The sequence below is a fragment of the Micromonospora okii genome, assembly GCF_020884795.1.
Taxonomy (GTDB): Bacteria; Actinomycetota; Actinomycetes; order Mycobacteriales; family Micromonosporaceae; genus Micromonospora; species Micromonospora okii.
Genome location: NZ_BBZF01000012.1, coordinates 1 through 57,671, shown reverse-complemented (window position 1 = coordinate 57,671; position 57,671 = coordinate 1). Strand labels below are relative to the sequence as shown.

The window sequence follows — 57,671 nt, the reverse complement described above, 5'->3', positions numbered from 1 at the left end:
CAACCCGCCTGGTCGCCCGACGGCACCCGGATCGCCCTCACCACCACGCGCTTCGCGCCGGCCGCCGACCCGACGTTCCGTACGGTGGGCACCGTGGCCCCCGGCGGCGGCCCGGTGACCCGGGCGGTGCCCGGCCCCCGCAACGCCGCCGAGCCGGCGTGGTCCCCCGACGGCGCGCGGATCGCCTTCACCTCCACCCGCGACGACCCCGCCGGTGACGTGTACGTCGCCCGCGCCGGCCGGGTCACCCCGGTGGCCGCCGGCCCGCTGCCCGAGCACGAGCCGGCCTGGCGCGGCGGCGACCTGGTGTGGACGGCCACCGAGCACGACGGGACGAGCGACGTCTGGACCGCCGACGCCACCGGCGGGGACCGCCGCGACCACACCGCCCGGCCCGGGCTGGACGAGACCGACCCGGCGTTCAGCCCGGACGGCACCCGCCTGGCGTACAGCGCCGGCCGGCCCGGCGGCGGCGCGCGGATCGTCGTCGCCGACTCCTCCGGCGCCGACCCGCGCACGCTCGCCCCGCCGGGCACCGTCGAGGGTGACCTGGACACCGACCCGAGCTGGTCCCCGACCGGGGAGGCGATCGCGTTCACCCGCCGGTCCGCCGACGGCCGCACGTCCCGCGTGCTGCTCGTCGCGGTCGCCGACGGTCGGCTGCTCGCCGAGGTGCCGACGCCGCCCCACCTCGACGCCCGCGACGCCGAGCCGTCCTGGTCGCCGGACGGCACGCGGCTGGCCCTCTCCCGGTCGGCCACGCCCCGCGACAGCGACCTGGAGGTGCCGAGGACCGACCGGCCGGCGTGGCCGGGCACCTCGTTCGAGGTGCGGCAGTCACTGCCCACCCCGGCGATCCCGCCCCGGCCGGACGTCGTCTTCCTCGTCGACAACACCGCCTCGATGGCCCAGCCCGGGGAGGGCGGGGCCAGCGTCATCGAGCAGCTCAAGCTGCGCATCCCCGAGGTGATCGACAGCGTCCGGACGCGGCAGCCGGACGCCCGCTTCGGCCTGGCCACGTTCGGCGGGGCCGGCGACCCCCGGCTGTACGACCCCCGGCTCCCCCTGACCAGGAGCGACCCCGAGATCGCCGAGGCCGTGGCCGGCCTGCGGGCCGACAGCCAGTTCGGCCAGGAGAACTGGTTCTACGGGCTGCGGCAGCTCGCCCGCAACGACCGGATCGGATTCCGGGCGGACGGCAGCCGGATCGTCGTGCTGATCAGCGACACCGACAGCGTCGACAAGGCCGTCCCGCCGCCGGAGGGGGGCACGGTCGACGAGGCCGGCCTCACCGCCGCGCTCCAGGCCGCCGGGATCGCGCTGATCGGCGTGCCGATCGTGGGCGCGGACTTCGAGCGGGGGCTGAACTACGACGGCGCGGCGGGCCGGTTGGCCGAGGCCACGGGCGGGCTGCTGACCGCGAACAGCGACCCGGGGCAGATGATCAACGCGATCATCGACGCGATCGGGAAGCTGAAGATCACCGTACGGCCGAGCGCGGTCTGCGACGACGGCCTCTCGGTCGCCTTCGACCCGAACCCGGCCCGGGTGGACGCCGGCACCCCGGCGGTGTTCACCGAGACCGTCTCCGTCGCGCCCGGCGCCGCCCCCGGCGCGGTGCTGCGCTGCACGCTGCGCTTCGACCTCGACCCGCCGGAGGCCGGCGCGGACGCCGTGCAGGAGCTGATCGTCCGGGTCGCCGCGCCCGGCCTGCCGCTGGTCCGGGTCGACGACGTGCAGGTGGAACCCGCCGGGCCGACCGGAGCCGTCGTCACGTACGCCGCCACCGCCGTGGACGCCGCCGGCCGGCCGCTGCCCGTGCGCTGCGAGCCGCCGTCGGGCGCGACGTTCCCGATCGGGCAGACCGTGGTGACCTGCCGGGCCACCGACTCCGCCGGCCGCACCGGCGCCGACACCGCCCTGGTCATCGTGGCCGACCCGAGGCTCACCGGCACCCGGATCTGGCTCGCCCGGCTCGACGGCAGCGTCACCGGCTCCCTGACCGTCACCGACCAGACCGACCTGAGCGCCCGGATCGGCGACGGTTGCCCGGCCCGGGTCGACGACCGGTCGCCGGCCTGGTCCCCGGACGGGTCGGCCATCGCGTTCATCGACAGCGGCGGCCCCGCCGACCTGTGCGTGGTGGCCCCCGACGGCTCCGCCGCCCGACACCCGCTGGCCCCGGCCGACCGCGACGGCCGCTCGGCGGCGGACCCGGCGTGGTCCCCCGACGGGCGACGGCTCGCGGTGACCCTCCAGGAGTCCGAGGCGGCCCCCGACATCGTCGTCCTGCCGGCCGGGGGCGGGCCGGCGGCCACCGTGATCCGCCAGGTCGGGGAGGAGCCGGCGTTCCAGCGGCTGCCCGTGCCCGACCTCGGCCTCACCGTCTCGGTCGGCGGCCAGCCCGCCTACCTGGGCGGCGACGACGTGCCGGTCACCCTCACCGTCCGCAACGGCGGCCGGCTCCCGGCCGACAACGTCTGGCTGGAGGTCACCCCGCCCACCCCGCTGCTGCCCCCGGTGAGCGCCGACCCGCGCTGCGGGGAGAGCCGCCGGCTCTGCCTGCTCGGCACGCTGGGCCCCGGCGGGCAGCAGGTGCTCAGGGTCGTCCTGCCCGCGCGGGCCGCCGTGACCGCCGTCGTCGCCGGCCGGCTGACCGCGACCGTGCGGGAGGTGTCGGCGACCCGCACGGCGCAGGCCCCGGTGCAGGTGATCGCCCCGCAGCTCCGCGTGGACCCGGCGATCGGCCCGCCCGGGTTCGTCACCGCCGCCGTGGGCACCGGCTTCCCGCCCGGGGCCACCGTGCGGCTGCGCTGGCAACCGGGCATCACCACCACCCCCGACACGGTGCGGGCCGCGCCGGACGGCAGCTTCCGTACGCAGGTGCTGGTGCTGCGCCGCGACGAGCTGGGGCCGCGCGACCTGGCCGCCGCGCGGGTGTCGGGCCCCGCCTTCGGTCCGGTACGCGCCGCCGAGCCGTTCCTCGTGGTGCCGCGCGCGTTCGACCCGCCCGTCTTCGGCGGCCGGGGGTGAGCCGGTGATCCACGAGGTCGACGACGCGCTGCGCCGGCTCGTCCGCGACCGGGCGCTGCCCGGCTCCGGGGTGGACATCGTCCTGGAGGCGCCGACGAAGGAGTGGGCGGCCCGGCGCAACGCCCCCACCGTCAACGTCTACCTCTACGACATCCGTGAGGACCTGCGCCGCCGGTCCCGGGCGCTGCTCAACGAGTACGACGAGCGCGGCCAGGTCGCCCGCCGCGTCGCCCCGCCCCGCTACGTCAAGCTGTCCTACCTGGTGACCGCCTGGACGCAGCGCCCCGAGGACGAGCACCGGCTGCTGTCGTCGCTGCTGCTGTGCTTCCTGCGCCTCGACGCGCTGCCCCGGGACCTGCTGACCGGCTCGGTGGCGGCGATCGGGATGCCGGTGCCGATGACGGTGGCGCTGCCGCCGCCGGAGGACCGCGCGTTCGCCGACGTGTGGACCGCGCTCGGCGGGGAGCTGAAGCCCTCGCTCGACGTGGTGGTCAGCGCGCCGGTGGACGGCGGTCCCGTGATGGAGGCCGGCCCGCCGGCCCGCGAGGGCGTGCTCGCCGAGGTGGGCGACCGCACCGGCGACGCCGCCGCCGACCGGGTCCGGCACCGGCCGGCCCGCGCGGAGGGCTGAGCCGTGGCCGAGGGGTCAGCGGCGCTGCTGCGCCGCCTCCAGCGGGTCGAGCTGGCGGTCCGCGCCGCAGTGGCGGCCCGCCGCGAGGCCGACCCGCAGCCCGACGACCCGTTCCGGGGGCTGTACCTCTCCGACGAGGCGGTCGACGCCGCCCTCGCCGCCGGCCGGGGGCCCTTCGCCCCGTGGCCGGGCGGCCCGGCCGACGCCTCGGCAAGGGCGTCGGCCGGGCCGGGGGCGTCACCGCTCCCCGGGCACGCCGAGGGCCCGGACCGGCTGGCGGCGCTGGCCCGCGCGGCGGGGCTGACCCCGCTGGACGAGGCGCTGCTGCTGGTGGCCCTCGCCCCCGACGTGGACAGCCGGTTCGAGCTGTTCTACGGCTACCTCAACGACGACGTGACGCGCCGCCGCCCGTCGATCGGGCTGGCGCTGCGGCTGTCCGGGCTGCCCGAGGCCGCCGCTCCGGCCCGGCTCCGGCTCGCCGCCGGTGCGCCGCTGGTCGACCTGGCCCTGCTGCGCGTGGACTCCCCCGACCGGCCGGTGCTGTCCCGGGGGCTGTGGGTGCCCGACCGGGTGGGCGGCTGGCTGCTCGGCGCGGACGCTCCCGAGCCGTCCCTGGTCGGGCTCGCCGAGCCGGTCGACGCGGCCGGGCCGCCCCCACCGGGCGCGCAGCGGCTCGGCCGGTCCGGGGCGCGGCTGGCGTACCTGCGGGAGAAGGCCGGCGGCAGCGGCCCCGCCCTCGCGGTGGCCGCCCTCGATCACGCCGGGCGCGGCGCGCTCGCCGTGGACCTGCCCCGGCTCGCGGCCGACCCGCAGGCGGCGGAGCTGGCCACCGTGCTGGTCCGGGAGGCCCTGCTCACCGGGGCGGGCCTGGTGGTCGGGCCGGTGCGCGGCGACGAGCCGTGGGCGGTGTGGTCCCGGCTCACGGCCGGGAAGGCGCCGGTGCTGGCGTACGGGTCGCAGCCGTGGGACCCGGCGTGGACGGCGCTGACCCCGGTTCAGGTGGACGTCGAGCCGCTGAGCGCCGCCGAGCGGGCCGAGGTGTGGCGGACCGCCCTGCCCGGCCCGCTCGCCGGCGGGCTCGACCCGGCCGCCGCCACCGCCCAGTTCGTGCTCGGCGCGCCGGCGATCCGCCGGGCCGCCTCGGTGGCCGCGCAGCTCGCCGCCGCCGCCGGGGAGCAGGTCGGCGCGGCGCACCTGCGGGCGGGCGCGCGTACCCAGAACGCGGCCGGGCTGGAGCGGCTGGCCCGGCGGATCGTCCCCGAGGTCGGCTGGGACGACCTGGTGCTGCCCCCGGCGACGCTGTCGCTGCTGCACGAGCTGGCGGGACGGGCCCGGCACCGCGACCGGGTGCTGCGCGAGTGGCGGATGCGCCCCGGCGGCGGGCGCGGGCACGGGGTGACCGCCCTGTTCGCCGGGGACTCGGGCACCGGCAAGACCATGTCCGCCGAGGTGGTGGCCGGCAGCCTCGGGCTGGACCTGTACACGGTCAACCTGGCCACGGTGGTGGACAAGTACGTCGGCGAGACCGAGAAGAACCTGGAGCGCATCTTCGGCGAGGCCGCCGGGGTGAACGGGGTGCTCCTCTTCGACGAGGCGGACGCGATCTTCGGCAAGCGTTCCGAGGTACGCGACGCCCACGACCGCTACGCCAACATCGAGTCCGCGTACCTGCTGCAACGGATGGAGACGTTCGACGGGCTGGCGGTCCTCGCGACGAACCTGCGGGCCAACCTCGACGAGGCGTTCACCCGCCGCCTCGACGTGGTGGTGGACTTCCCGGTGCCCGACGAGGCGGCCCGGCGGGCGCTGTGGGACCGCTGCCTCGGCGACCGGGTGCCCCGCGCGCCCGACGTGGACCTGGGCTTCCTCGCCGGGGCGTTCGAGCTGGCCGGCGGGCACATCCGCTCGGCGGCGGTGACCGCCGGTTACCTGGCCGCCGGGGCGGGCCGACCGGTGGGGATGGCGGAGCTGATCGGCGCGGTCGGGCGGGAGTACCGCAAGCTCGGCCGGCTCACCCTGGAGAGCGAGTTCGGCCCGTACCTGGGGCTGGCCGTCTGACCGGGCGCGCTCACTCCCAGACGGTGACCCGGACCGTGAGCTGCCCCTGAACCGCCCGGCTCACCACCAGCAGCGCGTACCGACCCGTCGAGGTGACCACGCAGATCCCCCGCCCCTCCAGCAGCCGGTCCCCGACGGGGCGGGCGGACGGCTCGCCGTACCGGGCGCGGACGCAGTCGGCGCGCTGCCACGGGCCGCCGCCCGACAGCGCCGCCGCGTACCTCGGGTCGTTGCGGCTGATCACCGCGTCGTTGTTGGCGTCGGGCCACCAGGAGGCGTAGCCGACGTCGCGGTTGGGGCCCCAGTCGTCCTTCGTCGGGCTCCAGTTCGCCGCCATCGAGTCCAGGTCGTAGGCGGTGTAGTCGGCCATGACCAGCGTCCCGCTGCGCCGCACCTCCCCGGAGAGGTTCGCCGGCTCGGTCGGCGGGGGTGGTGGCGGTGGCGGCTTCCGCGTCGGGGTCGGGTCGGCCGTGGGCAGGCCGGTCGGGGGCGGCTGCCGGGTCGGGTCGGGAGAGGGCGGCGGGCCGTCCGAGGGCGGGTCGCCCGGCGACGACACGGCGGGCGACGGGTCGCCCGACGGCCCGGGGCCGGGACCGGGGCCGTCGGCGGACGGCCCCGGCGCCACGGAACCGGAGACGCTCGGGGCGGGACCGACCAGCCCCTGCACGATGCCGGCGCCCTTCGCCCAGACGGCGGTGATGAGCAGCGGCAGGACCGCCGAGGCGAGGGCCGCCTTGAGGCCCCACCCGCGCCACCACGACCGGCGGCCGGAATCCCCGGCGCGCGGGCGGGGTCGCCGCGACGAGGCGCGGGGGGCTGATCGACGTAGGGGCATCGGGGGCCTCCCGTCCACTCCAGACAGTCGCCCGGACTGCCGATGGTATGCGCGCGCGGCAAGGCCCGGCGGGCCCCGCGACCGAATCGGGACCGACGGTGGTGACCGGCGTCCGCCGCGCGGGCCGCACGCGCCGCCGGTGCGCCCCGCGCTGCCCGTACGGGCAGCTCAGGCTGCCCGCACGGCTGGCCCGGCCCCCCCTGTACGACGGCGGCGGGGCGCGGGACGGTCTACCGGGAGACCCGGGCGTCGGCGCGCCGGGCGACCCGGTGAGGAGGCCCGACATGCGCGGACATCGCGAGTTCGACTCCGACGCGGCGGCGCGCCCGGCGGGCGACCGGCCGTCCGCCGCCGAGCGCGACACCGACCACCTGACGTACGCCGCCGCCAGCGCCGGCCGCACCGACGTCCTCGGCGCGTCCGGGCTGCTCGGCCTGCAACGGGCGGTCGGCAACCGGGCCGTCGGCGAGCTGGTCGAGCCGGAGCGCTCCCCCGTACACGACGTGGTCGGCTCCGGCGGCGGGACGCCGCTCGCCCCCGACGTGCGGGCCGACATGGAGGCCCGCTTCGGCGGCCAGGACTTCGGCGACGTCCGGGTGCACACCGACGGCGCGGCGCACGAGTCGGCGAGGTCGGTCAACGCGCAGGCGTACACGGTCGGCTCCGAGATCGTCTTCCAGCGCGACAGCTACGACCCGACGTCGGCGGCCGGGCAGCACATGCTGGCCCACGAGCTGACCCACGTCGTGCAGCAGCGCAGCGGCCCGGTCGACGGCACCGACCACGGCGGCGGGGTGAGGGTCAGCGACCCCTCCGACCGCTTCGAGCGCGAGGCCGTGGCGAACGCCGACCGGCTGATGACAGCCCCGGCGGCTGCCACCCCGGCCCCGGCCGCGCCCGTGCAGCGGGCCGTCGAGCACGACGGGCACGACCGCCCGACGGTGCAGCGCGAGGAGCTGCCCGAGGAGGACGAGTCGGCGCAGACGTACGTGCAGCGGCAGGAGGCACCCGAGGAGGAAGAGGAGCCCGCCGAGTAGCGCCCTTCTCCGCCGCGACCCGCGCGGCGTCCACTCGTTGGGCCACAGGTGGGCCGCCCCGACCGGGAGGTGTGAGGTGAAGGCACCGGCCGAGGAGCGGGGCGACGCCCGCCGCGCTCCCGCCCCGCCGCCCCGCGCGGTCACCAACCCCGAGCCCACCCCGGCGGTACGCGAGCCGGCCGCCCGTCCGCTGAGCCGGGCGGCGGTGCAGCGGTTGCAGGCGGGCGCGGGGAACCGGGCGGTTGCGGGGTTGGTGGCTCAGCGGTGGGCGGCGTCGACGCGTACCGCCGCGGCGAAGCGCCCGGGTGCCGGCGGCTCCGGGCGTGGCCCGACCGGGTCGGTGCCCGCCCGGCGCTCCCCCGCCGCCCCGGCGACCTCGGGCGCCGCGCCCGCCTCCGCCGTCGGGCCGGTGGAGGCCGCGCCGGTGCAGCGGCTCGCGGCCGACGCGGGCCCGGTGCATCGCCCCGGGCCCCAGGCCGACCCGAAGTTCGCGGCGCTGAAGGCCGACGTGCGCGGCAAGCAGCAGGCCATGTCGGCGCACCCGCCGGCCTCGGCGGAGGCGGCACGGGCGCAGGGCGCGGCGAAGCCGCCGCAGGACGACAGGGAGGCCCAGGGCAAGGCGGCGAACGCGGAGAAGATGAACGCCGCGAAGCCGGGCGAATTCGACAAGGCCGCCTTCGTGCGGGCGGTGAACGAGGCGATCGCGGCGCAGGCGCCGAAGAACCTCGACGAGGCCGACAAGTTCGGCGACTCGGGCAAGGCCGACGCGGTCAAGGGTCAGGTGCAGGGCCAGGTCACCGACGGCAAGAAGTCGTCGGCGAAGGCGATCGAGACCACCACCAAGGCCCCGCCCGACACGTCGAAGGCCGTCGACAAGCAGGTCACGCCTCTCGTGGCGGAGAAGCCGCCGGCCACCCCCGGCACGCCGGATCCGGCGAAGGCCGTACCGGACAGGGCCCCCGCCGCGGCGACGGATTTCTCCGGGGGGCCGAAGCAGGTCGACCAGCAGATGGCCGAGGCGCAGGTCACCGAGGAGCAGCTCGCCAGGTCGAACGAGCCGGAGTTCACCGGGGCGCTGAAGGAGAAGACCGCCGCCGAGCAGCACGCGGCCACCGCCCCCGGTCAGGTGCGCGCGGCCGAGGCGCAGACCCTCACCGGGGCGAAGGCCGCCGCCGGGGCGGCCGGGGCGACGGCGATGACCGCCCTGGCCGGCGACCGCAGGCAGGCCGGCGCGCAGGTCGGGGCGGGCAAGGAGAAGGCCAAGTCGGAGGACGAGGTCAAGCGGGAAAAGGTCACCGCCGTTCTGCAGAAGGTCTTCGACGCCACGAAGTCCGACGTCGAGGACATCCTGTCGGGGCTGGACAAGAAGGTCGACGAGAAGTTCACCGCCGGGGAGAAGGCGGCGCGGGACGCGTTCACCGCCGAGCACAAGCGGCGGATGGACGAGTACAAGGACAAGCGGTACTCGGGCATCGTCGGCAAGGGCCGCTGGATCAAGGACAAGTTCGCCGGGCTGCCCGAGGAGGCCAACCAGATCTTCGTCACGGCCCGCAAGGGCTACGTCGACCGGATGCAGCAGGTCATCTCCGGCGTCGCCGACGTGATCGGCGCGGAGCTGACCCGGGCCAAGCAGCGCATCGCCACCGGCCGGGACCAGTTGCAGGCCGAGGTGAGGAAGCTGCCCGCCGACCTCCAGGCCATCGGCAAGGAGGCGGCGGCCGAGTTCTCGGGGAAGTTCGACGAGCTGACCGAGCAGGTCGACAGCAAGGGCACCGAGCTGGTGCAGACCCTGGCGACGAAGTACAACGAGGCGCTCAAGTCGGTCGACGAGGAGATCGCGGCCGAGAAGGAGAAGAACAAGGGCCTCGTCGCGAAGGCCGTCGACGCCGTCGCCGGGGTCATCAAGACGATCATGCAGCTCAAGGACATGCTGATGGGTGTCCTGGCCAAGGCCGCGCAGGCGGTCATGGCGATCATCAAGGACCCGATCGGGTTCCTCGGCAACCTGGTCAGCGCGGTCGGGGCCGGCCTGAAGCAGTTCCTGGGCAACATCGGCGAGCACCTGAAGAAGGGCCTCGTCGGCTGGCTCACCGGGGCGATGGCCGGGGCCGGGCTGGAACTGCCGGCGAAGTTCGACCTGCGCGGCATCGTCATGATGATCGGCTCCCTGCTCGGGCTGACCTGGGCGTCGATCCGGGGCCTGATCATCAAGCGCGGGGTGCCCGAGCCGGCGATGGGCGCGGTCGAGAAGTCCGTGCCGCTGGTGCAGAAGGTCCAGGCCCAGGGCCTCGGCGGCATGTGGGAGGAGATCCAGGACAAGGTCGGCGACCTCAAGGCCAACCTGTTCGCCAAGATCAGCGAGTACCTGATCCCGACCGTGCTCATGGCCGGCATCACCTGGATCATCTCGCTGCTCAACCCGGCGTCGGCGTTCGTCCGCGCCGTCAAGATGATCATCGACTTCGTCACGTTCATCGTGACCCAGGGCGCGCAGATCATCGAGTTCGTCAACTCCGTGCTCGACGCGATCATCGCAATCGCGGGCGGCGGGACGGGCGGGGTGCCCGCCCTGATCGAGAAGGCCCTGGCCCGGTCGGTGCCGGTGCTCATCGGGGTGCTCGCGGCCGTCCTCGGCGTCGGCGGGATCGCCCAGCGGGTCCAGAAGTTCTTCAAGGGCCTCGCCGCGCCCGTCATGAAGGCCGTGGGCTGGGTGGCCGACAAGATCGCCGCGATCGGCCGCAAGCTCTGGAACAAAATCCGCGGAAAGCGGGGGGACGGCGGCAAGAACGACAAGGGTAAGGACGACAAGGGCAGCACCGACGGGAACCTGTCCCTCGAACGCGGCACGGACATGGCCGGCGAGCCCCACACGGTGTACGTGGAGGCCAAGGGCGGAAAAGTCCGCGTCGAAATGGCCTCCCAGCGCCGGGAGTGGATCGGCGGCCTCATCGACTCCGCACTGAAGCAGGAAAGCGACGGCGATAGGCGCGCAGACCTGCTGAGATATCTCAGAGCCATGAGATCCCAGGTGCGGGAAATGGAGAAGGCGGACGCCAGAGGGCTGACACAGGCGAAGAAGGATCGGATGGACGCTCAACTGGTGGAGATAACCCGGGCATTGAACATCATCGGCCACATGTACGGGATGAAAGACCTCCATGACTTCACCAAGAGCGCCTACACCGCGAACGGCCGCTTGCTGGACGCCTACCGCAGCGGCAAGGCCATACGCGCCACCTTCTACCCGGCCTGGGACTCCGCCGCGCAGGCGGAGAAGCGCCGACAGCTCAGGGAGCACCGGAACCGGCTGACCACCGAGAGATCCACCTGGGACCCGAGGGGCACCCACACCGGATCGGACTGGTACGTGTGCCCGGGAAATCAGGTGTCGACCGCGCCCCACCTGGCCGACAGGTCCACCTCCACCGGGCTGCCCGCCATCGACCACAAGCGAGAGGTGTCGACGCACTGGAACGAGGAGGGGCACAACACGGATCAACCACCACGGGAGCATTGGTACAACGACATATCAAACCACGCGACCATCTGCACCAGTTGTAACGGGAGCAAGAGCGGACCGGATTTCAAGCTCGACGTCGGCCCCAACTTCCGAGGACCGGGAGACCCGCCGTGACCGAACAGTTCGACCTCACTTCCACCACAGCAGACCCCGGCCCCCTGAACTTCAAACTGTGGCTTCCTCGCTGGGAATCGAGCCAGCGCCAGCTCCACTGCCACTTCTACGCGACCACCACCGGCTTGACCCAGATCAACGAGGGCAGCCCGGATTGCATGACGCAATTTCTGAGCGATCTCGGGCGGCCCGACGCCCGGGTCACCAACTGGTCGGTCAAGCGATACCGGGCGACGTACTTCTCCGACTTCCCCGACGCCGAGGGCTGGGAAGACCGGCTGGTGCTCACCTGGGCCGTCGAGATCCGGGCCGACAGAACGGCGGACCCCGAGGACGCGGGCACACACGCCCCGGGGCCGCATGGCAGCTACGCCTACGACGCCACGTTCGCCGACGAGGACGAGGACTGGGAACGCACCCGCGAGCACGTTCTGGTCGTCGCCGGCACCGCCTACGGTCCCCGGGTCGAGGCCACCTCGCTGGAGCTGCCCCCGGCCGTACGCTCGGCGAGCGATCACATCTTCGAGGGCATGGTCGCCGTGGACCTGGGGGAACTTGACTTCCCGGCCGACCTGCCGCAGGTCGACGAGGTCCTCGCCCGTTGCAGGGATCGCGGTCTGCACACGAACTGGAAGGACCGGACCCTGTGGTTGGACAGCCGGGCCCCCTGAGGCCGGGATGAAGACCGACGGTGCTGGCTGTCTGGAGCTGTGCAGGCGGTCTGATGCTCCCCACGAGCGTTAGCAAGGGGCCCTTCCTCTACCGAAAGCGTTAACAAGGTGCCCTTCCTTCGTCCGGTGCCTGAACGGGCAGCGAACGGTTCCCGATCAAGCGGCCCGCAGGACGTGTGAAGCCCGCCCCGCGCGCGGGACGCTCGACTCGACCCCCGAGGGACGAGGAGGCGGGATGCCCAACTACCTGGCGCCGGGCGTGTACGTCGAGGAGGTGGAGTCCGGCTCCCGCCCGATCGAGGGCGTCGGCACGGCCGTCGCCGCGTTCGTCGGCTTCGCCGCGCAGGGGCCGTTCAACACCCCGACCCTGGTGACGAACTGGAGCCAGTACTCCCAGGTCTTCGGCGAGTTCGCCCCCGACTGCTACCTCGGCCACGCCGTGTACGGGTACTTCATGCAGGGCGGCGGGGCCGCGTACATCGTGCGGGTGGGCGGCGACCGGGCCAGCGACGAGGCCCTGCCCCCCGCCCCCGAGCCGGCGGCGATCCTCGGCACGTACCGGGTGGTGGCCCGCGCCCTGCCCGAGGGCACCCCGGACGACCTGTCGGTCGAGGTCGCCGACCCGCCGGAGGGCGCGCCCGAGGACCGCTTCACCCTGGTGGTCAAGCGCGGCGGTCAGGTGGTCGAGACGTTCGAGTCGGTGACCACCAAGCGCACCAAGGACAACGTGGTGACGGTGGTCCGCGAGAAGTCGAAGCTGGTGACGATCGAGGAGGCGGCCCCGACGGGCCAGCTCGCCCGGCCCAGCGGCGGCGAGGTGACGCTGGTCGGCCCGGGGCCGGCCTCCGCGCCGGAGACCGTCTCGGCCGACGAGTACGTGGGCGACGCGGCGGAGCGCACCGGCTTCGGGGGCCTGGAGGCCGTCGACGAGGTGACCATGGTCGCGGTGCCCGACCTGATGGGGGCCTACCAGCGCGGCGCGATCGACCTGGAGTCGGTGAAGGCCGTGCAGACGGCGATGATCGCCCACTGCGAGCTGATGGGCGACCGGATGGCCATCCTGGACCCGCCGCCGGCGCTCTCCCCGCAGCAGGTGAAGGAGTGGCGCACCGACCAGGCCGGCTACGACTCGAAGTACGCCGCGCTCTACTACCCGTGGATCAAGGTGTTCGACCCGCTGACCGGCACCAACCGGTTCATGCCGCCGTCGGGCCACCTGGCCGGCGTGTGGGCGCGCAGCGACGCCAACCGGGGCGTGCACAAGGCCCCCGCGAACGAGCAGGTCCGGGGCGCGGTGGCCCTGGAGACCCAGTTGACCCGCGCCGAGCAGGAGCTGCTCAACCCGCTCGGCGTCAACTGCATCCGCGCCTTCCCCGGCCGGGGCATCCTCGTCTGGGGGGCGCGCACCCTGTCGTCCGACCCGGCGTGGCGCTACCTGAACGTGCGGCGGCTCTTCAACTACCTGGAGGAGTCGATCCTCAACGGCACCCAGTGGGTGGTGTTCGAGCCCAACGACCACATGCTCTGGGCGCGCGTCCGCCGCACGATCAGCGCGTTCCTGGTCAACGAGTGGCGGCGCGGAGCACTGTTCGGGCTCACCCCCGACGACGCGTTCTTCGTCAAGTGCGACCAGGAGACCAACCCGGCCGAGAGCATCGACGCCGGCCAGGTGGTCTGCCAGATCGGCGTCGCCCCGGTGAAGCCCGCCGAGTTCGTCATCTTCCAGCTGGCGCAGATGTCCGGCGGCACCAGCCTGGTCAACGAGTAGTCCCCGCAGCGTCAGGAGGCAGTCGTGCCGCTCCCCGATTTCGACTCCGCCGTCGGCCACTCGTTCGGCCTGGAGGTGGACAGCATCATCATCCGCCAGATCACCGAGGTCACCGGCCTCAAGATGGAGCAGGACGTCATCGAGTACAAGTCGAACACCGCCGACGGCAAGTTCACCGTACGGAAGGCGCCCGGCGCGCCGAAGGCCGGCGAGGTCACGCTGACCCGGGGCCTGACGGCGGACAACAGCTTCGAGCGGTGGATCAAGGACTGCCGCTTCGGGAAGATGGGCGACGCCCGCAAGGGCGGCGCGATCATCGTCTTCGACTACGAGGGCTTCCCCATCAAGCGGTACAAGCTCACCAACGCGTGGGCGAAGAGCCTGGAGATCAGCTCGCTCAAGGCCGGCGACACCAGCGTGCTCACCGAGAAGCTCGTGGTGACGTACGAGGCGATGGAGGTCGAGTAACCCCATGCGCCGCACGTCCTCCCTGGTCCCGCCGCCCGGCCCCGGGCAGACGGAGCAAGCCGCGCCGGCCGGGCCGCCCGCCGTCGCCCCGCGCCGCGAGACGCTGCGCACGGAGTTCCCGTTCGAGCTGCCGCGCGGGTACGTGGACGACGCGGGCACCGTGCACCGCGACGGGGTGATGCGGCTGGCGACCGCCCGGGACGAGCTGGTGCCGCTGCGCGACGACCGGGTGCGGGAGAACCCGCCGTACCTGACGGTGGTGCTGCTGAGCCGCGTGATCACCCGGATCGGCACGGTGGCGGACGTGCACCCCGGCGTCGTGGAGGACCTGTTCGCCTCCGACCTGGCGTTCCTCCAGGACATGTACCGGCGGATCAACAGCGAGGGGCACACCCGGGCGAGCGTGGTCTGCCCCGAGTGCCGGCACCGCTTCGCGGTCGACCTCGCCGGTGGCCGCCTGGGGGAATCGTGACGTACGCGGCCGACCGCATCTACACCGAGGTCGCGTACGTCGCCTACCACTTCCACTGGGCGCTGGACGACATCCTCGACCTCGAACACGGCGAGCGGCTGCGCTACGTGGGCGAGATCGCCAGCATCAACACCCGCATGAGCCAGGGACGGTGACCGGATGTGGCCGTGGCGTCGGCGACCGCAGCGGACCGCGCAACGGTCCACGGCGGAGACCCGCGCCCCGGACGGCGGCGGGCCGGCGGCGACCGCCGGAGCGCCGGGTGGCGGCCCGGCGACCACCGCCCCGGCGCGGGCACCGGGCGAGCCGCCCGCCTGGCAGGGCCTGCCGCCGATCCAGCGGGTCACCCCCGACGAGCCCCGGCTGAACCTGCCCGACGCGTTCACCGGGTCGCTGGCCGCCTGGCGCGACCCCTCGTACCTCGCGCCCCTCGGGCACCTCGTCGGGGCCGGCGAGCCGGCCGGCGTGCTGCACGACGCGGCCGTGCCGGTGAGCGGGCCGTCCCCGGCGGCCGTGGCCCCGGAGGCCGCCCATCCGGCCGGCGGGCCCGCGCCGCTGCCCCTAGCCACGCCCCCGTCGGCGGCTCCCCGGCCGACCGCGTCGCCCCTGCAACGGCACGTCGCCGACGCCGGGCCGGGCCGGACACCGGACGCCGCGCCGAGCCGGGCGCCGGACACCGGGCTGGGCCGGGCGCCGGACGCCGGGCCGAGCGAGCGGCCGTCCGCCGGTTTCGCGGTACGGCCGTCGGCCGTGCCGCCGCAGCGGCCGGTGCCGGTGGAGCCGCTCGCGGTCAGCCGGCTGGTGACCGCGCCCCCACCGCCGCAGGAGCTGCACCTGCCCGCCGTCGACGTCGGCCCGGCCGACGTCGACCCGACCATCGGCGGCGCGACCATCGACGATCCGACCGACGCCGGCCCGACCGGGTGGGCGGCCCCGGAACCCGCCGTCACACCCACCCTGGGAGCGGGCGGGGCCGACACGGGAACGGACGCGGGCGACGCGGTGACGTCCGTCCCGGACGGCGCGGCGACGGGCGGTGACGCCGCTCAGGGATCGGCGGTGGGCGGGCCCAGGGCCGTGCCGGATCTTCCCGTGCAGCGCGCGCCCGGGGAGCCGGCGAGGCCGCCGCGCCGGCTCGGGCTGGGCGAGCCGATCGTGTCGCCCGTGTCTCCGGCGGGTCCGCCCCGGGGCGCCCCTCCCCCGCCGGTGCAGCGCACCCGAGCCGGGGACACGGCCGCGCCACCGCTCCCGCCGTCGCCCGCCGTCGGCAGCTACACGGTCCCGATCCAGCGGTCGCCGGGCGGGGACGACCGCCCGGCCACCGGGGAGCGGTTCGGCGCGGAGGTGCCCGCCGGGCAGCGGGGCGGCGCGGACGGGCCCCCCGGGGAACCGGGCGGCACGGACGACACCGCCGGTGTGACCAGTCAGACGGAGACCGGCACCCCGCCGGACGACCGCTCGGCCCCGCTGGTGGGCGACGGGGAGATCACCGTCTCCCGCCTCGACGCGGAGGTTTCCGCCACCGGCGAAGGGCCCTCGCTCGCGGGGCCGCCCGGGGCGGGGAGCACCGGCGGGGACGCGCGCCCGTCCGGTGACCCCACACCTCCGGCCGGGCTGCCCGTCGCCGGACCCACGGCCGGCACGCCGGCACGCGGCGGTCCAGCCGACGCGGGTACGGGCACCCCGCCGCCCGTCCAGACCTACGTGCCGCCGACCGGGGTGGAACTGGCCCCGCTGCTCGGCCAGTTCTCCGCGCTCCCACCGGTCGACGCGGGCGGCGGCGACCCGTTCGCCGCGACGTCCGCCACCCCGTCGACCACCACCCCGTTGACCGCCACCCCGTCGACCACGGCCCCGGTCGGCGCGCCGTCGGACTCGGGCGGGGGCCCGCCGCTGGTCGTGGCCCGGCTGGTCGGTGACCGCCCGCCTCCCCTGCTGACCGGGGCGATGCCGCCCGCGCCCGCGCCGGAGCAGCCCCGCGTGCAGCGGGTGACCTGGCAACGCGACGAGCCGTCGGCCCCGGCCGACGCTACCCGCGTCGCGGCGACCGGGGACGGCACGACCGGAGACGGCACGGCAACGGACGGCACCACCGGGAACGGCGCGGCAACGGACGGCACCACCGGGGACACCGGGGCCGGGCCGGTCGGCCCCCTGACGGTCGTCGCCCCCGTGGACGGGCACCCCCCGGCGGCCACCCCGATCGCCGCGCCCGACGCCCTCGCCCTGGCGACGAGGGGCAGCCCGCCCGAGCAGGCCGACGGCGGGCCGCCGCCCGTGCAGCGGTGGGTGGGCGCGCTGCCCGACGTCCCGGTCCGGGGGCAGCACGCCGGGTCGCCGCTTGCCGCGTACCCCCAGGTGCAGCGGGCCGAGCCGGTCGACGCCACCGTGCCCCCGGCCGATCCGCCCCCGGCGGCGGAACCGGCGGCCGGCGGGGGCGGATCGGCCGGGCAGCCGGGCACGGCGGGGGGCGCGCGCGGCGGCGGGGCCGTCGAGCCGGAGGAACTGCTGAAGAAGCTGTACGACCCGCTGCTGCGCCGGTTGAAGACCGAGCTGCGCCTCGACCGGGAGCGGCACGGGGTGCTCGGCGGGCCGGGCTGAACGGACCGGCGAAACCAGGAGACACGCCCGGGACCAGGAGGGACGAATGCCCACAGACGAGGTCGCCGTCGCGATCGCCTTCGTCGTCAGGATCGACGACCAGGATCTCGGCGCGTTCAACAGCTGCGACGGGCTGGGCTGCGAGGTCGTCGTGGAGCAGCGGGAGGAGGGCGGCAACAACGGGCACGTGTGGCAGCTACCGACCCGGATGAAGTTCTCCAACGTCAAGCTGTCCCGGCCGGTGACCGCCGACAGCACGAAGCTGATGCGCTGGTTCTCGGGGATGGCGAGCGGGCTCACCCGCAAGACCGCCACCATCGAGGCGCGCACCCTGGAGGGCACGGTGATCGCCCGGTGGGGGCTGCTCGACGTCATCCCCGTGAAGTGGACCGGGCCCCAGCTCAGCCCGGACAGCCCGAAGGTGGCCGTGGAGACCCTGGAGCTGGCGCACCACGGCTTCTTCGGCCCCCGGACCGGGGGGTGACCTCGTGGGCGCGTCCCCGGTCACCTTCACCGCCGCCGGCAGCCCCGGCGGGCCGGGCGGCGGCGCGCCGCCGCAGCTCACCCACGCGTACCTGCAACTGCACGAGCCGCCGAACAACGGCGGCACCGCCGCCCCGGGGGCGAAGCTGGGCCGGATCCCGTTCCAGTTCAACCCGAAGGAGCTGGCGCTGACGAAGACCGCCAAGTGGAAGCGGGACGCGCAGCGCAACGCGAAGAAGAGCGGCGTGCCGGAGTTCACCGGCTCGGACCCGGCGAAGCTGACGCTGGAGATGTTCTTCGACGCCACCGCCACGATGGACAGCTCGGTGGTGAAGCGGGTGGAGGAGCTGTTCGGCTGCTGCGTGCCGACCGACGCGAGCCGGCAGCAGAAGAAGGGCTCGCCCCCGTGGGTGGTGTTCCACTGGGGCGGGATGGTCGGCTTCCCCGCGTTCGTGGCCAGCGTCAACGCCAAGTACACCCTGTTCACCCCCGGCGGCACGCCGGTGCGGGCGCTGTGCACGGTGACGCTGGAGGAGATCTCCGGCGAGCAGCCCGGCCAGAACCCGACGTCCGGGGCGCGCGCCGCCCGGGACGTGCACGTCGTCGTCGCCGGGGACACCCTGCACTCGGTGGCCCAGCGCGCGTACGGGCGCTCGGGGCTGTGGCGGGAGATCGCCGAGGCCAACGACATCGACGACCCGATGCGGCTGCGCCCCGGCACCGCCCTGCTGGTGCCCGCCCTGGAGGAGTTGACGGACGGGAGGGCCCGTGGCCAATGAGCAGTTCGCCAACGCGCTGCTGGTCGAGGTGGGCGGCAGCCCGCTGCCGGCGGAGATCGCCGCGCTGCTGACGTACGCGGCGGTCGACGACAGCCGCAACCTGCCCGACCGGTTCGTGCTGCGGTACCGGGACCCGGGCCGCACGGTGCTGGCCAAGGGCGGCTTCGCCATCGGCGCCCCGGTGCGGCTGACCGTGCAGACCTCCGACCCGGGCGGCCCCGCGCCGCTGCTCACCGGCGAGGTGACGGCGGTGGAGTGCGAGCTGGACGCCACGGGCACGTTCACCGAGGTGCGGGGCCTGGACCTGGCGCACCGGCTGCTGCGGGGGCGGCGGGTGGCCGCGTACCCGGGGATGAGCGTGCCGGACGTCGTGCGGCAGGTGGCGCGGCGGGCCGGGCTGAAGGCGGGCCGGATCGACCCGGTCTCCGGCATCGGCGGCGAGCCGGAGGCGCAGCTCAGCCAGGACAACGTCAGCGACTGGGCGTTCCTGCACCGGCTCGCGGAGCTGGTCGGCGCGCAGGTGATGGTGCTCGACGGCGCGCTGCACCTGCGGATGCCCGAGCCGCCGGCCGGCGCGCCGGACCCGTCCACGAAGGCCACCCAGGACCCGCTGGTGCTGGAGGTGAACCGGAACCTGATCGCGCTGCGCGCCGGGGTGACCGCCACGGCGCAGGTGCCCGAGGTGGCCGCCCGGGGCTGGGACCCGGAGACGAAGCGGGCGGTCAGCGCGACCGCGACGCCGACGGTGCCGGGCGCGGAGGGCATCGGCGTGGACCCGGCGGAGCTGGGCCGGAAGGTGGGCAGCCCGCCGTACCTGGTGGCGGACCCGACGCTGCGCTCCGACGCGGCGGTGCGGACGGTGGCCGGGGCGCTCGCCGGCGACCTCGGCGGCGGCTGCGCGGAGATCGAGGGGGTGGCGAAGGGCAACGCCAGGCTGCGCGCGGGCGCGGCGGTGGCGCTGGCCAACATCGGCGAGCCCTTCCAGGGCAGGTACGTGCTGACCAGCACCCGGCACGTCTTCAGCGAGCAGGCCGGCTACACCACCGCGTTCACCGTCTCGGGCCGCTCCGACCGCTCCCTGTACGGGCTGACGGCCGCCGCGCCGGCCCCCGGGCGGGCCGGCGACGGCCTGGTCCCGGCGGTGGTCAGCGACGTGAAGGACCCGAAGAAGCTGGGCCGGGTCCGGCTCACCCTGCCGTGGCTGGACGGGAAGTACACGACGGGCTGGGCGCGGGTGGTGCAGCCCGGGGCGGGCGCGGGCCGGGGGGCGGTGCTGCTGCCGGAGGTGGGCGACGAGGTGCTGGTCGGGTTCACCGGCGGCAACCTCGACGCCGCGTACGTCCTCGGCGGGCTGCACAACGGCACGGACGCGCCGCCGAAGCTGGACACCGAGCCGGTGGACGGCAGCAGCGGCCGGATCGCCGCGCGGGCCCTGGTCTCGCGCACCGGCCACCGCCTGGAGCTGTTGGAGGCGGGCAGCGGCCCGGACGGGATCCTCCTCGCCACCGGGGACCGCAGGTTCACCCTGCGGCTCGACCGGACCGGCCGGCAGGTGGAGATCGTCAGCGACGGCAAGGTGAGCGTCCGGGCCAAGGAGGGCATCGCCTTCGACGCCGGCACCGGCGCGCTGGAGCTGGCCGGGCAGAAGGTCACCGTCACCGCGAAGGGCGACGTCGGCATCGAGGGCCAGGGGCAGGTGAAGGTGCGCGGCACGGCCGGCGCGTCGGTGGAGGGCGCGACGGTGAAGGTCACCGGCCAGGGCGGCGCGGAGCTGACCGCGAGCGGCCCCGTGACGGTCCGCGGCGGCGTCGTCCGGATCAACTGAGACAGGAAGGGAGAGCGCCGTGCCACCAGCCGCTCGCGTCGGTGACCCCACCGCCCACCCGGGGGCGGTCGGCGGCCCCGGGGTGCCCACCGTGCTCATCGGCGGGCAGCCCGCCGCCACGGTGGGGACGATGCACGCCTGCGCCTTCCCCGGCACACCGCCGCACCCGCCGTCGCCGCTGGTGCCGCCCGGCTGCCCGACGGTGCTGATCGGCGGGCGGCCGGCGGCCCGCGTCGGCGACCTGACCGGCTGCGGCGCGCCGGTCGTCGCGGGCTGCCCGACCGTGCTGATCGGCGGGTGACGCGATGGCCAGGGACTTCGTCGGGGCCGGCTGGGCGTTCCCGCTGCGCACCGACCCGACCGGCGGGATCGCCCTGGTCCGGGGCGACCGGGAGGTGGTGGAGAGCATCCGGCTGATCCTCGGCACCGCGCCGGGCGAGCGGCCCGGCCGTCCCGAGTTCGGCTGCGCCATCCACGAGCTGGCGTTCGCCCCGGCCGACCCGTCCACGGCGGGGCAGGTGGCGTACCAGGTGCGGCTGGCGCTGGAGCGGTGGGAGCCGCGCGTCGAGCTGGACGACGTGCTGGTCGACTTCGCCGACGCCGACGAGGGCCTCCTGTACATCGACATCCGCTACCGGCTGCGCCAGGACAACGACCCGCGCAACCTGGTCTTCCCGTTCTACGTGATCCCCGCGCACGAACCCGGAGCCGAGTGATGGCCCTGCCCGCGCCCCACCTCGACGATCGCCGCTTCCAGGATCTCGTGGACGACGCGAAGCGGCTGGTGCAGCGGCGCTGCCCGGAATGGACGGACCACAACGTCTCCGACCCCGGAGTGACGCTGATCGAGACGTTCGCGTACATGGTCGACCAGTTGCTCTACCGGCTGAACCGGGTGCCGGACCGGCACTACGTGAAGTTCCTCGACCTGCTCGGCGTCGCCCCGTTCCCGCCGGCGGTGGCGTCCACGGACGTGACGTTCTGGCTCTCCGCGCCCCGGGACGCCCCGGTGGTCGTGCCGGCCGGCACGCACGTGGCCACGGTCCGCGCCGAGAACGTCGAGCCGGTGACCTTCGAGACGCTCGACGAGCTGACCGTGCCGCCCTGCCGGCTGGCCCGGGTGGTGACCGTGCCGGCCGGCGGCCCGCCCACGGACCGCACCGGCGACCTGGGCGGCGCGCACCGGGTGCCGGCCTTCGCGGACCCGCCCGTGGCCGGCGACGCCGTGCTGTTCGGCCTCGACGCGGCGACGCCCGGCTGCGCGGTGCTGCTCACCACGGACTGGACGGTCGCCGGGCGCGGCGTGGACCCGACGAACCCGCCGCTGGTGTGGGAGGCGCTGACCGACGCCGGCTGGGAGGCGTGCCCCGTGGAGCGGGACACCACGGGCGCGCTGAACCGGGCCGGTGAGGTGGTGCTGCACGTACCGGCGGGGCACGTCGCGTCGGCGGTGGCCGGGCACCGGGGCGGCTGGCTGCGCTGCCGGCTGCGGGAGGCGGCGGCCGGTCAGCCGTTCTTCCACGCCCCGCCGAGGCTGGCCAGCGCGGAGGCGGTCACCATCGGCGGCACGGTCGCCGCGTGCCACGCCGAGCTGATCGCCGGGGAGACCCTGGGCGCGTCCGAGGGGGTGCCGGGGCAGCGGTTCACCGTGCAGCGGGCCCCGATCGTGGCCGCCGACGGCGCGATCGAGATCGAGGTGGGCACCGCCGACGGGTGGCAGACCTGGCGGGAGGTGGCGAGCTTCGCCGGCTCCGGGCCGGACGACCGGCACGTCTGCGTGGACCGCTCCAGCGGGGAGGTCCGCTTCGGCCCGGCGGTCCGGCAGGCCGACGGCACGGTACGCCCGTACGGGGCGACGCCGGCGAAGGGCGCGGTGGTCCGCATCCCGGCGTACCGCACGGGCGGCGGCCGGCACGGCAACGTGGCCGCCCGCACGCTGACCGTGCTGCGGGACCCGGTGCCGTTCGTTTCCACGGTGACCAACCGGGCGGCGGCCACCGGCGGCGTGGACGGCGAGTCGCTGGCCGAGACGTCGGTGCGGGGGCCGCTGTCCCTGCGGACCGGGCAGCGGGCGGTTACCGCCGAGGACTACGAGCAGTTGGCGCGGGAGGCCGCGCCGCAGGTGCTGCGGGTGCGGTGCGTGCCGGCGGGCGACGGCTCGGCGGCGGTGCGGGTGCTGGTGGTGCCGGCGCTGGGCGAGCACGGCGACGCCGACGACGACGCGGCCCGGTTCGCGGCGCTGCGGCCCAGGGACGAGGTGCTGGACCGGATCCGGGAGTTCCTGGAGGCGCGCCGCTGCGTGGGGGTGCGGGTGCTGGTGGAGCCGCCGTTCTACCAGGGGGTGACGGTGGTGGCCCAGGTGCGCGCCCGACCCCGGGCGTCGACGTCCACGGCGGAGCTGCGCCGCCGGGCGGTGCGGGCCCTCTACGACTACCTGGACCCGGTGCGGGGCGGCCCGGAGGCGACGGGGTGGCCGTTCGGCCGGCCGATCCAGTCGGGCGAGCTGCACGCCGTGCTCCAGCGGGTCGACGGGGTGGACCTGGTGGAGGACGTGCGGCTGTTCGGCGCGGACCCGACGACCGGGGAGCGCGGCGAGGCCGTGCAGCGCATCGAGCTGGACGTCAGCGCGCTCGCCTTCTCGTACGCCCACCAGGTGCGGATCACCGGGTGAGCGGCCGGAACGCCGAGGTGGGGAGGGGCTGATGCGGGGTGGGGTGCCGGGGCTGGTCAGCCCCCATCCGATCGGGCGGGAGCTGCCCGCCGTGTACCTGGAGGACGACTTCGCGCAGCGGTTCACCGCCGGGCTGGACGAGGTGCTCGCGCCGGTGCTGCTGACGCTGGACTGCCTGGACGCGTACTTCGACCTGGACCTGACGCCGTCGGACTTCCTGGACTGGCTGGCCGGTTGGGTGGCCGCCCCGGTCGACGCGGACGCGGAGCCGGAGGTGCGCCGGGAGGTGGTCCGGCACGCCGTCGAGGTGCACCGGTGGCGCGGGACGGCCCGGGGCGTCGAGCTGGCGTTGCGGGTGGCGACCGGGGCGGGGGTGGAGGTCACCGACAGCGGCGGGGTGACCTGCTCGGCGACGCCGACCGGCGAGCCGCCGCCGGACGCCGTCCCGGAGATCCGGGTCCGGGTCACCGGGGCCGCCGACGAGGCGCTGGTGCGGCGGGTGCTGGCGTCGGCCGTGCCGGCGCACGTCCGGCTGACCCTGGAGATGGAGCCATGATCGTTTGTGGGAACTGCGGCGCGACCAACGACGAGGGCCGGCAGTTCTGCGCCTCGTGTCGGGAGTTCCTCTGGGCCGAGGGCGCCACCCCGCCCCCGCCCGGGCCGGCCCCCGCGACATCGCCCGGACCGAAGACCGACCGGCAGGCCCCCGCGCCGGGCCCTGACCACCGGTCCGCCGCGCCCGCCTCCGGTCCGGGCCCCGACCGACAGACCACCGTCCCCTCCCCCGGACCGGGCCCCGACCGGCAGGGCACCGACCGGCAGGGCACCGACCGGCAGGGCACCGAGGCCGGCGCGCGTCCCGCCCGGGAGGCCCCGGCCCCCGCGCCGCCCCCGCCGGACCGGCCACGCCCCGCCGCCGCTGCCGGGGCGGTGGACCGGCCGCACCCCGCCACCGTCCCCGGGGCGGTGGACCGGCCCGACGTCGCCGAGCAGGCCGGCGGCCAGCCGCTGCCCGTGCAGCCGGGGCTGGTCGCCCGCACCCGGGACCGGCCCGACGGGGCCACCGCGCCGGTCGACGCCGTCCCCCGCCCGCCGGAGGCCGACCGGGTCTGCCCCCGCTGCGCCCGGAGCAACCCGCCGGACCGGCGGATCTGCCGGTTCTGCGGTGCCCCGCTGGCCGCGACGGTCGTCGCCGAGCCGCAGCGGAGCTGGTGGCGGCGGCTGTGGGACCGGCTGCGCGGCCGGTCGCCGCGCCGGGCGCCCCGCAAGGACCGCAGGGCGGCCGGGGCGGCGCGCCGGAGCCTGCTGATCGTGCTCGCGCTCTGCCTCGTCGGGGTGCTGGCGGTCGCCGGGCCGCCCCTGGCCCGGCGGGCCGTGGAGGCGGTGCGCGACCGCACCCAGGACCCCGCGTCGCTCGTCCCGACGGCGGTGTCCGCGTCGTCGGAGCGGGTCGGGGCGGGCGCGGCCCGGCTCACCGACGGGGCGAACAACCGGTACTGGGCGCCGACCGGCACCGCCGTCGGCTCCTGGGTGGAGGGCCGGTTCGCCGAGCCGGTGCGGCTGCTCGCCGTCGTCATCCACTCCGGGGTCGGCCCCCGGCGGCAGGCGTTCCTCGAGGCGGGCCGGCCGCGTGGGCTCACGGTGGTCACCGTCGACGCCGAGGGCGGGCAGGAGAAGACCGACATCGAGCTGCGCGACGAGCCCGGGGAGCAGCACTTCGACGTCGAGGCGTCGAACGTGGTGCGGATCAGGCTGGTGGTGCGCTCGACGTACGGCTCCGGGTTGGATCCGGCCGTGGCGATCGGGGAAGCGGAATTCTTCGGCCGGCGGTGACGGGGGTGGCGGAGGCCGGGGCCGGGGCGTTCCGGGCCAGCGACGGGTCCAGGCCGAGGGAGGCGAGCACGTCGGCGTACCGGCGGCGGGCGAGCTGGGCGGCGGCGGCGTTGCCCGCGCGGTCGTGCGCCGCGACGAGCAGCCGCCAGCCCGCGTCGTGGCACGGGTCGATCTCGACGCAGCGGGCGGCCATCGCCACCGCCCGCTGCGCCCCGGCGGCGTCGACGCACCGGGCGGCGGCGACCGGCGGCGCGGGCCCGGCGGCGTCGGCCCCGCGCAGGGCCGCCTCGGCCAGGTGGGCCGCCGCGTCGGCCGCCTGCCGGCGCAGCGTCTCCCGCTCCACCACGACCCACTCCGCCGGGCCGTCCTCCGGCAGCAGCTCCCCCGTGTACGCGGCCAGGGCCGCCCGCAGCTCGTCGAGGGCGCGCGGGTCGCGGGTGACGCCGAGCCGGGACGCCCGTTGCAGCGCGAGCCGGAACTCGCTGACGTCGCACCAGCTTCCCGGCGGGAGCGCCAGCAGGTACGCGTCGCCGTCGCGGTGCAGGTGGGTCTCCCCGTCGCCGGCCGGCAGCCGGCTGTCGAGGAACCGCCGCAGGCTGGAGAGGGCGACGTGCAGCGTCCGGGTCGCGGTGGCCGGGTCGACGTCGGGCCAGAGCGCGTCGAGCAGCCGGTCGCGGTGCACGGCCCGGCCCGCGTGCATGGCGAGGATCCGGGCCACCGCGCGGGCCCGGGGCCGCAGCGGCGACCAGTTCAGCGGCTCCCCGTGCAGGCAGACCCGGAAGCCGCCGAAGCAGCGCACGGTCAGCGCGGCCGTCTCCGCCGCGTCATCGACGCGACCGGGCGGCGTGCCGGCGCGGCGGTCGGCGCCGCCGGCCGGGGTCGGCCCGCGCTCCGGGGCCAGCCAGGCGGTCACCACCGGCCGGGGCAGCCCGGCCTGCTCGGCGGCGGCGTGCACGGCGGCGACCCCGGCGAGGCGGCCGGGCCCGGCGGGCACCCCGGCGGCGAGGGCGAGCACCCGCGCCCCGGGCACCCCGGCGGCGCGCGCCGTGCTCTCCGCCCGGCGCACCTCGACCTCGGCGTCGGGCAGCCGGGCGCGCACGGCGGCCAAGGCGAGCAGGGACTGCGCCCAGGCGGCGAGGACGCCGCTGTCCACCTCCCGGGTCCGGTCGAGTAGCCGGCCGGCCTCCTCCGCCTCCGGCCCGCCGCGCAGGGAGCGGGCCAGCGCCGCGCAGCCGGCCGCGAGCAGCGCGCCCCAACGGTCGCCGAGCCGGTCGCACTCCTCGACGACGGCGGCGGCCTCCTTGAGGTCGGCCTCCGCGCCGGTCAGCGCGGGCACGGCGCGGGCGAGGCGGGCCAGCCAGGGCAGGCCGGCCCGGTCGGCGTCGAGCCCGATCGCGGCGACGGCGGCGGGGGCCTGCGGGTCCCCGCCGGCCAGCGCGACGGCCGCCCGCAGCAGCCGGCCGGCGAGCCCGAGCAGGCCGGCCTCGGCGGGGGGCGAGCGGTGCAGGACGCGTACGGCCTCGGCGGCGTGCCCGGCCAGCAGCAGCGCGCCCACCCGGACCAGGTCGTCGGCCGCCCCGGTCAGCCGCTCCGCCTCGCCGACGACGACCATCGGGTGCCGGCGGGTGGCGGCCCGCAGCCAGCCGGACCAGTGCCCGCGCCAGTGGGGGCCGTCGGGGAGCCAGGCGGTCACGGCGGCGCGCAGGGAGCGGCAGCGCGACCGCGCCGGCCCGTCGCCCAGCATCTCCTCGGCCCGGCGCAGCAGCGGCACCGCCGCGGCGAGCCGGCCCTCGTTGATCCGGTGTCGGGCGTCGGCGAGCACCAGCCACGGGTCCTCGGCGATGAACCAGGCGGGGAGCAGGTCGGACCAGGGGTCGAGGCCCCGCAGGGCGACGTCGCTGCCGGCGGTGTCGAGCAGCCGGTGCACGTCGGGCCAGCGCTGGGCGCGGGCGAAGCACCGGGCCGCCTCCAGCGCCGCGCCCTCGGCCGCGAGCAGCCGGCCGGCGCGGGCGTGCCAGGCGCGGGCCGCGTTCTCCCCCAGCTCCTCGGTGAGCGCGGCGATGAGGTGGGCGCGCAGCACCTCGTGGTACGCGAACGTGCGCCCCCCGTCGTGGGAGACGGTGAACGCCTGCCGCCGTTCCAGCTCCTCCAGCGCGGCCTGGGAATCGCCGCCGCCGAGCAGCCGGTCGCAGCGCTCGGCGGTGAGCGCCTCGAACACGCAGGTCCGGACGAGGAAGCGGCGCAGGGCGGGGGCGAGTTCCGCCAGCACCGTACGGGTGAGGTAGTCCCGCGACAGCGCCGCGCGGGCGCCGAGCGAGGCCACGGCGCGGCGGCGGTCGGCCAGCGGTTGGCCCCGGGTGGAGAGGTGGTAGAGCTTCAGGCCGGCCGCCCAGCCGCCGAGTCGCCGGGCGAGGGCCGCCACGTCGTCGGCGGGCAGCGGCTCCCGGTAGACGTCGCGCAGCAGCCGTTCGACCTCCCAGGTGCGGAAGCGGAGCTGCTCGGCGTCGACGACGACGCTGTCGGAGAACTCGTGCCGGGCCAGGATCAGCGGCGGGGTGCGCCGAGCGCCGACGACCACCCGGACGCCGTCGCGGGTCAGGGCGAGGGCCCGGTCCAGCAGCACGGACTCCCCGGGGGTGCCCTCCACCAGGTGCAGGTCGTCGACGATCAGCAGGTCGGCCCCGTCGGGCAGCGTGGCGTCGACGCGGTGCAGCGCCCGCGCCGGGTCGGCGTCCGACGGCACGGTGCGCAGCCAGCCGACCGGCCCGGTCACGGTGGCCGCGTACTGGGCGAGCAGGGTGGTCTTGCCGCAGCCGGCGGGCGCGACGACCAGGCCGAGGGAGCGGGGCCGGACCTCCAGTGCGGTGATCAGCCGCGCCCGCACGAGGCTCAGCGACGGGCTGCGGGCGGTTTCCGTCGGCATCGCGCACACCTCTCCCGAGGGAGCCGGCCGTGGACCGGCCCGGTACCAGCGACAACCACTGATGGTAGTCATCGATACGCCCAGGTAGAGCCCGGCGAGCGGAGAGCCACCGTCGGATATCGGCAGGCGTTTCCGTGTCCGGGAACCCGCCGGACAGCGCTCCCGCCCGGCAGGGTTCAGCCACCTGGCCGCCGCCATCGGGCCACCCATTCAGACGAGGAGCAGTCGTGATCGGTAGAAGTGGAAAGCACCAGTCGACGGACCTGCCGCCCGGGTCGCACGGTCGCCGGCGGTCGTCGCGGGTCGCGCTGGAGTCGCTGCTCGCCGCGCTCCTGGTCGGCGGTCTGCTGGTGCTGGGCGGCGGGCCGGCGTGGGCCGGGACCGGCAGCGCGGCGACGGCGTCGAGCGCCGCGTCGGTGGGGGCCCAGGCGGTCGACTACTACGAGATCCGGGCGCGGCACAGCGACAAGTGCCTGGACGTGGCGAACGCCAGCGTCGCCCACGGCACGCGGGTGGTGCAGGGCAACTGCTGGGGCGGGGCGAACCAGCGCTGGCGGTGGATCGCGGTCGGGAACGGCTACTACGAGATCCGGCCGCAGCACAGCGGCAAGTGCCTCGACGTGGCGAACGCCAGCAACGCCCACGGCACCCCGGTCGTGCAGGGCGACTGCTGGGGCGGCACCAACCAGCACTGGCGGTTCGTCGCGCTCGCCAACGGCTTCTACGAGATCCGGGCGCGGCACAGCGACAAGTGCCTGGACGTGGCGAACGCCAGCCAGGCCCACGCCGGCCCCGTCGTGCAGGGCGACTGCTGGGGCGGCACCAACCAGCACTGGCGGCTCGCGTACGCCGGCACCTGGGGCTGATCCCCCTCGTCGGGCCGGCACGGCGCCTGGGCTGCTCCCCGCCCGCCATGCCGGCGCGACGCGCGTCGGCCCCCCGTGCGAGCGGGGCCCGGCCTCACGCACCACGCCCCGCAGCACCGCAGCACGGGCGGCGAAGTCGCTTGCCAGCGGCGCGCCGGGTCGCCTACCTTCGGGGCGCACCTCCCGGTGCGCAGGCAACGGATACTTCCGCTTCCAACGGGGAGACGCGGGTTCGAATCCCGCCACCGCCACCACGGCGGCGTCGACCAGCGGCCCAGGTCACCTTGGCCCGCAAGGGCCGGTCTCCGTCGCCGACTCGGTCTCGGGAGGTGCGTGGACGCCGCGTGACCGGTGCGACGCAGACGGCTACTTCTGGTAAAGGCCTGCACAAGGCCCGCGGTTCGAGCCCGCAACGCCGCCTCGCCTTCGGTCTCGGGCACGCGGCGTCCCCGGCTCCCGCGCGCCCCGTACCGTCCCTCGCGGACGGCCGGAAACTCCTTGTCCCGCCGTCGGCCCCACGGCTACGGTCGGGCCGCCCCGCTTCCGGGGGCGCGGGTCACAGGGGGACGCCGATGGCACGGTTCAACGTCAAGCTGCGCGCCGACCGGCGCGGGGCCGTCACGGCCGAGGGCGCGCCGGGCTTCGTCCGCGAGCCGCGCACCGAGCTGTTCCTGCTGGCCGTGTCCAACATGGTCGGCGAGCACACCTACTACGAGGGCGCCGAGGCCCGGGACGCCCGGTTCCGCGAGCTGGTCGCGGCCGTCGCCGTCGCCGACCCGGACTGGTTCGCCCGCTTCGTGCCGTGGCTGCGCACCGGCGCGATGCTGCGCTCGGCGTCCGTCGTGGCCGCCCTGGAGGGCGCCCGCGCGCAGGTCGCCGCCGGCATCCCGGGGTCGCGGGCCGTCGTGGACGCCGCGTTGCAGCGGGCCGACGAGCCGGGCGAGGCCCTCGCGTACTGGCTGGGCCGGCACGGGCGGTCGCTGCCCAAGCCGGTCAAGCGCGGCATCGCCGACGCCGTCGTGCGGCTCTACCACGAGCGGAGCCTGCTCAGGTACGACTCCGTGGGCAGCGCCGTGCGCTTCGGCGACGTCATCGACCTGACCCACCCGAGGGCGCGCGACGAGCGGCAGGGCGACCTGTTCCGGCACGCCCTCGACCGGCGGCACCGCCGCGACAACCCGCTGCCGCCGTCGCTGACGGTGCTGGCGGCCCGGGCCGAGCTGATGGCGCTGCCCGTCGAGCGACGCCGGGAGGTCACCGACCCGGCGGTGCTGGGCGTGGCCGGCATGACGTGGGAGGCCCTCGCCGGGTGGCGGCAGACCACGATGGACGCGACGGCGTGGGAGAGCGCGATCCCCGGCATGGGCTACCTGGCGCTGCTGCGGAACCTGCGCAACTTCGACGGGGCGGGCGTCAGCGACGCCGTCGCCGAGAAGGTGGCGGCGCGGCTGGCCGACCCGGGCGAGGTCGGGCGGTCGCGGGTGCTGCCGATGCGCTTCCTGTCGGCGTACAACGCGGTGCCGAGTCTGCGCTGGTCGTACCCGCTGGAGGTGGCGTTGCAGCACGCGCTGACGAACGTCCCGGCGCTCGACGGGCACACCCTCGTCCTGATCGACACCTCCTGGTCGATGGACAGCACCTTCAGCCGGGACGGCACGCTGCGCTGCTGGGACGCGGCCACGGTGTTCGGGCTCGCGCTGGCCGCCCGCGCGCGGCGCGCCACCGTGGTCTCGTTCTCCGACTCCTCCCGGGTCTTCCCGGCGGTGGCGGGCGAGTCGGTGCTGGCGGCGGTGCGCCGGTTCCGCGAGGGCGGCTTCTTCCTCGGCTGCGGGACCGCCACCGAGCGGGCGGTGCGCAAGCACTACAACGACCACGACCGGGTGGTGATCCTCACCGACGAGCAGGCGCACCGGCACGGCGGCGGGGACGTCGCGGCGGCCGTGCCCGCGTCTGTCCCGGTCTACACCTGGAACCTGGTCGGGTACGGGGTCGGGCACGCGCCGACGACAGGCAACCGGCACACGTTCGGCGGGCTCTCCGACGCCGCGTTCGCTATGATCCCGCTCGTCGAGGCCGGCTCCGACGCGCGCTGGCCCTTCTGAGGCGACAGGCCATCTTCCACCTGTCAGGAAAACCCTACTAACATGTGAGACATGACCTCTGCCGTCTACACCCACGGGCACCACGAGTCGGTCCTGCGCTCGCACCGCTGGCGCACCGCCGTCAACTCGGCCGGGCACCTCCTGCCGGTCCTGCGCGCCGGGCTGCGGGTGCTCGACGTCGGCTGCGGGCCGGGCACCATCTCCGCCGACCTGGCGGCGCTGGTGGCCTCCCCCGACGGGAGCGGGCGGGTCACCGCCGTGGAGGTCACCGCCGGGGCGCTGGAGCTGGCCCGCGCCGAGATCGCGGCGCGGGGGCAGGGCAACGTCGACTTCGCGGTCGGCGACGTGCACGCGCTGCCCTTCCCCGACGACTCCTTCGACGTCGTCCACGCCCACCAAGTGCTCCAGCACGTCGGCGACCCGGTGCGGGCGCTGCGCGAGCTGCGCCGGGTCTGCCGGCCGGGCGGGCACATCGCGGTACGCGACAGCGACTACGCGGCGTTCGCCTGGTATCCCCGGCTGCCCGAGCTCGACGAGTGGCTGGCCCTCTACCAGCGGCTGGCCCGTGCCAACGGCGGCGAGCCGGACGCCGGGCGTCGGCTGCTCGCCTGGGCGCACGCCGCCGGGCTGACCGACGTCACGGCGACGTCGAGCACATGGTGCTTCGCCACCCCGGAGGACCGGGCCTGGTGGGGCGGCATGTGGGCGGACCGGGTGGTCGACTCGGCGATGGGGCGGCAGGCCCTCGCGTCGGGCGTCGAGCCGGAGACGCTGGCGCGGATCGCGGCCGGCTGGCGCGCCTGGGCCGCCGACCCGGACGGCTGGCTGTCGATCCCGCACGGCGAGCTGCTGGCCCGCCCCTGAGCGCCCGTCGGTTGGTCAGCCGCCCGGGTGCGCCTCGTCGGCGAGCTTGCCGATCAGCCGCCGGGACTCCTCCTCGCCCAGCGCGAGGCCGTCGAGGCAGGCCCACGCCCGCTCGTACGCGGCGATCTCCTCCCGCCGGTCCAGGTAGAGCGCGCCGGTCGGCAGCTCCCGGTACACCACGGACGGCTCCGGCGCGGCGCGCTCGGCGGGCGGGAAGTCGAGCAGCACGAACGAACCCGCCACCACGCCCGGGTGCAGGCCGGCGGCCAGCGGCACCACCCGGATCGACACGTACGACAGCTCGGCCGCCGCCACCAGGTGCCGCAACTGCCCCGCCGCCGTCGCCGTGCCGCCGACCACGCGCAGCAGCACCGCCTCGGAGAGCATCACGTCGAGCCGGGGCGGCGCGGGCAGGTGCCGTCGCAGCAGCCCCTGCCGGCGCGACCAGGCGCTCCCGCTCCGCGCCGCTCAGGTCGGGTCGGGCCGCGCCGACCGCCGCCGCGTACGCCGGGGTCTGCAACAGCGCGGGCACCCCCGTGTCGGCGTGCTCGCGCAGCCGGCACGCGGCGGCCTCCAGGCCCGCGTACACGTCGAACCAGGCCGGAATCGGGTCGCCGTAGGAGTGGAACCAGCCCGTCGACCGCACCTGCCCGGCCAGGGCCATCAGCGCGGCGGCCAGCTCGGGTCGCGCCTCGTACAGCTCGCACAGCGCCCGTACGTCGCGCCCGCGCGCGACGCTCAGGCCCGCCTCGATCCGCCACACCTTCTGTCGGCCGCAGCGCAGCACCTCCGCCGCGCCGTCCAGCGTCACCCCCGCCTGCGTGCGCAGGTCGCGCAGCACCTGCCCGAGCTGCCGACGCGGCACGCTGGACACCGCCTCACCCATGCGAACCCCGCCCCTCGACCCGCAGGGACCACTTCCACCGCCTGCCCATGTCCCTACCTCATCCCTGGTATCCGTCATCGTACACCGCTTTCCTAAGCTTCCTAGCAAAGTTACCCTTGCTCGTCTATCCCGCCACGGCGGGTGGTGCTATCGGAACATGCCGTACGCCCAGCCGCTTTGGAGATCCATCCGTGACGACCTCCGGGCCAGGATCAAGGCGGGCCTGCTGAAACCGGGCGAGAAGATCCCGACCACCCGCGAGCTGATGGACCAGCACTCGACGAGCTCCGCGACCGTCCGACGAGCGGTGGACTCCATGATCGAGTCCGGCGAACTGATCGGCAGGCAAGGGCTCGGAGTCTTCGTGGCCGACGGAGTCGATCCCTAGACCGCCGCCAACCGTGAACTGGCGACGACGGAGCCGCCCGGGCGCGGGCGAGATCCGCACAACTTCAGGGAAAGTGGGGCCTAGCAGCGCGAAATGGCCGCACTTTCCCTGAAGTTGCGCGGATCTTGAAGCAGAGATCAGCCCCGGCCGAGGGCCCGCGCCACCGCCTACCGCAGGCTCGTCGGTTCGCGGCCCAGCAGCCGGCACAGGTCGTCGGTCTGCCGCTCCAGCGCCCCGGCCCGGGCCAGGCCCACCAGGAACCCCAGCGGCCCCGGCGTCTCCCCGGCCTCCAGCTCGACCCGCCGGCCGGTGACCTCGCCGAGCGCCTCGGCGAGCTGCGGGTACGTCCACAGCGGCCCGGTGAGGTCGTACCCGTGGCCCAGGTGCGCTTCGTCGGTCAGCGCGTTCGCGGCGGCCTCGGCCAGGTCGGCGCGGAGCGCGGTGTTGAGGCCGCGCCCGCCCGTGCCGTCGGTCAGCCGGCCGACGTCGACCGCGTCGCGCAGCCCCGGGTTGACGAACGCCTCGGTGTAGAACGGGTGCCGCAGCAGCGTGTACCCGAGCCCGCTGTCGACGATCGCCCGCTCGGTGGCGTGGTGGGCCGCGTTCATGCCGCCGCCGTCGCGGTCCGCGCCGAGGAAGCTGGTGTAGGCGACCGCCTGGACCCCGGCGGCTACGGCCGCCTCGACCGCCGCCAGGTGCTGCCGGGTCCGGCGCTCCGCCGCCAGTTCGGGCGAGGAGATCAGCAGCAGCCGCTCCGCGTCGCGGAACGCCGACCGCAGGCTCGCCGGATCGTCGTAGTCGCCGCGCCGCACGTCGACGCCGAGCGCGGCCAGGTCGGCGCAGCGGGCGGGGTCGCGGACGGCGGCGGCGACGCGCCGGGCGGGCAGCCGGGTCAGCAACCGGGCGACGACCAGCCGGCCCAATGCGCCGGAAGCTGCGGACACAACGATCATGGTCTTTCTGACTGCCGGGGGCGGGGCCTCCCGTCGGCCCACCCGTGCCGTCAGGCAACACCCACAGACCGGATCATGCCACCGATTACCCGCCAGGCGGTGCCGGCACGGTCAGGAGACGGCCGTCCGCACCAGCTCGGCAACCCGCTCCTCCACCGTCGGGGTCCAGGTCAGCAGCGCGTACGTCACCGGCCACATCTCGCCGTCGTCCAGGTGCGCCGCGTCCTGGAAGCCCAGCGTCGAGTACCGGGTGCCGAACTTGCCCGACTCCTGGAAGAAGACGACGATCTTGCCGTCCGCGTTGGCGTAAGCGGGCATCCCGTACCAGGTCTTCGCCGACAGGTCGGGTGCGGCGGCCGTCACCGTCACGTGCATGCGCTCGGCGAGCGCGCGATCCTCGGGGCCCATCTGCGCGATCCGGTCAAGGACCGCCTGGAGCCCGTCCGCCTTCTTGGCTCCCTTCCGCCCCTCGGCGCGCAGTTCGGCGGCGCGCTCCTTCATCGCGGCCCGCTCCTCGGCGCTGAATCCGTCGGGCGCGGTCGTGGACGTCGTCTCGGACACTGTCGGGTTCCTCCCCCGTCGCTGGCCCGGCCTGCCGCCGGCTACCAGGCAAAAGGCTAGCCCCGGCCCCACCCGGGCGCTTCTCGATTCCTGACCGGGTCGCGGGGGTCGGGCCGATCGGTTCCCGATCGAGTCGCGGCTCAGACCGAGGCGGGCCGGCAACCGGTCGCCGACCCGCCCCCTCAGCCCCGGCTGGGATAGCGGCAGGCGGACGACGCCGCCTCGGCCTGCTGCCGCTGGTCGAGCGTCACCGGCACCGCAACGCGCGGAGCGTCCGGCCGGATCTCACGGGCCCGCACCAGGCCGGTCGGGCTGTCCCCGCCGAGGCAGGCGGCGGCGACCAGGACGACCGTCCCGCCGGCCGTCGGGCTCGGCAGCTCGTCGAGCCCGACGCTCGCCCCGGCGGCCGGATCGCGCACGTCGGTCAGGCTGAGCTGTCGCCAGGTGCGCCCGCCGGACGACGCCGGGTGCCCCACGGCGACGGCGAAGCCGACGACGTACAGGTCCGGGCCGGTCGCCCGCAGCGTCACGGCCCGGGCCCGGCCCGGTTCGGCGACGACGGCGAATTCGAGGCCGGTCGGGACCGGGCGACCCCTGGGGCAGTCCGACGCCCGCAGGTCACGCGGCGGGTTGCCGTGCACGACTGCGGAGGAGACGACCCCGCCGCCGGTTACCTTGAACCAGCGCACGTCCGGCATGCCGCCGGTGTTGTCGTAGACCTTCTCGCCGACACAGAAGCCGGTGAAGCCGACCGTGCAGTTCGGCGGGATGGTGGTCAGCACGGGCTCGTCCCGGGCGGCCCCGCCGCGCACGTGGGCGCCGCTGCCGTAGGTCACCCCCGTGAAGGCGGCCCCGTTCGGCGGCGAGGGACAGCCCGCCGCGCCCCGCGCCGGCGGCTCGTCGTTCGGCAGCTCGATCACCGTGGCGACCACGGCGACGACGGCGACGATCGAGGCTGCGACCGCGACGGGTACGACCCAGCGCGGGCGCGACCGCCGGGGCGGCCCGTTCCCGGACCGCCTCACGTCGGAGGGCACCGCCGCATGGCTCTCCGCACCCGCGTCGGCCTCCCCGGTCGGGTCGGCTTCCCCGGTCGCTTCGGATTCCCCGGTCGCGCCGGCCTCCCGGGACGGCTCGTCGACCGGCTCCCGGGACGGCTCGCGGACCGGCTCCCCGCCGGGCGGGGGAACGGGCTCGGTCGGGCGCACCCGCGCCGCCGTCTCCTGCCAGCGCCGCCGCCACTCGTCGGGGTCGCCGCCGCACGCGCCCGCGTAGGCCAGCAGCACCTCCAACGTGGGCAGGCGGGTGCCGCCGGCCGCCTCCGACAAGGTCGTCGCGCCGTAGCCGGCGGACTTGGCGAGCTGGCGGTAGGTGGGATTGCCCGCCTCCGCGCGGAGCTTGCGCAGTTCGTAGGCGAGGGCCTGCACCGGGCCGGCGGCCGGATCGACGGGTTTTTCCTGACGGGCCATGCAACGTCCCTTCACCCAGCACTCCGAGCGGCAGCCCCGATTCCTCGTCGCCCATCCTGCCCGACCAGGCCAGGCATCCGGTGCGCCGCCACGCATTGTTCGGAGTTGATTGATCGGAACCCGCAAACGCCCTGATCAAGCGGGCCGGCGACTAGCAATGGAGACGGAGCGTCATCGACGTTCCGCGATCGATCCGAGACGAAGGAGAAGATCATGAAGGCACGAATCGCCACTGCGGCCGGTACCGCCCTCGGCGCCCTGGGCCTGCTCGGCGCGTTCGCCGCGCCGGCCGCCGCCGCGCCGCTGCGCAACTGCGCGATCAACCTCGACACCGGCGCGGCGACCTGCGCGAGCAGCGAGGACCGGGCAGTGCGCGCCGTCGGCGCCCAGGCCAGCCTGGTCATCACCCGCGTCTACGCTCAGGCGAACTACGGCACCGGGGGCAAGGTGCTCGCCTTCACCCAGGCTCGGGAGTGCACCCCGGGCTACGACGCCGAGTGGCAGTGGGACGACCTGAGCGTCACGTCGGCGGGCGACATGAACAACGCGATCAGCTCGGTGCACACCTACCACCAGTGCGACGTCAAGCTCTTCGACGGGAAGAACTTCACCGGCGCGTCGTCGACCTGGATCGATGAGGCACCCGTGCTCGGCAACATCGGCGACGGGTGGGGCAACCGGGCGAGCTCGATCAAGTTCTCCTGACCAGCCGGCCGGCGATGACCTGAAATGGCGTTGCCGGTTGGTCGCCGAGCGGCTCCCGGACGGGTTCGTCTCCGTCCGGGAGCCGCTCTCGCCGCGCCTGACGGCCCGCTCCCGAGGGGCCGCCGCGACGCGCGGCCTGCGTCCGTCAGGTCAGCCGGCGGCGGATCCACCAGACGCAGAAGCCGGTCAGGGCCAGGGCGAGGCCGAGGTAGAGCCCCGCCTCGGCCCATTGCAGAGCCCAGAAGTTGCCGGCGGGCTGGTAGGTGGCCCGCTGCTGGTAGCCGCGGCGAGGTGGGAGGCGGCGTCGCGGGCTCCTCAGGAAAGCAGGGGGCGCCAGCGGTCCGCCGACTCCATCATGTCCAGAATGACCCGCTCCAGGAACGTCCCTCCCCTGGTCAGCCGCCGCCCGACGGGGCTGTCGACCCCGATCGCCTCCGCCGCCGCCAACGAGGCCCGCGCCGCGTCGCGCGTCTGCCGGAAGCTGATCGCCACCGAGTGGTACCAGGCGTCGTCGTCGACCACGTAGATGTCGCAGCGCCGCTGCGGGTCCCGCTCGCGCCGGACGTACCCGTTGCGGATCAGGAAGTTCACGGCCACCGAGATGGAGGCCGGGCTGACCTCCAGTCGGCGGGTCAGCTCGGCCGCGGTGCGCCGGCCGGCCTCGGAGAGCAACAGGTCGACGTGCACGCGCGCGGTGGTCCTCGGCAGCCCGGACCGGACCGCCATCTCGACGATCTCCGCCTCCGCCGCGCCGACCGGCGCTCCGGCGTCACGCGCGGGTGCCGGCGTGCCGCGCCGCGCCCGCCGGGCCGTCGCCCGGTGCGCCTGCTGGGGCTGGTAGCCGCCGGGGCCGCCGTTGCGCCCGACCTCGCGGCTGATCGTCGAGGTCGGGCGGTCGAGCCGCCGGGCGATCTCGGCGTAGGAAAGCCTGTCGGCGAGCCCCGCCGCGATGCGCTGGCGGTCCTGCTGGGTCAACCGTTCTCCTGGCATGCCGCCAGTGTTGCCTTCGCCGCCATTCATTGCAACGCCGCATTGCGTTCGCGCCCAGCGTCATTGCACCAATTTACCGCCAACCACCTGGGCTGATGCGTTTATCGACATTGACCGGACCTCGAACGCAACGTAGCTTTCGGCATATACCGAATAGACGTCGGCGAACGGGGAACGACCATGACCGAATCCGTCCACACCGTCACGACGCTGCCCGCGGCGCGTCGGCCCGGCTGCCCCTTCGACCCGCCCGCCGAGCTGGTGGACGCCCGCCGGCACGGCCCCATCAGCCGCTACACCTTCCCCGGCGGGAGGCCCGGCTGGCTGGTCACCGGCTACGACCTGGTCAGGTCGGTCCTGGCCGACCGGCGGTTCAGCTCCCGCAAGGAACTCATGCTCCACCCGACCATCGACTACGGGGACATCGAGGTGCCCCCGGCGCCGCCCGGCGAGTTCCTCCTCATGGACGAGCCCCGGCACGGCCGCTACCGGAAACCGCTGGTGCGCAAGTTCACCGTGCGGCGGATGCGGCAGCTCACCGAGCGCGTCGAGCAGATCACCACCGAACACCTGGACGCCATGGAGCAGGCCGGGCCGCCGGCCGACCTGGTGACCGCGTTCGCCAAGCCGATCCCCGCCATCATGATCTGCGAGCTGCTGGGGGTGCCGTACCAGGACCGGGCATCCTTCCAGGAGCAGGTCGACTCGTTCATGAACGGGGAGACGAGCGACGAGGACCTCCTGGCGGCCTACACCGCGACCCAGGACTACCTCGCCGAGCTGGTGGCCGCCAAGCGGGCAAACCCCACCGACGACATCCTCGGCGACCTCACCGACAGCGACCTCACCGACGAGGAGCTGAAGGGGATCGCCCTGCTCCTGCTGGCCGCCGGGCTCGACACCACGGCGAACATGCTGGCCCTCGGCACCTTCGCGCTGCTGCGCAACCCGGAGCAGTTGGCCGCGCTGCGCGCCGACCCCGCGCTCGCCGATCCGGCCGTGGAGGAGCTGCTGCGCTACCTCACCGTCGCCAAGACGTTCATGCGGACGGCGCTGGAGGACGTAGAGGTCGGCGGCCAGACCATCCGGGCCGGCTCGCCGGTGATCCTGTCGTACCACACCGCCAACCACGACCCCGAGCGCTTCGCCGACCCCCACGTGCTCGACCTCGGCCGGCAGGACGGCGGGCACCTGGCCTTCGGCCACGGCATCCACCAGTGCCTGGGGCAGCAGTTGGCCCGCGTCGAGCTGCGGGTGGCGCTCCCCGCGCTGGTCCACCGCTTCCCCACGCTGCGCCTGGCCGTGCCGGCGGAGGAGGTCCCCCTGCGCCCGGAGAGCGCGGACATCCACGGGGTGAAGAGCCTCCCGGTCACCTGGGACGCGTGACCGGGGCCGACCACCGTGGACACCGGGCACTCACCACCGCCGGGCCGGTCTCAGTACCGGCTCTCCGGGCTCGGGCCGGAGCGGGGGCCGTAGGGGGCCGTCTCCAGCCAGCGGCCCAGCGCCGGCACGTGCGGGGCGAGCGCCGCGCTGCACCGCTGCCGCAGCCGCATCGCCGGCCCGGGGCGCAGGTGGCGCAGCGCGTCCCGGGCCGCGTCGCGGTTGTGGCGGGCGGCGCGCTGCCGCTGCTCGGCGTACCGGGCGACGGCCCCCGCCACGTCCGCCGGCGCGGCGGCGAGGGCGTCGGCGGCGGCCGCGGCGTCGGCGATGCCGCTGTTCATCCCGCGCGCCCCGAACGGCGGGAAGAGGTGGGCGGCCTCGCCGGCCAGCAGGACCCGACCGGTGGCGTCGACCATGCGGTCGGCCACCACCTGCTGGAACTGGTAGCGGGCCACCCACAGGACGCGGTCGCGGTACGCGGCGGGCACGACCGCCGGCAGCCAGTCGCGCGCCGCATCGGCGGTGGCGAAGTCCTCGGGTACGTCGTCGACGCGGCACTGGAGGTCGATCTGGCAGCCCCCGGCGAACGGCACCTGCATGACGGTGCGCCGCCCGATCCCCGGGTGCTCGTAGTGCAGGGTCCGGGCCGGCGGCAGCGGGTCGTCGGGGTCGTCGGCGAGGTCCACCACGACGTGGAAGCCGCGCGCCCGGGGGCCGTGCAGCCCGATGCCGACGGCGCGGCGCACCGCCGAGCGCGCGCCGTCGGCGGCGACGACGTACGGCGCGTCGAAGCGCCGCCCGTCGGCGGTGTGGACGGTGACGCCGTCGCGGCCGGGGTCCACCCCGGTCACGGGTGTCCCCCACCGGATGTCGACCCCGGCGTCCGCGCAGGCGTCGAGCAGGAAGCGTTCGGTGTCGACCTGGCGGAGGCTGACGAACGGCGGCAGCGTCCCCGGCGGCGGGGGCGGGTAGCTCCGCTGGAACACCTGCCGCCCGCCGTGCAGGGTGCGCCGGGTCCGCCAGACCAGGCCGTATTCGGCGATCCGGCGCGCGAGCGACGGGTCGATCGCGCCCAGCCGGTGGAGGGTCTGCCCGTGGACGAACAGGGCCCGGCTGCCCGGCCGGGCCCGGTCGGCGGGCTCGGCCTCGATCAGGGTCACGGGCAGCCCGTGGTGCCGCAGGGCCAGCGCGGCGGTCAGGCCGGTCGGGCCGGCCCCCACGACGATCACCGCGACGCCCCGGCGGCGACGCGCTGCCGGACGATCTCCCGCAGCCGGGCCTTGTCCACCTTGCCGACGGGGGTGCGGGGGAACGCCGGCAGCACCTCCAGCCGGTCGGGCAGCTTGAACGCGGCGACGCCGCGCTCCCGCAGGTGGCCGACGATGTCGGCGAGCTGCGGCGGCTCGCCGCGCGGGACGACGAACGCGCAGGTGCGCTCGCCGAGCACCGGGTCGGGCATGGCGACCACCGCGCAGTCGTGCACGGCGGGGTGGGCCAGGACGTGGTCCTCCAGCTCCTCGGCCGGCACCTTGTCGCCGCCCCGGTTGATCTGGTCCTTGATCCGACCCTCGACGACCAGGTGGCCGCTGGGCAGCAGCCGCACCACGTCGCCGGTGCGGAAGAAGCCGTCGGGGGTGAACACCCGCGCGTTGTGCTCGTCGGCGCGGTAGTAGCCCCGGAACGTGTACGGGCCGCGCACGAGCAGCTCCCCCGGCTCGCCGGGCGGCACGTCGCGGCCGGCCTCGTCGACCACCCGCACCTCGTCGTCGGGGGAGATCGGCCGGCCCTGGGTGGTGGCGACGACCTCCGGCGGGTCGTCGGGGGCGGACTGGCTGAGCAGCCCCTCGGCCATCCCGAACGACTGTTGCAGCGCGCAGCCGAGGGCCGGGGTGAACCGGCGGGCCGCCTCGGCGCTGAACTTCGCCCCGCCCACCTGCACCAGGCGCAGGCTGGACAGGTCGGTGTCGCCCAGCTCGGCCATGTCCGTCCAGAGCAGGGCCAGCGGCGGCACCAGGCCGGTGACGGTGACCCGTTCGCGTTCGACGAGCGTGAACGCGTCGTCGACGGCGGCGGTGGGCGCGAGCACGACGCGCCCGCCCACGTGCAGGGTGCCGAGGATGCCGGGGCAGGCCAGCGCGTAGTTGTGGCCGGCGGGCAGCACGGCGAGGTAGACGTCGCGCTCGGTGAGCCGGGCGTTCTCGGCGCTGGCCCGCAGGTTGTAGCCGTAGTCCTCGTGGGTGCGGGGGATCAGCTTGGGCTTGCCGGTCGTGCCGCCGGAGAGCAGGAACAGCGCCACGTCGGCCGGGTCGACGTCCGTCCGCACCGGGTCGGCGTCGAGCCGGTCGAGCGGGTGGAACTCCTCGGCGTCGCCGGCGACCACCACCGTGCCCGGCAGCGCCAACCGGCGGGCCAGCTCCCGGTGGTCGTAGCCGAGGTACCGGTCGGGGACGACCAGCGCGACCGCGCCGCTGGCCTCGTGGAGGTGGCGCAGCTCGCTGTCGCGGTGCGAGGGCAGCGCGAAGACCGGCGGCGCGCCGAGGCGCAGCAGGGCGAAGGTGACCGCCACGAACTCCAGCGTGTTGGGCAACTGCACCACGACCCGGTCGCCGGCGGCGATGCCGAGCGCGTGCAGGCCCCCGGCCAGCCGGTCGGCCCGGCCGTCCAGCTCGCCGTAGGTCATCCGGCGCTCCGGCTCGACGAGGGCGATCCGGTCCGGGTCGCGCCTCGCCCACTCGCGCAGCCGCTCGTCGAGGCGCTCGGGCCGCCAGTGGCCCCGGTCGCGGTAGCGCCGCGCGAACTCCTCCGGCCAGGGAACGCACCCTTCGAGCATTCCTACTTCCCTCCCGTCTCGACGTGTCGGTTGAGCCAGTCGACGAGGCGGCTCAGCCGCGCCCAGCCGTCGCGGACCAGCCGCGCCGCCGAAGCCCCGTGGAGCTGGTCGTTCTCCTTGACGTAGCGCTCGGCGCCCAGCGAGCGGTACCGCAGCAGCTCCACCCGGGGGTGGTCCGCCGGGAAGCCGCGCGGGTGGGTCTTCAGCCGCTCGCCGACGAGCTTCCAGTCCTCGCCCTCCAGCTCGTCGACGATCTCCTGGAGCTTGCGCCCGGAGCGGTCCGCGTCGACGGCCTCCCGGTAGCGGGTGACCTGCGCCGAGGTCAGGCCGTGGTAGCCGCCGCCGAGGTGGACGCCGCGCCCGTCGAGCTGGAGGTAGTAGCCGATGCTGTCGGCGGAGCCGGCGGTCAGGCCCTGGTACGTCTTGTACGGCGACTTGTCCTTGGCGAAGCGCACGTCCCGCTGGGGCCGCCACACCTTCGTCGCGCCGAACCGGTCGCCCAGCTCCTCGGCGAGGGCCTGCATCGGGTCGCGCACGCAGGTGTCGTACGTGTCCTTGTGGGCGTGCCAGAAGTCCCGCGAGTTGTCCCGCTCCAGCTTGCGGTAGAAGGCGAACGCCTCGGGCGGGAATCCCTTGAAGGTCACGCCGGTCTCCTCTGTGGTCGGTCGGCGGCTCACGGCCGGGTGGGTGGGCGGGTCACAGCAGCGGGGGCGGCGGTTCACAGCAGCCGGGCGAAGTGGGCGAGCAGCGCGCGGGCCTGGGCGGGGCTGAGCCTCGGGTCGCAGGCGCTGGTGTAGCGCGGCAGGGCCACCCGGTCGGGGACGGCGGGGGTGTCCTCCGGGGTGGCCACGCACTCGGTGACGTCGTCGGGGGCCACCTCCAGGTGCAGCCCGGCCGGGGGTTGGCGGCGGTACCGCAGCGCGCGGACGAAGCCGGCCACCTCGTCGTGGATGGCCTGAAGCGGCCGGGTCTTCGCGCCGCCGCGCAGCACGACGGTGTTGCCGTGCATGGGGTCGCAGAGCCAGAGCACGGGCGCGCCGCGCCGGGTGACCTCGGTGACGAGGTCGGGCAGGAGCCGGTGGACGTGCCGCGCGCCGAGCCGGGTCACGAAGGCGAGCTTCCTCGGCACGCCGTGCGGGTTGAGCAGCCTGCTGAGCCGTACGGCGTCGTGGGGGGTGGTGGTCGGCCCGATCTTGACGGCGACCGGGTTGTCGAGCGCGGCGGCCCAGCGCACGTGCCAGCCGTCGCAGTCGCGGCTGCGGTCGCCGATCCAGACGAGGTGGCCGGAGGAGGCGTAGCGGCCGGTGGCGTGGGCGCGCACCAGCGGCTGCTCGTAGTCGACGAGGAGCGCCTCGTGCGAGGCGTAGAGCGCCTCCGCCGCGGGCCGCCCGGCCCGGGAGGCGCGGACGCGGGCCAGCGCGAGCGCCGAGCTGTCGTACCCGGTGAGCATCCGGCGCGGGTCGGGGCGGCGGGCCTCGGCCGTGGGCGCGCAGCCGTTGACCAGGTCGCCCCGGTACGCCGGCAGGACGGTGCCGTCGCCGAGGGTCTGCGTCGGCGAGGAGCGGGGCTTGGCGTACTGCCCGGCGAGGCGGCCGACGGTGACGCAGGGCCGGCCGGTGTCGGCGCGCAGCGCGTCGGCGAGGGCGTACAGGTGGGCGATGCGGGCGTCGAGCGCGGCGTCGGTGGCGTCGGCGAAGCGTTCGGCGCAGTCGCCGGCCTGGAGCACGAGCCGCTCTCCCCGGTGGGCGTCGGCGAGGGCGGCGAGCAGGTCGGCGCACTCCGCCCAGCCGACGAGGGGCGGCCGGTCGGCGAGGGCGTCGCGGACGGTCGCGACGTGGCCCGGGTCCGGCCACGCCGGTTGCTGCACCGGCGCGGCGGGGGCGGCCAGGGTGCTCACGGGGCCAGCCGCTCGATGGTCCAGTCGCCGTCGACGCGGCGGTACCGCACCCGGTCGGGGGCCTCGTGCGGCTGCGCCTGCCAGAACTCGACCCGGTCGGGCAGGAGCCGCAGGCCGCCCCACTCGTCGGGGCGCGGCAGCTCCTGCCCGGCGAACCGGTCGGCCACCTCGGCGACGCGCTCGCGCAGCGCGGCGCGGTCGGGCAGCACCGACCGCTGGTCGCTGGCCCAGGCCAACGTCTGCACGGCGCGCGGCAGCCGGGTGAAGTGGTCGTCGCTCGCCAGCGCGTCGAGCGGCTCGACGGTGCCGCCGACCCGCACCTGCCGGCCGGCGGAGAGCCAGCCGAAGCAGAGTTCGGCGTGCGGGTTGCCGGCCAGGTCGGTGGCCTTGGCGCTGCCCAGCCCGGTGAAGAAGACGAAGCCGTGGTCGAGGCGGGCCAGGTCGACGTGGCGGGCGGCGGGTCGACCGTCGGCGTCGACGGTGGCCAGCACGGCGGCGTCCGGCGCGGCCGGGCGTCCCGCGCGCCACTGGTCGTACCAGGACCGGAACTGAGCCAGCGGGTCCCGGTCCGCTGTGGTGGGATCGAGGGTGTCGGGCTCGACGCCGACGAGGCCCTCGTGGCTCGTGGTGGGTCGTAGGCTGCGCCTCTGGACCTTCATCGCCCGGGCCTCCTGTGCATGCGCTCTGTTGTGGACGAAGGGGGAAGACTGTGGATTCGGCAAGCCTGGATCTGGTACGCCGCCTGCGGCAGCGCCACCACGACGTGGTGGAGCCGCAGACCTTCCGGCTGCTCGGCCAGGAGTGGGACCTGCTGCCCGGGGTGTACGCCCCGAACCTGACGCCGTCGGCCGCGCTGTACGCGCAGTGGCTGCCGTACCCGGTCGGCGGTGCGTTCTGCGAGGTCGGCTGCGGCACCGGCTACATCTCCGTGCTCGCGGCGCAGCGCGGTTGCGCCCGCGTCACGGCGTTGGACGTCAGCCCGGCGGCGGTGGAGAACACCCGCCGCAACGCGGACCGGCACGGGGTGACCGACCGGGTCGACGTGCGCTGCGGGGACCTGTTCGCGCCGCTGGACGACGGGGACCGCTACGACCTCGTCTTCTGGAACTCGAACTTCGTGGACACGGCGCTGCCGGAGTCGTCGGACGCGATGCTCGACCGCGCCTTCGCCGATCCGGGCTACACCACTCATGACACCTTCCTCCGTACGGTCGCCGACCGCCTCGCGCCGGGCGGCCGGGTCATGCTCGGCTTCACCGACCTCGGCGACACGGGGCTGTTGGGCCGGCTCGCCGCCGCGCGCGGGTGGCGTCCGGAGCCGCGCCGCCGGGCCGTCGGCGCGCACCCCGACGGCGAGTTGCGTTACGAGCTGATCGAGCTGGTCCGGGCGTGAGGCCGCTGCGGCGGGGCGTGCGTCACCGCATGCTCCGCCGCAGCGCCAGCGGGGCCAGGACGACGGTCGAGACCGCCGCCCAGGCGAGGGTCTGGAGCACCGGCGTCAGGACCGGCCCGCCCCAGGAGAGGCCGAGCAGCGCCGAGTGGGCGGTCGACAGCGGGTTGAGCCGGATCACCGGCTGCGCCCAGTCGGGGAACGCCGACAGCGGCACCAGGCAGGTCGACAGCAACAGCAGCAGCGTCACCGGCGTGGTGAGGGCCGTGTTCGCCGACTCCGCGCTGCCGACGCTCGCGCCGACCAGCAGCGCCGCCCACAGGAAGATCACCGCGAAGAGCAGCGCGACGAGCAGGAACCCGAGCGCCGCCGGCGCGCCCTGCCGGAACCGGAAGCCGAGCAGGTACCCGACGGCGACGGTGACCACGGTGACGAGCGTGAACTTGACCAGGTCGCCGCCGATGCGCCCGAGCAGCGGCGACACCGGGGAGATCGGCATCGTCCGCAGCCGGCCGTGCAGGCCGCCCCGCAGGTCGAGGTGGTGGGCCACGGCGGTGCCCGCGCTGCTGTACGCGACGCTGAACAGCACGATGCCGGGGGCCAGCCGGGCGATGTACGGCTCCTCGGTGGAGCCCGCGACGACCTCGCCGAACATCACCAGCATGAGCAGCAGCAGGATCAGGGGGAAGGCGACGGCGTCGCCCAGCAGTTGCGGGCTGCGCAGGAACCGCCGGGTGTTGCGCCCGGCCAGCAGCGCCGCCTCGGCCGCCACGCTCATCGTGCCCTCCGGAAGACTCGGGACGCCGCGACGCCGAAGACGACCGCCAGCACCGCGACCCAGACCACCGCGCCCCGGACCTCGACCCACGACGGGGAGGCCGACGCCAGCGAGCGCAGCGCGTCGATGACCACGGAGACCGGGGAGTTGCGGATGACGGGTTCGAGCCAGCCGGGGAACGCGTCGGCCGGGACGAACGCCGTCGACAACATGATCAGGGCCAGGTAGGGCAGGTTGAGCAGGGTCGCGACGGCGGCCGGGTCGCCCGAGGAGAGCCCGACGGCGGTGGTGCCGGCGGTCAGCGCCAGGGCGAACGCGACGGCGAGCGCCACGAACCCGCAGGCGGCCAGGACGCCGCCGTGGAACCGGAAGCCCGCGAGGTGACCGGTCAGGCTGATCACGACGACGGCGACGAACGCCCCCACGGCCTCGCTGGCGATCCGGCCCAGGGCGATCGCGCCCCGGTTGACCGGCATGACGAGGCAGCGGCGGTACATGCCCGACGCCCGGTCGGCCGCTGACGCCGCGCCGGAGGTGTTGGCGACGGTGAACATCCACTGCGCGACGATGGCCGGCGGCAGGAACTGCCCGTAGTCCAGGCCCCGGGCGTCGAACAGCCGCCCGAACAGCAGCAGGAAGCCGAACACGAAGATCAGCGGGAAGACGACGAACATGACGGCCATCTCGACGGTCGCCCGGTGCCGCAGGTTGCGTCCGGCCAGGACGGCGCCCTGGGCTACCAGGTTGCCGAGCCCCGCCTCGGTGCCGGCCGCCGCCGTCACGACCGCGCCCCTTCCGCCGGGACCGCCCCGGCGGGCCGCTCCCCGTCCCGGCCGGTCGTCCCCGCGTCCCCGTCGGCCGCCCTTTCGTCCCCGTCGGCCGTCTCGTCGGCCCGGCCGGTCAGGGCGAAGAAGACCTCGTCCAGGGTGGGCTTGCGCAGGGCGGCGTCGTCGATCTCGATGCCCCGGTCGTCGAGCAGCCGGACGATCTCCACGAGCTGCGCCGGGCGCGACACCGGCACCACCAGGTGCTCGCCGTGCTCGGCGACCTCGCCCGAGAACGCGCGCAGCGCCTCCCGGGCCGCCGCCCGGTTCGGCTCCGGCACCGTCACCTCGCACACCTGGCCGCCGACGCGCCCCTTCAGCTCGTCGCCGGTGCCCTCGGCGATGACCCGGCCCGCGTCGATGACGACGACCCGGTCGGCGAGCCGGTCGACCTCCTCCAGGTACTGACTCGTCAGCAGGATCGTCGCGCCGTCGTCGCGGAGCTGCCGGATGGTCTGCCAGAGCTCCTCGCGACTGCGGGGGTCGAGGCCGGTGGTCGGCTCGTCGAGGAAGACCACGGGACGCGGCACCACCAGGCTGGCGGCCAGGTCCAGGCGACGCCGCATACCGCCCGAGTACGCCTTGACCGGCTTGTCGGCGGCGTCGCCCAACGCGAACCGGTCCAGCAGCTCGTCGGCGCGCTGTCGGGCCTGCCGCTTGGGCAGCCGCAGCAGCCGGCCGAACAACATTAGGTTGTCCCGCCCGCTGAGCACCTCGTCCAGGGCGGCGAACTGGCCGGTGACGGCGATGCGGGCGCGCACCTGTTCCGGTGCGCCCGTCACGTCGCAGCCGTCGACCAGCAGCCGCCCCCCGTCGGGCGTCAGCACCGTCGTCAGGCAGTTGATGATGGTGGTCTTTCCCGACCCGTTCGGCCCGAGCAGGCCGAGCAGTGTGCCGGCACCCACCGTGAAGGAGACGTCCCGCACGGCCGGCTTGCCGTCGAACTCCTTGCGCAGGTGCTCGACCTCGATCCCCCACTGGGTCACGTTCTCATCCCTCCTGCCGACCGGGGCATCCCGCCCCGCGTCGGCCTACCGGTGTCAGTTCTCGGACGTGGACACCGGCGTCTGCTGGTGGAACATCAGCTTCCAGCCGCCGTCGCGGCGCACCCAGACGCTGGACATGTAGAGGCGGAACGTGCCGCGCCCGGCGACCTGCGCGTTGGCCCGGTACGTGATGACGGCGCTGTCGTCGCCGAGGGGGACGAGCTTCTCCTGGTCGAGGGTGAAGCCCTCGAAGGGCGAGGTGTTGCCGTCGATCTCGGCCACCAGGTCGTCGCCCGTGGAGACCCCGTCGTGCTCGACGACGAGGGTGTCGGGGGTGACCAGGGCTCGGTAGAAGTCGCCCTTGGCGGCGGAGATCGCCCGCCAGCCCTCCTCCTCCAGCGCGAACAGTTCCTTCAGAAGTTGCGTGCGGTCGCTGGTCGTCACCTTTTCCTCCTCATTTCTGTTGATCGGTTGGGACAGCCTACCGATCAGAGCTTTTGTCGGCTACGTGACATTCCGATGGGATACGGGGGAATCTCACGGTGTCGAGGGCCACGACATCGACACCGGTGTGCCCGGTCGTAGGTCCGCCAACACCTCGCGGACCGTCGTCACCGGCCGCTCGACGAGATAGAAGTGGTCGCCGGGCAGCACCCGGTGCCGGAAGTCGCCCCGGGTGCACCGCCGCCAGGCTTCGGCCTGCTCCGGCGTCACCTCCGGGTCGCTGTCGCCGCAGAGCGCGGTGATCGGCGTGTCCAGCACGATCTCGCCGTCCGGCTGGTACGTCTCGATGAGCCGGTAGTCGGCCCGCAGCGCGGGCAGGACCATCTCCCGCAGGCTGGCGTCGCTGAACAGCTCCTCCTCCGTGCCGCCCAGCCGCCGCAGGTCGGCCAGCAGCGCCTCGTCGCCGCCGGTGTGCACGTCCTCGGCGGGTTGCAGGTGCGGCGCCGGCCGGCCGGAGACGAACAGCCGCGCCAGCGCCCGGCCGTCGCGCTGCTCGATCCGCCGGGCCACCTCGACGGCGACGGCCGCGCCCATGCTGTGCCCGAGGACGGCCAGCTCGGGCCCGGGCACGGACGCCAGCGCCTCCACGATCGGCCCCACCAGCTCGGACATCGTCGTCGCGCACGGCTCACCGGCGCGGTCCTGCCGGCCCGGGTACTGCACCGCCAGCAGCTCCACGCCCCGGGGCAGCAGCCGGGCCCACTTGCTGTAGAAGCTGGCCGCGCCGCCAGCGTGGGGAAACGCCACCAACCGGATCAGCGAGCCGTCCGGGGCCGGCGAGGGAGTGTTGAGCCGGCGCAGCCACCGCTGCGCCCGCAGGTCGACGGCCGTCGCGCCGGTCATCGCGCCTCCTCCAGGTCGGGGTCGGTTGCCAGGTCGGGGTCGGTTGCCAGGTCCAGGTCGCGCAGCGACAGCGGCTCGGGCGGCGGCGCGTCGAGCAGCTCGGGCTTGCCCAGCCGGACGCTCGCGTCCCGCCACGCCTGGCAGACGGCGAGCTGCGCCTGACCGGCCGCGAGCGGGGAGACGCCGGCCCGGCTGTCGCGGTGCAGCGCCGCCAGGTGCCGGGCCGCGGCCTCCGGCCACAGCCGGCCGACGATCTCGCGGTAGCTGGGCGCCTCGGCGGGGCCGAGGAACTCGGCGCTGGGCGCGTCGAGGTGCGCCCCGGGGGCCTCGTCGAGGCGGTGGGCCGACCGGCCCTCCTCGGGGAAGTGCGGGCGGGGGCTCCAGACCACCGGGCCGTGCGTGTTGAGCAGCGTCAGGTTGCCGCCCTCCGCGCCGATGGTGATCCGGTGCAGCAGGTGCGCGTGGTTGTCCGGGTCGGTCACGTGGAGCTGGTTCTGCACCCGGATCGCGATGGGCACGCCGCGCACCTGCCCGGTGAGCGTGCGGAACGGCCCGCCGCCGGTCACCGGCTCGTCGAACGACCACGGCCGCAGCCCGCCGAGGGCCAGCCGCAGGATGTCGAACAGGTGGTAGAAGACCTGGAGTCCGCAGGTGGCCTCCACGTAGACCGGTCGCTGCCGCCGGGCCAGGGCCCGCGCCGCGCCGATGAACCGGCGCACCGGGGCGACCTGCGGGTAGTAGGTGCTGACCTGGTGCAGGACGCCGTGGCGGCGGGCCACCCGCAGCGACTCGGCCAGCTCGTCGTGGTGCACCGGCCCCTCCTGGAGCACGTGCGTGCCCCGGCTCATCAGCCGCTGGGCCAGCTCGCTGCCGGGGCCGCCGTTGACCCCCGCGTAGACGGCCACGACCGCCAGGTCCACGTCGGCCGGCACCTGGTCGGGGTCGGTGTAGAGCGGCACTCCGGCCCGCTCGGCGATCCCCACCGACCGCTCGCTGCCCCGGGCGAGGATGCCGGCGAGCCGCAGCGGGCCGTCCGGCCGGGCCAGGGCGCCGAGGTAGACCCGGCCGAAGCCGGTCCCGCAGACGAGCACGTTGGCGGTCACAGCACCCCCTCCTCCACCGCGGTGGCCCCCTCGACGACGTCGAGCCAGCGCACCGCCGGCGCGGCGGCGAGCCGCCGCAGCGTCGTCTCCACGTCCAGCGCCCGCCCGGCGTGGCTGACCCCGTCGGGGAGCCGGCCGTCGAGCAGTTGCTCGACGGCGAGCGCCAGGGCCAGCGCGGTCAGCGCGTAGCTGTCCGTGCCCCGCAGGGTCAGCACCCGGCTGGTCGGCCGGCCCGCCGACGCGCCGTCGAGCTGGAAGACCATCTGCTGGTACGCGGCGCGGCCGAACAGGTCCAGCTCGGCGGCCCGGACGACCCGCTCGACGGCGTCGGGGGCGTCGGGGTCCACCCGGCCGAGCACCGACAGGGCGTGATCGCCGTCGAAGACGTGGTACCAGTGCACCTCCTCGACGCCGAGCGCGCCGGCGAGCCACTGCGCCTCGGCGCTGAGGAACGGATGCGCGGTGACCCGGCCCGGGAAGTGGGGGAGCTCGGCGTCGCGCAGCGGTTCGAGCCGACCCGGCACCAGCCGGCCGCCGGCCCACGCCGCCCCCGAGCGCCGGTCCCGGTCGCGCATCCCGGCCAGGTAGTCGGCGGCGGCGGCCGGGGTGAACCGGTCCCGGCCGCCGAGGTGGGCGGTCAGCCGGTCCAGCCGGTCGAAGTGCCCGGCGGCGAGGGCGCGCGGCAGCAGCGCCGACAGGCCCGGGGTCATCCCCGCGCCGAGCACCACGCGCCGCCCGGCGGGCACCCGCCCCGGCTGGCAGGTGTCGGCCGGGGAGACGTAGTCGGCCCCGGCGGCCAGGGCCGCCGCCGCCACCCGGTCGCCGATGCGGTCGGCGGGGCCGGTGCAGTCCACCACGACGTCGCAGCCGGCGCAGAACGCCGCCAGGCCGCCCGGGTCGTCGACGTCGGCGACGACGCCGCGCTCCCCCGCCGCCCGGCGCACGGCGTCGGGGTTGCGCCCGGCCGGCCGGACCGTCACCGCCAGCCCGTCGAGCAGGTCGACCGTGGCCGCGCCCACCGCGCCGGTGCAGCCGAGCACCCCGACGGTCGTCATCGCCGCTCCCCGGCGTGCACCTCGCGCAGCACCTCGACCACCCGGTCCGCATGCGGGGGCCGCAGGCAGGTGAAGTGGTCGCCGGGCACGTCCACGATCGACAGGTCGCCCAGGCACAGCTCCCGCCAGAACTCCGTCATGTCGCGGCGCAGCCACGGCAGGAACCCGGTGTCCTCGGTCTCCCGCAGGAACGTGACGTCCCCGAGGTACGGGGTCGCCCGGTGCCGGGTCACCGCCGCCATGCTGGTCCGGTACAGCTCGTACAGCGACGACAGGTCGACCTCGGCGGCGTCGGCGTCGTCGGCCTGCCCGGTGATCGCGGCCAGCCGCTGCGCCTGCGGCCGGGCCCGCAGCGCCGCGAAGCGGGCCGCCACGTCGGCCAGCTCGTCGTCGCCGGTGAGCGCGTCGAGCGCGCCGCTGGGCACCCGGCCCGGCGTGGCGGCGAGGACCGCGTCGAAAGCCCGCGCGATCCGCGCGTCGTCCGGGTAGCCCAGCGCCTCGGTGTCGGCCCCGACCAGCCGGGCGAAGACGTACTCCAGCACCAGGTCGTCCTCGACGGTGTGCGGCAGCCCGTAGCTGCTGATGATCGTCAGGCTGGCCACGGTCGCGCCGGCCTCCGTGAGCTGCCGGGCGATCTCCAGGGCCACCAGGCCACCCATGCAGTAGCCGACGACGTGGAACCGCTCGTGCCCGGTCTCCAGCAGCCGCCGGGTGTAGTCGGCGGCGCGCCGCTCGACCAGCCCGGCCGGGTCCTCGTCGCGGTACGGGTCGTCGCCGCCGACGGCGAGTCCCACGACCGGCCCGGCGTCGTCCAGCAGGGGGATGAGCGTCCGGTACGCGGCGAGGGTGCCCACCCCGTCGTGGACGAGCACGCGCAGCTCGTCGCCGGGGGCGTCGGTGAGCCGAATCAGCGGGTCGCCCGGCGTCGGTGCGCCGGTGCCGTGCTCCCCGGTCGGCGCGGCGGAGCGCACGGCCTCGGCGAGCCCGGCCACGGTGGGGCGGTTCATCAGGGCGCGCAGCAGCGTGTCGTAGAGCAGGCCGCCGGCCTCGGGGATTTCCTCGCGGACCCGCCCGGCGAGCCGCGCGACCAGCAGCGAGTCCCCGCCGAGCTGGTAGAAGTCCTCGTCGCGACCCACGGCGGGCACCCGCAGCAGGTCTGCCCAGACGGCGGCGAGGCGGCGCTCCAGGTCGTCGGCGGGGGCGTGGTGCGGCCCGGCCGCCTCGCCCTGCTCGCGGCGGGCCCACCGGCGCAGCAGCGCGGTGTCCACCTTGCCGTTGCCGGTGACCGGCAGCGCGTCGACGACCTGGGTCTGGGCCGGCACCATGTACTCGGGCAGCCGCTCGGCCGCGTGCCGGGTCAGCTCGTCGGGGCGCACGTCGCACCGGTCGGCCTTGAACCGGGCGGCGAAGACGTGCTGGCCCAGCGCCGCGGTCACGTCGTCGGTGCCGGGCAGGTGCAGCACCACGTCCGCCTGCGCCTCCGCCAGCAGCCCCCGCCACTGCTCCACGGACAGGAACGTCTGGTCGCGCCCGCGCCGCAGGTCCTCGTAGTCCCACTTCTCCGGGTCCTTCTCCGGCATCATGAACTCCATCGAGGTCATGATCTGGACGTTCTCCCGGGTGGTCTCGATGAAGACCAGCCAGCCGCCGGGGGCGAGCAGCTCCCGCAGCCGGCCCAGCACCACCCCGGCGTGCCGGGAGTTGTGCAGCACGTTGGCGCAGACCACCACGTCGAAGCTGTTGGGCAGGTAGCCCTGCTCGCGCGGGTCGTCGTTGATGTCCAGCAGCCCGTAGCGGAGGCGGTCGCCGAAGCGCTGCCGCGCCTCGGTGAGGAAGAACTGCGACACGTCGGTGAACATGTAGTCCACGTCGGCGTCGGCGAGCTGGGGCACGACCACGGTGCTGGTGCCGCCCACGCCCGCGCCGACCTCCAGCACCCGCAGGGTCTCCGGCCGGTCGGCCGACAACTGGCGCAGCAGCCCGAGGACGGCGTGGTTGACGTACCGGCTGATCACGTTGTCCCGGTACGCGGCGTACGAGATGTCCAGCCTGCCCTCGGGGAAGAGCAGCGGCAGCGGGTCAGCCTCGTCGCGCAGCAGTTGCGGCAGCAGCTCGGTGCTGGTGCGGAAGTAGCCGATGAGGGACGCCTGGTACTGCTCCTCGCGCTGTAGCTCGTCCACGGCGGCCCACGCGGCGGCCAGGTCGGCGGCGTCGACGGTGCGGGGGGCGCGGTACCCGTCCCCGGCGCGGGTCAGCAGCCCCGCCTCGACCAGCGCGGCCAGCCAGCGCCGGACCAGCCGGTGGTGCCGGGGCGCGACCCGGGCGCGGGCGATGACCTCGTCGGTGGTGTGCGTGTCGTCGGGGCCGGCGAACAGCCCCTGCGTGGTCAGGGCGTGCAGCATGCCGAGCAGCCCGGCGAGGTCGAGGCGGCGCATGAACTCGGCCAGCTCGTCGCGGTCCACGTCGACGGTGGTGGCGTCGCCGGCGGCACCGGCGGCGGCGGTCAGCGCGGCCAGGCGCGCGTCGGGGCGGGTGTCGCGCCCGGCGGGCTGGGCGAATGCGACGAGGCGGCGCTGCGCCGGCTCGTCGCCGTCGACGAGGACGTGCGCGGCGGCGACGCCGGGGTGCCCGGCGAGCGCGGCCTCGACCTCGGCCAGCTCGATGCGGTGGCCCCGGACCTTGACCTGCCGGTCGGTGCGGCCGAGGAACTCGATGACGGCGTCGCGCCGGTACACGCCGACATCGCCGGTGCGGTAGAGCCGGCCCAGCTCCGGGTGCTGCGGGAAGCGCTCGGCGGTCTGCCGCTCGTCGTTCAGGTAGCCCAGGGCGAGGCCCGCGCCGCCGATGTACAGCTCGCCCGGCACGTGCTCCGGGCAGGGCCGCCCGGCGGCGTCCAGCACGTGGAAGCTCTGGTTGGCCAGCGGCGTGCCGTACGGGATGCTCGGCCAGTCGGGGTCGACCCGCTCGATCGGGTGGAAGATCGACCAGATGCCGGCCTCGGTGGCGCCGCCGAGGCCGACCAGCCGCAGCCGGGGCCAGCGGGCGCGCACCCGGTCGGGCAGCGACACCGGGATCCAGTCGCCGCTGACCAGCGCCAGCCGCAGCGAGTCGAGGTCGTCGCGGGGCTCCACGGCCAGGTAGTCCTCCAGCAGTTGCAACTGGACGGGCACCGAGTTCCACAGCGTCACCCGGTGGGCGGCCACCAGCTCCGCCCAGTGCGACGGGTCGCCGCGCCGGTCGGCGTCCGGCAGCACGACCGACCCGCCGACGCCGAGCACGCCGAAGATGTCGTACACGCTCAGGTCGAACCCGAGGCTGGCCAGGGCCAGGACCCGGTCGGCGTCGGTGACGCCGAAGCGCCGGTTGACGTCGGCGATCGTGTTCAGCGCGGCCCGGTGCGACATCATCACGCCCTTGGGCACGCCGGTGGACCCGGAGGTGTAGATGACGTAGGCGAGGTCGTCGGGGGCCCGCTCGGGCGGCGGCGGCGTCTCGGCGGCCGGCTCGACGGTGTCGACGGCGACGACCGGGACGGTGAGCCGCGGGTCCAGCCACGACTGGGTGAGCGCGTGACGCACCCCGGCGTCGGCCAGGATGCGGTCGCGGCGGGCCGCCGGCTGCCCGGCCTCGATCGGCAGGTACGCCCCGCCGGCCAGCAGCACGCCGAGGGCGCCGACGACCTGCTCCCAGCCCTTCTCCATCACGAGCGCGACCAGGTCGCCCGGGGCCAGGCCCTGCGCCCGCAGCGCCTCGGCGACCGCGCCGGCCCCGGCGACCAGCTCGCCGTACGTCAGGGTGCGCCGGCCGTCGACGACGGCGGTGCGCGCCGGGTCGCGGTCGGCGGCGGCGAGCACGCCGTCGGTGAGCAGCCCCTCCGGCAGCGGGGCCGGGACGTCGTTGACGGCGGCGCGGCGGCGCGACTGGGCCTCGGGGAGGGTGACCGGCGCGGCCAGCGACCAGGTCGAGGCGTCGGTGGCCAGCCGCAGCAGCAGGTCGCCGAGCTGGGCGAACATGTCCTCGACCACCTCGTCGGGGAGCACCCGCTCGCGCACGTCCCACCGTACGTGCAGGTCGCCGTCCTCCTCGACGGCCTGCGCGTCGATCCACACCTGCGGGGTCTGGCTGCGGCCGTACCCGACCCGCCCGTCGGCGGTGTCCTCCTGCGCCGCCCGTCCGCCCTCGGCGACCCCGAGGGTGCTGGTGAACACGACGGGCATCAGCGCCTCGGAGCGGCCCCGTCTGCGGCCGATCTCGCGCATCACCTCCACCCCGCTGAAGGAGCGATGGTCCATGTCGGCCCAGAGCCGCTGTTGCAGCGTCACGGCCCGGTCGGCGAACGCGGCGTCGACGGAGTTGTCGACCTCCAGCAGGCTGACCGTGGTGAAGTCGCCGACCAGCCGGTCGACCTGCGGGTGCAGGGCCTCCCGGTTGAGCAGGGTGAGGTTGAGGCAGAAGCGCGGCTGCCGGCTCCAGCGCCCGATCACCTCGGCCACGGCGGCGAGCACGGCCGTCGACGGCGTCACCTGACGCTCCCGGGCCGCGGCGCGCAGCGCCGCCCACCGCTCGGCGGGCAGGACGGTGCTCAGCCGCCGGAACCGGGCCGGGCCGTCGCCGCGCTGCGGCAGCACGGGCAGCTCGGGCGCGCCGGGCAGGGTGTCCAGCCGCGACAGCCAGTACTCGCGGTCGCGGTCGTAGGCGACCTCGTCGCGGGCGGCCCGCTGGGCGAGCAGGTAGTCGCGGAAGGTGATCTCCAGCTCGGGCAGCTTGCCGCCGGCGTAGAGCTGCCGCAGCTCGTCGAGGAGCACCTGGGTGCTGAGGTAGTCGGCGACGAGGAAGTCGATGGAGACGTGCAGGACGGCGTGCCGGTCGGTCAGGGTGACGGCGAGCGCGAAGAGCGGCCAGCGCTGCGGGTCGTAGCGGTGGTGGTCCATCCGCTCGCGGGTGGCGCCCAGGTGCGCCTCGATGCGGTCGTCGGGCTCGCCCCGCAGGTCGGTCACCGGGACGTGGTGGCGGGGCACCTCGGGCCGTACCTGCTGGGAGCCCTGCGGGTCGAACACGGCGCGCAGCATGTCGTGCCGGCGGACCAGGTGGTTCCAGGCGTCCTCCAGCCGCTCCGGGTCGAGGTCGGGGAACTCCACCTCGGCGTAGACCTGGCACGGGCTGTCGCCGTACTCGTACAGGTCGGAGCGGCCCAGCAGGTACGACAGTTGCACCTCGGTCAGCGGGAACGGGTCGTGCCGGTGCTCGGGGTCGGGCACCACGGTCGCGCCCTGCCCGGCCAGGTGCGCCAGGACGGCGTCGCGGTGCTCGGCCAGCGCCCGGCGGCGCTCCTCGGTCAACGCGCCCTTCGGGCCGCGGAACCGGAGGCGGCCCTGGTCCTCCCACAGGTGCACGCCCTGATCACGCAGGTCCGCGATCAGCTCGGCGGCGGTCGGGGTGGTCAGCGAGCTGGTCATAGAACGCCTTCCTCGAAGCTGTCGATCAGTTCTGCCGTCTGCGCGACGGTGGGTGCGGCGAAGATCTGCCGCATGGGGATCTCGACCCCGAATTGACTGCGGATCGCCTCGACCAGTCGGGTGGCGAGGAGGCTGTCGCCGCCCAGCGCGATGAAGTTGTCCTGCCGCCCCACCGAGGCAACGCCCAGCAACTCCACCCAGATCGCCGCGACCCGCTCCTCCACCTCACCCCGAGGCGGCTCACCACCAGCGACCGGACCGTCCTCATCGGCCAGAGCCGCCAACGCCTTCCGATCAACCTTCCCATTACCCGTCAACGGCAACTCGTCCAACACCGTGCACACCGACGGAATCGCATACGACGGCAACCGCTCACCCAAGAACTCCGCCAAACCATCCACATCACCATCACCAGCCGGCACCACAAACGCCACCAACCGCAACGGCGACCCCACCGCCAACACCACCGCCGAACCCACCGACGGATAAGCCGACAACGCCGACTCCACCTCACCCAACTCGATCCGATGCCCCCGCACCTTCACCTGATGATCACGACGCCCCAAAAACTCCAACATCCCATCAGGCCAATACCGCCCCACATCCCCCGTCCGATACCACCGCTCACCCGCATACTCCACAAACCGCTCCGCCGAACGCACCACATCATTGCAATACCCCGACGCCACCCCCGCACCACCAATCCACAACTCCCCCGCCACCCAGTCAGGACAATCCCGACCACGACCATCCACCACCCGAAAACGCTGATTCCGCAACGGCCACCCATACGGCACCGACACCCACCCCGCCGGCACCTCCCCCACCTCACACGCATTCGACCAAATAGCCGCCTCCGTCGCACCACCCAACGCCACAAAACGACACGACGACGCCACCCCCCGAACCCGAGAAGGCAAATCCAAACCAACCCAGTCACCCGACACCAACACCAACCGCAACCCCGACAACCCACCATTCGAAGCAGAACCCTCGACGCCAGAACCCGCCACCAACGCCATGTCCAACAACGCCGGCACCGAATTCCACACCGTCACCCCGAAACGCCCACACAACTCCCACCACCGATACGGATCACGCCGATCCGCCTCACCC

46 protein-coding genes and 1 pseudogene (1 of these 47 running past the window's edge) are annotated in these 57,671 nt (G+C 75.3%); 26 read left to right on the top strand and 21 right to left on the bottom strand.

Annotated elements, in window-relative coordinates; genetic code table 11:
- The 3 genes in view from LPU43_RS28625 to LPU43_RS00295 are tightly spaced (at most 4 nt apart) and all read left to right on the top strand, a layout consistent with a single transcriptional unit that may run on beyond the window.
- Window positions 1–3,033: the 3' portion of an LpqB family beta-propeller domain-containing protein gene (locus LPU43_RS28625; RefSeq protein WP_305073000.1), read on the top strand. 720 nt of this gene lie to the left of the window's left edge; 3,033 of the gene's 3,753 nt are visible here — the last part of the coding sequence; the start codon falls outside the window, past its left edge; the stop codon is at window positions 3,031–3,033.
- 4 nt (window positions 3,034–3,037) lie between these two features.
- Window positions 3,038–3,664, top strand: coding sequence for a Pvc16 family protein (locus LPU43_RS00300; RefSeq protein ID WP_229397632.1), 627 nt, complete (start codon window positions 3,038–3,040; stop codon window positions 3,662–3,664).
- Between the two features lie 3 nt (window positions 3,665–3,667).
- Window positions 3,668–5,722 carry an ATP-binding protein gene (locus LPU43_RS00295; RefSeq protein ID WP_229397630.1) on the top strand — a complete coding sequence of 685 codons (2,055 nt, stop codon included), beginning with the start codon at window positions 3,668–3,670 and terminating at the stop codon, window positions 5,720–5,722.
- A gap of 10 nt (window positions 5,723–5,732) precedes the next feature.
- Here LPU43_RS00295 and LPU43_RS00290 read toward each other — a convergent pair whose 3' ends face one another.
- Window positions 5,733–6,557 (bottom strand): hypothetical protein, encoded by an 825-nt coding sequence (locus LPU43_RS00290; protein ID WP_229397628.1) that lies wholly within the window; start codon window positions 6,555–6,557, stop codon window positions 5,733–5,735.
- Between the two features lie 284 nt (window positions 6,558–6,841).
- Here LPU43_RS00290 and LPU43_RS00285 point away from each other — a divergent pair, with 284 nt between their 5' ends.
- The 16 genes from LPU43_RS00285 (at window position 6,842) to LPU43_RS00210 (ending at window position 24,799) form a co-directional block, all read left to right on the top strand.
- A complete protein-coding gene (locus LPU43_RS00285) occupies window positions 6,842–7,594 on the top strand; it encodes an eCIS core domain-containing protein (protein WP_229397625.1) in 753 nt (250 codons plus the stop codon).
- A 76-nt stretch (window positions 7,595–7,670) separates the two neighbouring features.
- Window positions 7,671–11,228, top strand: coding sequence for a hypothetical protein (locus tag LPU43_RS00280; protein WP_229397623.1), 3,558 nt, complete (start codon window positions 7,671–7,673; stop codon window positions 11,226–11,228).
- The gene (locus LPU43_RS00275) at window positions 11,225–11,899 is read left to right on the top strand and encodes a hypothetical protein (protein ID WP_229397621.1); all 675 of its coding nucleotides are present in this window, start codon (window positions 11,225–11,227) and stop codon (window positions 11,897–11,899) included. The genes LPU43_RS00280 and LPU43_RS00275 overlap by 4 nt, the downstream gene beginning before the upstream one ends.
- 235 nt (window positions 11,900–12,134) lie before the next feature.
- The gene (locus tag LPU43_RS00270; protein WP_229397618.1) at window positions 12,135–13,667 is read left to right on the top strand and encodes a phage tail sheath family protein; all 1,533 of its coding nucleotides are present in this window, start codon (window positions 12,135–12,137) and stop codon (window positions 13,665–13,667) included.
- A gap of 24 nt (window positions 13,668–13,691) precedes the next feature.
- Entirely contained in the window at window positions 13,692–14,135 is a 444-nt protein-coding gene (locus LPU43_RS00265) for a phage tail protein (protein ID WP_229397616.1), read from the top strand.
- Window positions 14,136–14,139: 4 nt separating this feature from the next.
- A complete protein-coding gene (locus LPU43_RS00260; RefSeq protein ID WP_229397614.1) occupies window positions 14,140–14,607 on the top strand; it encodes a hypothetical protein in 468 nt (155 codons plus the stop codon).
- Window positions 14,604–14,762 (top strand): DUF6760 family protein, encoded by a 159-nt coding sequence (locus LPU43_RS00255; RefSeq protein WP_229397612.1) that lies wholly within the window; start codon window positions 14,604–14,606, stop codon window positions 14,760–14,762. Before LPU43_RS00260 ends, LPU43_RS00255 begins: the two co-directional genes overlap by 4 nt.
- Window positions 14,763–14,766: 4 nt before the next feature.
- The gene (locus LPU43_RS00250) at window positions 14,767–17,208 is read left to right on the top strand and encodes a hypothetical protein (RefSeq protein WP_229397610.1); all 2,442 of its coding nucleotides are present in this window, start codon (window positions 14,767–14,769) and stop codon (window positions 17,206–17,208) included.
- 46 nt (window positions 17,209–17,254) lie between these two features.
- Window positions 17,255–17,692, top strand: a complete 438-nt coding sequence (locus tag LPU43_RS00245) for a phage tail protein (protein WP_229397608.1) — start codon at window positions 17,255–17,257, stop codon at window positions 17,690–17,692.
- A gap of 4 nt (window positions 17,693–17,696) precedes the next feature.
- Complete coding sequence (locus LPU43_RS00240; RefSeq protein WP_229397606.1) at window positions 17,697–18,470, top strand: CIS tube protein; 774 nt, start codon at window positions 17,697–17,699, stop codon at window positions 18,468–18,470.
- Complete coding sequence (locus LPU43_RS00235) at window positions 18,460–20,295, top strand: VgrG-related protein (RefSeq protein ID WP_229397604.1); 1,836 nt, start codon at window positions 18,460–18,462, stop codon at window positions 20,293–20,295. The genes LPU43_RS00240 and LPU43_RS00235 overlap by 11 nt, the downstream gene beginning before the upstream one ends.
- 19 nt (window positions 20,296–20,314) lie before the next feature.
- Window positions 20,315–20,596, top strand: coding sequence for a PAAR domain-containing protein (locus LPU43_RS00230; protein ID WP_229397602.1), 282 nt, complete (start codon window positions 20,315–20,317; stop codon window positions 20,594–20,596).
- A 4-nt stretch (window positions 20,597–20,600) separates the two neighbouring features.
- The gene (locus LPU43_RS00225; protein ID WP_229397600.1) at window positions 20,601–21,011 is read left to right on the top strand and encodes a GPW/gp25 family protein; all 411 of its coding nucleotides are present in this window, start codon (window positions 20,601–20,603) and stop codon (window positions 21,009–21,011) included.
- The gene (locus LPU43_RS00220; protein ID WP_229397598.1) at window positions 21,011–22,966 is read left to right on the top strand and encodes a putative baseplate assembly protein; all 1,956 of its coding nucleotides are present in this window, start codon (window positions 21,011–21,013) and stop codon (window positions 22,964–22,966) included. Before LPU43_RS00225 ends, LPU43_RS00220 begins: the two co-directional genes overlap by 1 nt.
- A 31-nt stretch (window positions 22,967–22,997) precedes the next feature.
- The gene (locus LPU43_RS00215; RefSeq protein ID WP_229397596.1) at window positions 22,998–23,522 is read left to right on the top strand and encodes a phage tail protein; all 525 of its coding nucleotides are present in this window, start codon (window positions 22,998–23,000) and stop codon (window positions 23,520–23,522) included.
- On the top strand, window positions 23,519–24,799 hold the full coding sequence (locus LPU43_RS00210) for an NADase-type glycan-binding domain-containing protein (RefSeq protein WP_229397594.1): 1,281 nt from the start codon (window positions 23,519–23,521) through the stop codon (window positions 24,797–24,799). Before LPU43_RS00215 ends, LPU43_RS00210 begins: the two co-directional genes overlap by 4 nt.
- On the opposite strand, the gene LPU43_RS00205 is transcribed toward LPU43_RS00210, so the two are convergent.
- Entirely contained in the window at window positions 24,714–27,722 is a 3,009-nt protein-coding gene (locus tag LPU43_RS00205) for an AfsR/SARP family transcriptional regulator (RefSeq protein ID WP_229397592.1), read from the bottom strand. The two genes, LPU43_RS00210 and LPU43_RS00205, sit on opposite strands and share 86 nt — an antisense overlap.
- A gap of 227 nt (window positions 27,723–27,949) precedes the next feature.
- Between LPU43_RS00205 and LPU43_RS00200 the strand changes: the two genes are divergently transcribed.
- The 3 genes from LPU43_RS00200 (at window position 27,950) to LPU43_RS00190 (ending at window position 31,554) form a co-directional block, all read left to right on the top strand.
- Complete coding sequence (locus tag LPU43_RS00200) at window positions 27,950–28,588, top strand: RICIN domain-containing protein (protein WP_229397591.1); 639 nt, start codon at window positions 27,950–27,952, stop codon at window positions 28,586–28,588.
- 572 nt (window positions 28,589–29,160) lie between these two features.
- Complete coding sequence (locus tag LPU43_RS00195) at window positions 29,161–30,690, top strand: TROVE domain-containing protein (protein ID WP_229397589.1); 1,530 nt, start codon at window positions 29,161–29,163, stop codon at window positions 30,688–30,690.
- Between the two features lie 51 nt (window positions 30,691–30,741).
- Window positions 30,742–31,554, top strand: coding sequence for a class I SAM-dependent methyltransferase (locus LPU43_RS00190; RefSeq protein WP_229397588.1), 813 nt, complete (start codon window positions 30,742–30,744; stop codon window positions 31,552–31,554).
- A 15-nt stretch (window positions 31,555–31,569) separates the two neighbouring features.
- Here LPU43_RS00190 and LPU43_RS00185 read toward each other — a convergent pair.
- A pseudogene (locus LPU43_RS00185) lies at window positions 31,570–32,440 on the bottom strand (helix-turn-helix domain-containing protein).
- 157 nt (window positions 32,441–32,597) lie between these two features.
- Here LPU43_RS00185 and LPU43_RS00180 point away from each other — a divergent pair.
- On the top strand, window positions 32,598–32,828 hold the full coding sequence (locus LPU43_RS00180; RefSeq protein WP_229397586.1) for a GntR family transcriptional regulator: 231 nt from the start codon (window positions 32,598–32,600) through the stop codon (window positions 32,826–32,828).
- Between the two features lie 167 nt (window positions 32,829–32,995).
- On the opposite strand, the gene LPU43_RS00175 is transcribed toward LPU43_RS00180, so the two are convergent.
- The 3 genes from LPU43_RS00175 to LPU43_RS00165 form a co-directional block, all read right to left on the bottom strand.
- Window positions 32,996–33,781: an NAD(P)H-binding protein gene (locus LPU43_RS00175; protein ID WP_444543562.1), complete on the bottom strand. Its 786-nt coding sequence runs from the start codon at window positions 33,779–33,781 to the stop codon at window positions 32,996–32,998.
- A gap of 111 nt (window positions 33,782–33,892) precedes the next feature.
- Window positions 33,893–34,342 (bottom strand): iron chaperone, encoded by a 450-nt coding sequence (locus LPU43_RS00170; protein WP_229397582.1) that lies wholly within the window; start codon window positions 34,340–34,342, stop codon window positions 33,893–33,895.
- A gap of 182 nt (window positions 34,343–34,524) precedes the next feature.
- Window positions 34,525–35,811 (bottom strand): helix-turn-helix domain-containing protein, encoded by a 1,287-nt coding sequence (locus tag LPU43_RS00165; RefSeq protein ID WP_229397580.1) that lies wholly within the window; start codon window positions 35,809–35,811, stop codon window positions 34,525–34,527.
- A 213-nt stretch (window positions 35,812–36,024) separates the two neighbouring features.
- Here LPU43_RS00165 and LPU43_RS00160 point away from each other — a divergent pair, with 213 nt between their 5' ends.
- Complete coding sequence (locus LPU43_RS00160; RefSeq protein WP_229397578.1) at window positions 36,025–36,516, top strand: hypothetical protein; 492 nt, start codon at window positions 36,025–36,027, stop codon at window positions 36,514–36,516.
- 315 nt (window positions 36,517–36,831) lie between these two features.
- On the opposite strand, the gene LPU43_RS00155 is transcribed toward LPU43_RS00160, so the two are convergent.
- On the bottom strand, window positions 36,832–37,491 hold the full coding sequence (locus LPU43_RS00155; RefSeq protein WP_229397576.1) for a GbsR/MarR family transcriptional regulator: 660 nt from the start codon (window positions 37,489–37,491) through the stop codon (window positions 36,832–36,834).
- Window positions 37,492–37,686: 195 nt separating this feature from the next.
- Here LPU43_RS00155 and LPU43_RS00150 point away from each other — a divergent pair, with 195 nt between their 5' ends.
- The gene (locus LPU43_RS00150) at window positions 37,687–38,892 is read left to right on the top strand and encodes a cytochrome P450 (RefSeq protein ID WP_229397574.1); all 1,206 of its coding nucleotides are present in this window, start codon (window positions 37,687–37,689) and stop codon (window positions 38,890–38,892) included.
- Window positions 38,893–38,942: 50 nt separating this feature from the next.
- On the opposite strand, the gene LPU43_RS00145 is transcribed toward LPU43_RS00150, so the two are convergent.
- The 5 genes from LPU43_RS00145 to pdxH all read right to left on the bottom strand — a co-directional run bounded on the left by LPU43_RS00145 (window position 38,943) and on the right by pdxH (window position 44,275).
- Window positions 38,943–40,118 carry an FAD-dependent oxidoreductase gene (locus LPU43_RS00145; protein WP_229397572.1) on the bottom strand — a complete coding sequence of 392 codons (1,176 nt, stop codon included), beginning with the start codon at window positions 40,116–40,118 and terminating at the stop codon, window positions 38,943–38,945.
- Window positions 40,115–41,719 carry a (2,3-dihydroxybenzoyl)adenylate synthase gene (locus LPU43_RS00140; RefSeq protein WP_229397570.1) on the bottom strand — a complete coding sequence of 535 codons (1,605 nt, stop codon included), beginning with the start codon at window positions 41,717–41,719 and terminating at the stop codon, window positions 40,115–40,117. Before LPU43_RS00140 ends, LPU43_RS00145 begins: the two co-directional genes overlap by 4 nt.
- A gap of 2 nt (window positions 41,720–41,721) precedes the next feature.
- Complete coding sequence (locus tag LPU43_RS00135) at window positions 41,722–42,363, bottom strand: DUF2461 domain-containing protein (RefSeq protein ID WP_229397568.1); 642 nt, start codon at window positions 42,361–42,363, stop codon at window positions 41,722–41,724.
- Between the two features lie 74 nt (window positions 42,364–42,437).
- The gene (locus LPU43_RS00130; protein WP_229397566.1) at window positions 42,438–43,616 is read right to left on the bottom strand and encodes a 3-deoxy-7-phosphoheptulonate synthase; all 1,179 of its coding nucleotides are present in this window, start codon (window positions 43,614–43,616) and stop codon (window positions 42,438–42,440) included.
- On the bottom strand, window positions 43,613–44,275 hold the full coding sequence (gene pdxH, locus LPU43_RS00125) for a pyridoxamine 5'-phosphate oxidase (protein ID WP_229397564.1): 663 nt from the start codon (window positions 44,273–44,275) through the stop codon (window positions 43,613–43,615). Before pdxH ends, LPU43_RS00130 begins: the two co-directional genes overlap by 4 nt.
- A 50-nt stretch (window positions 44,276–44,325) precedes the next feature.
- Here pdxH and LPU43_RS00120 point away from each other — a divergent pair, with 50 nt between their 5' ends.
- On the top strand, window positions 44,326–45,009 hold the full coding sequence (locus LPU43_RS00120; protein ID WP_229397562.1) for a methyltransferase domain-containing protein: 684 nt from the start codon (window positions 44,326–44,328) through the stop codon (window positions 45,007–45,009).
- Between the two features lie 22 nt (window positions 45,010–45,031).
- Here the strand turns inward: LPU43_RS00120 and LPU43_RS00115 are convergent, their stop codons facing one another.
- The 9 genes from LPU43_RS00115 to LPU43_RS00065 form a co-directional block, all read right to left on the bottom strand.
- Window positions 45,032–45,784 (bottom strand): ABC transporter permease, encoded by a 753-nt coding sequence (locus LPU43_RS00115; RefSeq protein ID WP_229397560.1) that lies wholly within the window; start codon window positions 45,782–45,784, stop codon window positions 45,032–45,034.
- Entirely contained in the window at window positions 45,781–46,566 is a 786-nt protein-coding gene (locus LPU43_RS00110) for an ABC transporter permease (protein ID WP_229397558.1), read from the bottom strand. Before LPU43_RS00110 ends, LPU43_RS00115 begins: the two co-directional genes overlap by 4 nt.
- Window positions 46,563–47,594, bottom strand: coding sequence for an ATP-binding cassette domain-containing protein (locus tag LPU43_RS00105; protein ID WP_229397556.1), 1,032 nt, complete (start codon window positions 47,592–47,594; stop codon window positions 46,563–46,565). Before LPU43_RS00105 ends, LPU43_RS00110 begins: the two co-directional genes overlap by 4 nt.
- A 54-nt stretch (window positions 47,595–47,648) precedes the next feature.
- Complete coding sequence (locus tag LPU43_RS00100; RefSeq protein WP_229397553.1) at window positions 47,649–48,038, bottom strand: nuclear transport factor 2 family protein; 390 nt, start codon at window positions 48,036–48,038, stop codon at window positions 47,649–47,651.
- Window positions 48,039–48,131: 93 nt separating this feature from the next.
- Window positions 48,132–48,941: a thioesterase II family protein gene (locus LPU43_RS00095; protein WP_229397552.1), complete on the bottom strand. Its 810-nt coding sequence runs from the start codon at window positions 48,939–48,941 to the stop codon at window positions 48,132–48,134.
- Entirely contained in the window at window positions 48,938–50,044 is a 1,107-nt protein-coding gene (locus LPU43_RS00090; RefSeq protein ID WP_229397550.1) for a Gfo/Idh/MocA family oxidoreductase, read from the bottom strand. Before LPU43_RS00090 ends, LPU43_RS00095 begins: the two co-directional genes overlap by 4 nt.
- On the bottom strand, window positions 50,041–51,099 hold the full coding sequence (locus tag LPU43_RS00085; protein ID WP_229397548.1) for a saccharopine dehydrogenase NADP-binding domain-containing protein: 1,059 nt from the start codon (window positions 51,097–51,099) through the stop codon (window positions 50,041–50,043). Before LPU43_RS00085 ends, LPU43_RS00090 begins: the two co-directional genes overlap by 4 nt.
- Window positions 51,096–56,555 carry a non-ribosomal peptide synthetase gene (locus LPU43_RS00070; protein WP_305072978.1) on the bottom strand — a complete coding sequence of 1,820 codons (5,460 nt, stop codon included), beginning with the start codon at window positions 56,553–56,555 and terminating at the stop codon, window positions 51,096–51,098. Before LPU43_RS00070 ends, LPU43_RS00085 begins: the two co-directional genes overlap by 4 nt.
- Window positions 56,552–57,671: non-ribosomal peptide synthetase (locus LPU43_RS00065; protein ID WP_229397546.1), on the bottom strand; the 1,120-nt coding region annotated here is incomplete at its 5' end. The genes LPU43_RS00070 and LPU43_RS00065, both read right to left, overlap by 4 nt.

Bases quoted from the DNA above. Each gene is read 5' to 3' on its own strand.
- LPU43_RS00260 (WP_229397614.1), top strand. From the start codon at position 14,140: ATGCGCCGCACGTCCTCCCTGGTCCCGCCGCCCGGCCCCGGGCAGACG.
- pdxH (WP_229397564.1), bottom strand. From the start codon at position 44,275: ATGAAGGTCCAGAGGCGCAGCCTACGACCCACCACGAGCCACGAGGGC.
- LPU43_RS00150 (WP_229397574.1), top strand. From the start codon at position 37,687: ATGACCGAATCCGTCCACACCGTCACGACGCTGCCCGCGGCGCGTCGG.
- LPU43_RS00175 (WP_444543562.1), bottom strand. From the start codon at position 33,781: ATGATCGTTGTGTCCGCAGCTTCCGGCGCATTGGGCCGGCTGGTCGTC.
- LPU43_RS00210 (WP_229397594.1), top strand. From the start codon at position 23,519: ATGATCGTTTGTGGGAACTGCGGCGCGACCAACGACGAGGGCCGGCAG.
- LPU43_RS00140 (WP_229397570.1), bottom strand. From the start codon at position 41,719: ATGCTCGAAGGGTGCGTTCCCTGGCCGGAGGAGTTCGCGCGGCGCTAC.
- LPU43_RS00095 (WP_229397552.1), bottom strand. From the start codon at position 48,941: ATGACCGGCGCGACGGCCGTCGACCTGCGGGCGCAGCGGTGGCTGCGC.
- LPU43_RS00180 (WP_229397586.1), top strand. From the start codon at position 32,598: ATGCCGTACGCCCAGCCGCTTTGGAGATCCATCCGTGACGACCTCCGG.
- LPU43_RS00190 (WP_229397588.1), top strand. From the start codon at position 30,742: ATGACCTCTGCCGTCTACACCCACGGGCACCACGAGTCGGTCCTGCGC.
- LPU43_RS00285 (WP_229397625.1), top strand. From the start codon at position 6,842: ATGCGCGGACATCGCGAGTTCGACTCCGACGCGGCGGCGCGCCCGGCG.
- LPU43_RS00290 (WP_229397628.1), bottom strand. From the start codon at position 6,557: ATGCCCCTACGTCGATCAGCCCCCCGCGCCTCGTCGCGGCGACCCCGC.
- LPU43_RS00270 (WP_229397618.1), top strand. From the start codon at position 12,135: ATGCCCAACTACCTGGCGCCGGGCGTGTACGTCGAGGAGGTGGAGTCC.
- LPU43_RS00085 (WP_229397548.1), bottom strand. From the start codon at position 51,099: ATGACGACCGTCGGGGTGCTCGGCTGCACCGGCGCGGTGGGCGCGGCC.
- LPU43_RS00245 (WP_229397608.1), top strand. From the start codon at position 17,255: ATGCCCACAGACGAGGTCGCCGTCGCGATCGCCTTCGTCGTCAGGATC.
- LPU43_RS00205 (WP_229397592.1), bottom strand. From the start codon at position 27,722: ATGCCGACGGAAACCGCCCGCAGCCCGTCGCTGAGCCTCGTGCGGGCG.
- LPU43_RS00220 (WP_229397598.1), top strand. From the start codon at position 21,011: ATGGCCCTGCCCGCGCCCCACCTCGACGATCGCCGCTTCCAGGATCTC.
- LPU43_RS00215 (WP_229397596.1), top strand. From the start codon at position 22,998: ATGCGGGGTGGGGTGCCGGGGCTGGTCAGCCCCCATCCGATCGGGCGG.
- LPU43_RS00070 (WP_305072978.1), bottom strand. From the start codon at position 56,555: ATGACCAGCTCGCTGACCACCCCGACCGCCGCCGAGCTGATCGCGGAC.
- LPU43_RS00165 (WP_229397580.1), bottom strand. From the start codon at position 35,811: ATGGCCCGTCAGGAAAAACCCGTCGATCCGGCCGCCGGCCCGGTGCAG.
- LPU43_RS00225 (WP_229397600.1), top strand. From the start codon at position 20,601: ATGGCCAGGGACTTCGTCGGGGCCGGCTGGGCGTTCCCGCTGCGCACC.
- LPU43_RS00195 (WP_229397589.1), top strand. From the start codon at position 29,161: ATGGCACGGTTCAACGTCAAGCTGCGCGCCGACCGGCGCGGGGCCGTC.
- LPU43_RS00115 (WP_229397560.1), bottom strand. From the start codon at position 45,784: ATGAGCGTGGCGGCCGAGGCGGCGCTGCTGGCCGGGCGCAACACCCGG.
- LPU43_RS00250 (WP_229397610.1), top strand. From the start codon at position 14,767: ATGTGGCCGTGGCGTCGGCGACCGCAGCGGACCGCGCAACGGTCCACG.
- LPU43_RS00160 (WP_229397578.1), top strand. From the start codon at position 36,025: ATGAAGGCACGAATCGCCACTGCGGCCGGTACCGCCCTCGGCGCCCTG.